This is a genomic window from Ruegeria sp. CI8 (assembly GCF_056536865.1).
In genome coordinates, this window is the sequence record NZ_JBQFQL010000001.1 from 559,149 (window position 1) to 614,084 (window position 54,936).

The window sequence follows — 54,936 nt, forward strand, 5'->3', positions numbered from 1 at the left end:
TGGAATAGTAAGGTTTGACCGCCCGCGACCATTTGAAGCCAAGGGCTTGCGCCTGGTGCAGCGCTGGGCGTTGGCAAGCCGAATATTCGGTGCCATGCGCGCTTCTGCTCGGTTGACCCTCTGACCCCGCGCGGATAGAGAATGTCCAGTCAACACGCCAATTGACGGCGCGTCTCGTTCGGGGTGCGCAGGAAAGGAGCCACTCGTGGAAGAGCTGTTGCGGGAATATCTCCCGATCCTGGTGTTTCTGGCCGTCGCCGTGGGCCTTGGAATCGTCCTGATTCTGGCCGCCGTCGTTCTGGCTGTCCGCAATCCCGACCCCGAAAAGGTCAGCGCCTATGAATGCGGGTTCAACGCGTTCGACGATGCGCGGATGAAGTTCGATGTCCGATTCTATCTGGTGTCGATCCTGTTCATCATCTTCGACCTCGAGATTGCGTTCCTGTTTCCCTGGGCCGTGGGCTTCAAGGACATCAGCGATGTCGGCTTCTGGTCGATGATGGTGTTCCTGGGCGTTCTGACCATCGGCTTTGCCTATGAATGGAAGAAGGGGGCCCTGGAATGGGAGTGATGACGGGTGCAAACACCGCGGGCGTCGACAAGGAAGTCGCCACTCAGGCCCTGAACGCCGAGCTGCAGGACAAAGGGTTCCTGCTGACCTCGTCCGAGGACATCATCAACTGGGCGCGCACCGGCTCGCTGCACTGGATGACCTTTGGTCTGGCCTGCTGCGCGGTCGAGATGATGCACACCTCGATGCCGCGCTACGACGCCGAACGCTTCGGCATCGCGCCGCGCGCATCCCCGCGCCAGTCGGACGTGATGATCGTGGCCGGTACGCTGACCAACAAGATGGCCCCGGCGCTGCGCAAGGTCTATGACCAGATGCCCGAGCCGCGCTATGTGATCTCGATGGGATCCTGCGCCAATGGTGGTGGCTATTACCACTATTCCTATTCCGTCGTGCGTGGTTGCGACCGCATCGTTCCGGTGGACATCTATGTGCCCGGCTGCCCGCCGACGGCCGAGGCGCTGCTGTACGGTCTGCTGCAGCTGCAGCGCAAGATCCGCCGCACCGGCACCATCGTCCGCTGAGGAGGGACCGAGATGAGCGAAGCACTCAAGGAACTCGGCACGCATATCGAGCTGAAGCGCACGGACTGTGTTCTGTCATGGAGCGTAGCCCATGACGAGCTGACGGTTGATGTTGCGCCCTCGAGCCTGGTGGAGTTTGTCGAGTTTCTGAAAACGGATCAGAACTGCAAGTTTTCGACCTTGGTCGACATTACCGGAGTTGATTACCCCGAACGTGCCAAACGGTTCGACGTGGTTTACCACTTTCTTTCGATGTACCAGAACCAGCGTATCCGTATCCGGATTTCGGTGCGCGAGGAAGACATGGTTACGTCGATCGTCGATGTGCACCCCTCGGCCAACTGGTTCGAGCGTGAAGTGTTCGACATGTTCGGCATCCTGTTCTCGGGCCACCCGGACCTGCGTCGCATCCTGACCGACTATGGCTTCCGCGGCTATCCGCTGCGCAAGGATTTTCCGACTACCGGGTATATCGAAGTCCGCTACGACGAAGCGCAGAAACGGGTCGTGTACGAACCGGTCTCGCTGGTTCAGGAGTATCGCCAGTTTGATTTCATGAGCCCGTGGGAAGGTGCGAACTATGTTCTGCCGGGGGATGAAAAACAGGAGACCTGACAATGGGTGGCATCTGGTGGCTGATCCTTTCTGCACTGACCATCATTCCGATGGTGAAGATTTTGCCGTTTTTCGGGATCAACAAATACTGGTGCCTTCTTTGCCTGGTCCCATTCGGCACGATCGCGTTGCTGTGGTGGGTCGGGTTGAAACTGCAGGAACTGGAGCGCCGCTGAGATGGTCATGCTGCTGGGGGAACTGATTGCGTTGGGTGCGCTGGGGGTCCTGCTGGCGGGGGCCGCAGCCAAAGCGCTTGAGGCGGAAAAGGTCCGGGTTCGGGCCGAAGCGAAAAAGAAACGAGGGCGTTGATGGACGGCTCAAGATACGATGACGGCAGCACGGACGCGCTGAGCGGAGAACAGAAGATCCGCAACTTCAACATCAACTTCGGCCCGCAGCACCCTGCGGCGCACGGAGTTTTGCGTCTCGTGCTTGAGCTGGACGGCGAGATCGTCGAGCGTTGCGACCCGCATATCGGCCTGCTGCACCGCGGTACCGAAAAGCTGATGGAAAGCCGGACCTATCTTCAGAACCTGCCGTATTTCGACCGATTGGACTATGTGGCGCCGATGAACCAGGAACATGCCTGGTGCCTGGCCATCGAAAAGCTGACCGGCGTCGAAGTTCCACGCAGGGCCTCGTTGATCCGGGTCCTGTATTCCGAGATTGGGCGCGTTTTGAACCATCTGCTCAACGTGACCACGCAGGCGATGGACGTGGGCGCGCTGACCCCGCCGCTGTGGGGCTTTGAAGAGCGTGAAAAGCTGATGGTGTTTTACGAGCGTGCCTGCGGTGCGCGCCTGCACGCGGCCTATTTCCGCCCCGGCGGTGTGCATCAGGACCTGCCGCCCGAGTTGCTGGACGACATCGAGACCTGGAGCCACGAGTTCCCCGCCGTTCTGGACGACATTGACGGACTGCTGACCGAGAACCGGATCTTCAAACAGCGCAACTGCGACATCGGCGTGGTGACCGAGGACGAAATCCAGCAATACGGCTTCTCGGGCGTGATGGTGCGCGGATCGGGCTTGGCCTGGGACCTGCGTCGCGCGCAACCCTATGAATGCTACGACGAGTTTGAGTTCCAGATCCCCGTTGGCAAGAACGGGGACTGCTACGATCGTTACCTGGTGCGGATGGAAGAAATGCGCCAGTCGGTGTCGATCATCCGGCAGGCCATCGCCAAGCTGCGCGACTGCCCGGGCGACATTTTGGCCCGCGGCAAGATCACCCCGCCGAAACGCTCGGACATGAAGACCTCGATGGAGAGCCTGATCCATCACTTCAAACTTTACACCGAAGGCTTCCACGTCCCCGCAGGCGAAGTCTATGCCGCCGTCGAAGCGCCCAAAGGCGAGTTCGGCGTCTATCTGGTCGCCGACGGCACCAACAAGCCGTACCGCGCCAAGCTGCGTGCGCCCGGTTTCCTGCACCTACAAGCCATGGACCACGTCGCCAAGGGCCACCAACTGGCCGACGTCGCTGCCATCATTGGCACCATGGACGTCGTATTTGGAGAGATTGACCGCTAATGCTCCGCCGTCTTCATCCCGAACAACCCGAAAGCTTTGCCTTCACCGCCGCCAACCAGCAATGGGCCGAAGCGCAGATCACCAAATACCCCGAGGGCCGTCAGGCCAGCGCGGTCATCCCGCTGCTCTGGCGCGCGCAAGAGCAGGAGGGTTGGCTGAGCCGCCCGGCGATTGAAACCGTCGCTGACATGCTGGGCATGTCCTACATCCGGGTGCTTGAGGTTGCGTCCTTCTACTTCATGTTCCAGCTGCAACCGGTTGGTTCCATTGCGCATATTCAGGTTTGTGGCACGACGTCCTGCATGATCTGCGGGGCCGAGGATCTGATTGCTGTCTGCCGCGAAAAGATCGCGCCCAAGCCGCACCAGCTGTCGGCGGACGGCAAGCTGAGCTGGGAAGAGGTCGAGTGCCTGGGTTCCTGCACCAACGCGCCGATGGCACAGATCGGTAAAGACTATTACGAGGACCTGACCGCCGAGAGTTTTGGTCGGATCATTGATGAACTGGCCGCTGGCAAGGTTCCGGAGCCCGGGCCCCAGAATGGGCGCTATGCGGCCGAGCCTCTGGGCGGGGTGACCAGCCTGAAGGACTACGAGGGTGGCAAGGCAAAGCACAATGCCAGTGTACAACTGGCGACGGAACTGGGCGATACCGTCAAGCGCATCGACGGAAACGAGGTTCCGATACTAACGCCATGGTTGGGCAAGGATGGCAAGGCCGCCGGAGCGAAAGCCGCACCCAAGCCGCCGAAGGTGCCAGAGCAGGGCAAACCAGCCGCCCGTCAGGCCGCGCCCAAGAAATCCGCCAAGGCGGAGCCATCTTCGCCCGAGGGCGCCGCGGCCAAGCCAGAAGCGACTGAGGCTCAGCCCGAAACGCTGAGCGGTGCGCGCGACGGCAAGCCCGACGACCTCAAGCTGCTGAAAGGTGTGGGGCCGAAGCTCGAGCAGACGCTGAATGAGCTCGGGTTCTACCACTTCGATCAGATCGCAGCTTGGACGCCAGAACATGTCGCCTGGGTTGATGCCCGGCTGAAGTTCAAGGGCCGGATCGAACGCGACGGTTGGATCGAGCAGGCGGCCAAGCTGGCTGCTGGCGAGGAAACCGAATTTGCCAAACGTGCCAAGCAAGACGGCACCTACGAAGACTGAGAGACGGTGCCCGATACGGGCATCGGAGTGTGATGGACAAGGACAAGGAACAGGCCATCGCCCGCAAGGGCCGACATATCGGCGTGGTCATCGCGGTGACCATGCTGTTGTGGCTTGCCATGACCCTGTTCATCGGCCCGGCGCTGGAGCTGCCGGGACGCTTTGCGCTGCTGTTTGATTTCGCCGCGATCGCGGCGTTCATCTATGCGGGCGTCAACATATTTCAACTCTGGCGCATGCGTCAGGACAGCTGAAGGTAACACGCGATGCTGAAGGATCAGGACCGGATCTTTACCAACATCTACGGGATGCACGAGCGCACCTTGAAGGGCGCCCAGGCCCGGGGGCATTGGGACGGCACTGCTGGCCTGATGGAAAAGGGTCGTGACTGGATCATCCAGACGATGAAAGACTCAGGGTTGCGCGGGCGTGGCGGTGCGGGCTTCCCGACTGGCCTGAAATGGTCGTTCATGCCGAAGGAAAGCGATGGCCGCCCGTCCTATCTGGTGGTCAACGCCGACGAATCCGAACCGGGCACCTGCAAGGACCGCGAGATCATGCGCCACGATCCGCACACGCTGATCGAAGGCTGCCTGATTGCGTCTTTCGCGATGAATGCGCACACCTGCTACATCTACCTGCGCGGCGAGTACATTCGTGAGCGCGAGGCACTGCAGGCTGCAATTGACGAAGCCTATGACGCGGGCCTTCTGGGCAAGAATGCCGCTGGATCAGGATGGGATTTCGACCTGTTCCTGCATCACGGGGCAGGCGCCTACATCTGTGGTGAGGAAACCGCCCTGATCGAAAGCCTCGAAGGTAAGAAGGGCATGCCGCGCATGAAGCCGCCGTTCCCGGCGGGGGCGGGTTTGTATGGCTGCCCGACCACGGTGAACAACGTGGAATCCATCGCCGTCGTGCCCACGATCCTGCGCCGCGGTGCCGACTGGTTCGCCGGTTTCGGTCGCCAGAACAACGCGGGCACCAAGCTGTTTGCCGTCTCGGGTCACGTCAATACCCCCTGTGTGGTCGAAGAGGCGATGTCGATCAGCTTTGAAGAATTGATCGAGACCCATTGCGGTGGCATCCGCGGCGGGTGGGACAACCTGTTGGCCGTGATCCCCGGTGGATCGTCCGTGCCTTGCGTGCGCGGCGAGAACATGCGCGACGCGATCATGGATTTCGACTATCTGCGCAACGACCTGGGCTCGGGGCTTGGCACGGCGGCGGTGATCGTGATGGACAAGTCCACCGACATCATCAAGGCCATCTGGCGCCTGTCGAAATTCTACAAGCACGAAAGCTGCGGCCAGTGTACGCCCTGCCGCGAAGGCACGGGCTGGATGATGCGGGTGATGGATCGCCTGGTACGCGGCGAGGCCGAACTGGAAGAGATCGACATGCTGTTCGAGGTGACCAAGCAGGTCGAAGGCCATACGATCTGTGCGCTGGGTGACGCGGCCGCATGGCCGATTCAGGGCCTGATCCGCAACTTCCGCGAAGAAATCGAAGACCGCATCAAGGCTCAGAAATCGGGCCGTATGGGTGCGATGGCGGCGGAGTGACAATGATGGAAGCTTATGCAGAGTATTCCCACGCGATTGCGTCTTTGGTGATTTTCACACTGGTCGTTTTGTTCCTGTCGCCGTTTTCGGCACTGGCGAAACAGGGCAAAGGGCTGGCTCCCGGCGCGACCCCCGACCAGGACTATGCCGACAAGGCCTATCGCTTGAACCGTGCCTATCTGAACGGCACTGAGACTTTGCCCGCGTTTCTGACCGTTACTGTGGCGGCCATTCTGTTGGGCGCCAGCCCGTTCTGGGTGAACTGGCTGGCCGCGATTGCCTTGGTCGCGCGACTGGTGATGCTTGTCGTACACATTCAGGGCGTCGGCAAACCGCATAGCGGTATTCGTTCAGTCCTGTATGTGGTGGCTTGGGCCTGCATGTTCGTGCTTGGGATCCTTGCATTGGTGGCTGCATTCTGATGGCCGTCACACTTGTTGATATCACCGCGAACCTGCGTCGTCCGGCTTTCGGTGTGCTTGTTCTGCTGACGCTGCTTTCGGCCTGCGGGACAGCGCCAACAAGCGACCGGATTCTGTTTGACGGCAAGTCGTTTCGGGCGAAGGCAAAGCCGGTCGACAAGAAACGGTCGCCTGCGGATTTCACCGTGACGATCAAAGGTGTGTCGGCTTCGCTGGACGGCGCGCGCGAGGCTGGTCGGTACGAGGGCACCCGGTTCTGCATTCAGAATTTCGGTTCCTCCCGCATTGCGTGGAAGGTTGGTCCTGACACCGAACCGCAGAACCTGCGCGTCGAAAATGACAGCCTGACATTTGCCGGAGCCTGTCAACGACCATGAGCTTCGCTATTGCATATCCTGCGCTGATCGGACGGCTGTTATTGCATAACAGCCGTGCCGTGGGACGTCTTGGGGAACCCAAGACGAAAGGATATGTCATGAAACATGTGAAACTTGCCGCAATTGCCTGTGCGATGGCGTTGCCCGTCTCGGCGGACGCCAAACCGCCCTTGCGCGAAGTCAAGGAAATCGACAACGAACTCTACTACATCGCCATCGCAAATGAGATCTCGGAATACTGCCCGTCGATCAGTGGGCGGCGTATGAAGGCAATCGGCGTGATGTGGAGCCTACGGTCCAAGGCCAACAGCCTGGGTTATTCGGACGGAGAGATCCGGGCCTATGTCGAGTCGGATTCCGAAAAGGCGCGGATGCGGGCCAAAGGCGAAAAATACCTCGCGCAGAACGGCGTGAGCTACGGAAAAGCTGAAACATTCTGTGCCCTGGGGCGCAAGGAAATCGAACGAAACAGCGCCATTGGCGTGTATTTGAGGGCGAACTAGACCATGTCTGACCTCCGCAAGATCGTAATCGACGACAAGGAAATCGAAGTCGATGGCGCGATGACCCTGATCCAGGCCTGCGAACAGGCCGGGGTCGAGGTGCCACGGTTCTGCTATCATGAGCGCCTGTCGATTGCCGGTAACTGCCGCATGTGCCTGGTCGAGGTCGTGGGCGGGCCGCCCAAGCCCGCCGCCTCGTGCGCGATGCAGGTGCGCGATCTGCGCCCGGGGCCGGAGGGTCAACCGCCGGTGGTCAAGACCAACTCTCCCATGGTCAAGAAGGCCCGGGAAGGCGTCATGGAGTTTCTGCTGATCAACCACCCTTTGGATTGCCCGATCTGCGACCAGGGGGGTGAATGCGATCTGCAGGACCAGGCAATGGCCTACGGTATGTCGGCCAGCCGGTTCAAAGAAGCCAAGCGGGCCGTCGATGATCTGGATCTGGGTCCGCTGGTTGGTACGGCCATGACCCGCTGCATCAGCTGTACCCGCTGTGTGCGTTTCACGACCGAGATCGCGGGTATCGACCAGATGGGCCAGACGGGCCGGGGCGAGGATGCGGAAATTACCTCGTACCTGAACCAGACGCTGGATTCGAACCTGCAGGGCAACATCATTGACCTGTGCCCAGTGGGGGCGCTGACTTCCAAGCCTTATGCCTTTACCGCACGCCCGTGGGAACTGACAAAGACCGAAACCATCGACGTGATGGATGCGCTGGGATCGAACATTCGTGTCGATACCAAGGGCCGCGAAGTGATGCGCATTCTGCCGCGCAACCATGATGGCGTGAACGAAGAGTGGATCTCGGACAAGACGCGTTTTGTCTGGGACGGTTTGCGCCGTCAACGTCTGGACACGCCCTATATCCGCGAAAACGGTCGCCTGCGTGCCGCCAGCTGGCCCGAGGCTTTGGCCACCGCCGCAGCGGCGATGAAGGGCAAGAAGGTTGCCGGTCTAATCGGCGATCTGGTTCCTGTCGAAGCCGCCTTTGCGTTGAAGCAGATGATTGAGGGGCTGGGTGGCAAGGTCGAATGCCGAACCGACAATGCCCGCCTGCCTATCGGTAACCGTTCGGGCTATGTCGGCAATGTGACGATCGAGGAGATCGACACGGCGAAAGAGATCATTCTGATCGGCACCAACCCGCGGGACGAGGCCCCGGTGCTGAATGCGCGCATCCGCAAGGCGTGGCTGGCGGGCGCCGATGTCAAATTGATCGGCCCGGCCGTTGATCTGACTTATGATTACGAGCACCTCGGCACCGACCGCGATGCGCTGGCCAAGGCCAAGGCAAGCAGCGAAGCCGTTGTGATCGTCGGACAGGGCGCCGTGTCCGAGGCAGACGGTCTGGCCGTTTTGGCCGCCGCGCGCGCGCTGTCGGGTCGGATGCTTGTTCTGCACACTGCAGCGGCCCGCGTTGGTGCGATGGATGTGGGTGCCGCGACGGAGGGTGGCCTTGAGGCTGCAATCGACGGCGCCGAGGTGATCTTCAACCTGGGCGCGGACGAGGTCGATATAGATGCGGGTCCATTCGTCATCTACCAGGGCAGCCACGGAGACCGCGGTGCGCACCGCGCCGACGTCATCCTGCCAGGCGCAGCCTATACCGAGGAAAACGGTCTGTTCGTCAACACCGAGGGTCGCCCTCAATTGGCGATGCGGGCCGGATTTGCGCCGGGTGAAGCCAAGGAAAACTGGGCGATCCTGCGGGCGCTTTCGGCGGAGTTGGGCGAGAAACTTCCTTATGACACGTTGGCCCAGCTGCGGCAAAAGCTGATCGAAGCAGTGCCGCATCTGGCCGGGATCGACCAAGTGCCCGAGAACGAAGAACAGGCAATCGAGGCCGGACCTTTGGGGCAGGCCGATTTCCGGACCGTGATCAAGGATTTCTATCTGACCAACCCGATTGCACGAGCCTCGCAGTTGATGGCCGAGCTTTCGGCGCTGGCCAAGGCGCGCGGTGACCAAAAGATTGCCGCGGAATGAGGCTTGCGACGACCATAAACCGCAAAGCGGGCGGAAACCCGAGCTCGTTTTTCCGAGAGGAGATGCGAGGGGCGTGGTCGTGTGTTTTGCCGAATGAAATGAAGGAAAAAGGTGGCGTGCAGGCAGCGGATGCTGTTTACACCAACTCGCCAAACCAATCGCAGGCGACGCGAGTCTCCGACCGGCCGGTCGGGCCTCGCGATGGCAGCGGAAAACGGAATACCCACGGTGTGAGGACCAATGGCTGAATTCTTTGACACCCCAGGCGGAATAGCCCTGATCATATTGGCGCAGGTGCTGGCCGTCGTGGCCTTCGTGATGATCTCGCTGCTGTTTCTGGTCTATGGCGACCGCAAGATCTGGGCCGCGGTCCAGATGCGTCGCGGCCCCAACGTGGTTGGCGTTTACGGCCTGCTGCAATCGGTGGCGGACGCGCTGAAATACGTCGTCAAAGAGGTGGTGATCCCTGCCGGCGCGGACAGGACTGTTTTCATCCTGGCGCCGCTGACGTCCTTCGTCCTGGCCATGATCGCCTGGGCGGTCATTCCGTTCAATGACGGCTGGGTCCTGTCCGACATCAACGTGGCTATCCTCTATGTGTTCGCGGTGTCCTCGCTCGAGGTGTACGGCGTGATCATGGGCGGATGGGCGTCGAACTCGAAATACCCGTTCCTGGGCTCGTTGCGCTCGGCCGCGCAGATGATTTCGTATGAGGTTTCGATCGGCCTGATCATCATCGGGGTGATCATTTCGACCGGGTCGATGAATTTTGGTGACATCGTGCGGGCGCAGGATGGCTCGTTCGGGTTCTTCAGCTGGTACTGGCTGCCGCATTTCCCGATGGTCTTCCTGTTCTTCATCTCGGCCCTGGCCGAGACCAACCGGCCGCCGTTCGACCTTCCGGAAGCGGAATCGGAACTGGTCGCAGGCTATCAGGTCGAATACTCGGCAACGCCCTTCCTGCTGTTCATGGCGGGCGAATACATCGCCATCTTCCTGATGTGCGCGCTGACCACGCTGCTGTTCTTCGGCGGCTGGCTGTCGCCGATCCCCGGCCTGCCCGATGGCGTGCTGTGGATGGTCGCCAAGATGGCGTTCTTCTTCTTCCTCTTCGCGATGGTCAAGGCGATCACGCCCCGCTACCGCTATGACCAGCTGATGCGGCTGGGCTGGAAGGTGTTCCTGCCGTTCAGCCTGGTGTGGGTGGTCTTCGTGGCCTTTGCGGCGAAGTTCGACTGGTTCTGGGGGGCATTCGCCCGTTGGAGCGTAGGAGGCTGACAATGGCAAATATCGACTATACCCGCGCGGCCAAATACTTCCTTCTGCAGGATTTCTGGGTCGGCATGAAGCTGGGGCTGAAGTACTTCTTCGCGCCCAAGGCTACCGTGAACTACCCGCACGAAAAGGGCCCGCTGTCGCCCCGGTTCCGCGGTGAACACGCCCTGCGCCGTTACCCCAACGGCGAGGAGCGCTGCATCGCCTGCAAATTGTGCGAGGCTGTGTGCCCCGCGCAGGCCATCACCATTGACGCCGAACCGCGCGAAGACGGCAGCCGCCGTACCACGCGCTATGACATCGACATGACCAAGTGCATCTACTGCGGCTTCTGCCAAGAGGCCTGCCCGGTCGATGCCATCGTCGAAGGACCTAATTTCGAATTCGCCACGGAAACCCGCGAAGAGCTGTTCTATGACAAGCAGAAGCTGCTGGACAACGGTGAACGCTGGGAAGCCGAGATCGCCCGCAATCTGGAACTGGACGCGCCCTACCGATGAGCGATCCGGCCAAAAACCCATTCGAGCAGATGCTCAGACAGGCGCATGACATGGCCAAGGCGTTCAACCCGGCGCTGGAGAGCTATTCGCCCGTCGACGCGATGCGCGGCTTCGAGGCGCTGTGGCCGACCATGCCCAAAGAGGTCATGGAGATGATGTTCGGCAACACCGTCAATCCGGGCGGACTGGATGCCAAGACCCGCCTGTTGCTGACGCTGGCCGGGCTGACCTGTCAGGGCGCACAGGCCGACACGGCCATTCGCCAGACGGTGCGCCATGCCATCGAGGCAGGGGCCAAGAAACAAGAGATCGTGGAAACGATCGGTCAGATGTCGGTCTTTGCCGGCATCCCGGCCATGACCCGGGCGCTGGAACTGGCGCAGGAGGCCATGGGCGAAAACGAGGAAGATGACCAATGAGCGTATTTGCCTTTTACCTCTTTGCCATCAGCGCCATCACCGGCGGGCTGTTCACCGTGATCAGCCGGCAGCCGGTGCATTCGGTGCTGTGGCTGATCCTGGCCTTCCTGTCGTCGGCGGGACTGTTCGTGCTGCTGGGGGCGGAATTCGTCGCCATGCTGCTGATCATCGTCTATGTCGGAGCGGTGGCGGTGCTGTTCCTGTTCGTGGTGATGATGCTGGACGTGGACTTTGCCGAGCTCAAGGCCGAGATGGCGCGCTACATGCCTTTGGCCCTGCTGATCGGTCTGGTCATCCTGATGCAGTTCGTCATGGCCTTTGGCGCTTGGGACAGTGCACAAGGCGCGGCGGCCAACCTGGCCCAGCCCATCCCGGCCGACCGCCACAACACCGAGGCACTGGGTGTCATCCTTTACGATCAATACTTCCTTCTGTTCCAACTGGCGGGCCTGATCCTGCTGGTGGCCATGATCGGCGCCATCGTGCTGACGCTGCGCCACCGCAAGGACATCAAGCGTCAGGACATCGTCGGCCAGATGATGCGTGACCCGGCCAAGGCGATGGAGTTGAAGGACGTGAAACCGGGGCAGGGACTTTGAGACGATGATCGGACTTGAACACTATCTTACCGTCGCGGCGACGCTGTTCGTCATCGGCATCTTCGGTCTCTTTCTGAACCGCAAGAACGTCATCATCCTGCTGATGAGCATCGAATTGATGCTGTTGGCGGTGAACATCAACCTCGTGGCGTTTTCCAGCTTTCTCGGCGATCTGGTCGGGCAGGTGTTTACGCTGTTCGTGCTGACCGTGGCCGCGGCCGAGGCTGCGATCGGGCTGGCCATTCTGGTCTGCTTCTTCCGCAACCGCGGCACTATCGCGGTTGAAGACGTCAACATGATGAAGGGGTAAGGGATCATGGAAACCACAATCCTCTTTGCCCCGCTCGTGGGCGCGCTGATCTGCGGCTTTGGCTGGAAGTTCATCGGCGAAAAGGCCGCGCTGTGGACGGCCACGGGCCTGCTGTTCCTGGCCTGTCTGCTGTCGTGGATCGTCTTCTTCAGCTTTGACGGACAGACCCAGCAGATCGAGATCATGCGCTGGATCGAAAGCGGCTCGCTGTCGACCTCGTGGGCCATCCGTCTGGACCGGCTGACCGCCATCATGTTGATCGTCGTCACGACGGTTTCGGCGCTCGTGCACCTTTATTCGTTCGGCTACATGGATCACGACCCGCAGTGGCGCGAGGGCGAAAGCTACAAGCCGCGCTTCTTTGCCTATCTGTCCTTCTTCACCTTCGCCATGCTGATGCTGGTGACGGCCGACAATCTGGTGCAGATGTTCTTCGGCTGGGAAGGCGTGGGCGTCGCGTCGTACCTGCTGATCGGTTTTTACTATCGCAAACCTTCGGCCAATGCGGCGGCGATGAAAGCGTTCATAGTCAACCGTGTGGGCGATTTCGGCTTTGCGCTTGGGATATTCGCGCTGTTCTTCCTGACCGACAGCATCAACTTCTCGGATATCTTTGCCGCGGCACCCCAACTGGCGGAAACGCAACTGACCTTCCTGTGGGGCGAATGGACCGCGATAGAGGTCATCTGCGTGCTGCTGTTCATCGGTGCGATGGGCAAGTCGGCGCAGTTGATCCTGCACACCTGGTTGCCGGACGCGATGGAGGGCCCGACGCCCGTGTCGGCGCTGATCCACGCGGCCACCATGGTCACGGCCGGTGTGTTCCTGGTTTGCCGCATGTCGCCGCTGATGGAGTTCGCGCCAGGAGCAACCGGGTTCGTCACCGTGCTGGGGGCTGCCACCGCGTTCTTTGCCGCGACCGTGGGCTTGGTGCAGACGGACATCAAGCGCGTGATCGCCTATTCGACCTGTTCGCAGCTGGGCTACATGTTCGTGGCCGCAGGCGTGGGCATGTATTCGGCGGCGATGTTCCACCTGTTCACGCATGCCTTCTTCAAGGCGCTCTTGTTCCTGGGGGCGGGTTCGGTGATCCACGCCATGCACCACGAACAGGACATGATGAACTATGGCAACCTGCGCAAGAAGATCCCCTATACCTTCTGGGCGATGATGATCGGCACGCTGGCCATCACCGGTGTCGGCATCCCGCTGACCACGATCGGTTTTGCCGGTTTCCTGTCCAAGGACGCCATCATCGAAAGTGCCTATGCCGGCGGATCGGACTTCGGGTTCTGGGCGCTGGTGATCGCCGCCGCGATGACCTCGTTCTACAGCTGGCGCCTGATCTTCCTGACCTTCTATGGCGAGGAGCGGGGCGACAAGCACACGCATGAGCACGCGCATGAAAGCCCGATGGTCATGCTGGTGCCGTTGGGTGTTCTGTCGCTGGGCGCCGTGTTCGCGGGCATGATCTGGTACAACAACTTCTTCGGTCACGCCGATCAGGTTGGCAAGTTCTATGGCATTCCGGTGGCCGAGGCGCATGCCGAGGCCGGTGACCATGCCAAGGCCGATGGCCATGGCGACGACACGCATGCCACCGAATCCCATAGCGACGAAGCTGCGCACGACGATAAGGCCAAGGGTGGAGATCACCACTATGCCTTTGTCGGCAAACCGGGCGAGGGCGCGCTGTACATCGCGCCGGACAACCATGTTCTGGACGACGCGCATGCGGCGCCGAAATGGGTCAAGGTCTCGCCGTTCATCGCAATGGTTCTGGGCTTTGGACTGGCTTACCTGTTCTACATCGTGAACCCGGCGCTACCGGGCCGCCTGGCCGAGAACCAGCGTCCGCTGTACCTGTTCCTCAAGAACAAGTGGTACTTTGATGAAATCTACGACGCGATCCTTGTCAAACCGACCGTGGCCCTGGGCCGGTTCCTGTGGAAGGGCGGTGACGGCAAGACGATCGACGGTTTCCTTAACGGAGTAGCAATGGGCGTCGTTCCCTTCTTCACCCGCCTCGCAGGCAAGGCGCAGACGGGCTACATCTTCACTTACGCCTTCTGGATGGTTCTGGGGATCGCCGCCCTGGTCACCTGGATGTCGATCGGCGGAGGCGCAAACTGATGGACAATATCCTATCCATTGTAACGTTCATTCCGGCCATTTCCGCCGGTCTGATGGCGCTGTTCCTGCACGGGAACGATGTGGCCGCACAGCGCAATGCCAAGTGGATCGCGCTGGTTGCGACCACAGTGACCTTCCTTGTTTCGATCGGAATCTATACCGAGTTCGACCCATCGAACACCGGCTTCCAGATGGTGGAAGAGGGTCAGTGGCTGCTGGGCCTGAAGTACAAGATGGGCGTGGATGGCATCAGCGTTCTGTTCGTGCTGCTGACCACCTTCATCATGCCGCTGACCATCTTGGCCAGCTGGAACGTGACCGACCGGGTCAAGGAATACATGATCGCCTTCCTGCTTCTGGAAACGCTGATGCTCGGCGTATTCATGGCGCTGGATCTGGTGCTGTTCTACCTGTTCTTCGAAGCCGGGCTGATCCCGATGTTCCTGATCATCGGGATCTGGGGCGGCAAGGACCGGATCTATGCCAGCTTCAAGTTCTTCCTCTACACCTTCCTCGGCTCGGTTCTGATGCTGGTGGCGATGGTGGCGATGTATGCGGATGCAGGCACCACGGACATTGCAGCGCTCATGACGCACCAGTTCTCGTCCGAGAGCTTCAGCGTGCTGGGTGTCCACATTGTCGGCGGTATGCAGACGCTGATGTTCCTCGCGTTCTTTGCGTCCTTCGCGGTGAAGATGCCGATGTGGCCCGTCCACACCTGGCTGCCTGACGCGCACGTTCAGGCGCCGACGGCGGGCTCGGTCGTGCTGGCGGCAATTCTGCTGAAGATGGGTGGCTATGGTTTCCTGCGTTTCAGCTTGCCCATGTTCCCCGTCGGCTCGGCCGTGATGACCGATCTGGTACTGTGGCTGTCGGCCATCGCCGTGGTCTACACCTCGTTGGTGGCGCTGGTGCAGGAGGACATGAAAAAGCTGATCGCCTATTCTTCGGTCGCGCATATGGGTTTCGTGACCATGGGCATCTTTGCCGCCAACCAGCAGGGCATCGACGGGGCGATCTTCCAGATGCTCAGCCACGGGTTCATCTCGGCCGCGCTGTTCCTTTGTGTTGGCGTGATCTACGACCGTATGCACACCCGCGACATTGAGGCCTATGGCGGGCTGGTGATCCGCATGCCGGCCTATGCGTTGGTGTTCATGCTGTTCACCATGGCCAATGTGGGTCTGCCGGGCACCAGCGGGTTCATCGGCGAATTCCTGACGCTGATGGGCACCTTCCAGGTCAACACCTGGGTGACCGCAGTGGCGGCCAGCGGTGTGATCTTCTCGGCGGCTTATGCGCTGTGGCTGTATCGCCGCGTGGTCTTTGGCGACCTGATCAAGGAAAGCCTCAAGTCGATCACCGACATGAGCACACGCGAACGCCTGATCTTTGCGCCGCTGATCGTCATGACCATCCTGCTGGGCGTTTATCCGTCGCTGGTCACCGACGTGATCGGCAATTCGACCGCCGCGCTGATTTCGAACTATGACACGGCTCTGGCCGCGGCTGAGGCCGCGACCCAGGTCGCCTCGCACTAAGGGAGCTTTGGAGACATGATCCAGGCTGATCTCACTGTAATTCTGCCGGAAATCATTCTGGCGATCTATGCGATGGCGGCGCTGATCGGAGCTGTCTACACCAGCAAGGATGCGCTGGCTCCGGTTCTGGTCTGGACGACGGCCGGACTGATGGCGGCGCTGTCGTTCTGGATCGCGTCGAACGGCTCGGGGACCAACGTGGCCTTCAACGGCATGTTCATCGACGACGGGTTCGCCCGATTTGCAAAGGTTGCAATTCTGCTATCTGCCGCAGCGGTTCTGGTCATGAGCCAGGAGTACATGGCGCGCCGGAACCTGCTGCGTTTCGAGTATCCATTGCTGGTGGCTTTGGCAGCGGTCGGCATGATGATGATGGTCAGCGCCGGCGATCTGATGTCGCTCTATATGGGTCTCGAGCTGCAGTCGCTGTCTCTGTATGTCGTGGCGGCCCTGCGCCGTGACAGCGCCAAATCGACCGAGGCGGGGCTGAAGTATTTCGTTCTGGGTGCGCTCAGCTCGGGATTGCTGCTGTTCGGCGCATCTCTGGTCTATGGGTTCACCGGTACGACGCTGTTCTCGGGCATCATCAACACGGTGCATCACGGGGATGTCTCCGTTGGCCTTCTGTTCGGCCTTGTTCTGCTGATCTCGGGTCTGGCATTCAAGATCTCGGCGGTTCCGTTCCACATGTGGACACCGGACGTTTACGAGGGCTCGCCCACTCCGGTGACGGCTTTCTTTGCAACCGCACCCAAAGTTGCAGCGATGGCCTTGTTCGCGCGCGTTCTGCATGATGCGTTCGGCGGTGCTATCGCGGACTGGCAGCAGGTGATCGTGCTGCTTTCGGTCCTGTCGATGTTGCTGGGGGCAGTGGCCGCCATCGGGCAGCGCGACATCAAACGGCTGATGGCTTATTCGTCAATCGCACATATGGGGTATGCGCTGATCGGCCTGGCCGCAGGCACCGAATTGGGTGTCAAAGCGATGCTGATGTACCTGGCGATCTATGTGACCATGAATATCGGCACCTTCGCCTTCATCCTGATGATGGAGCGCGACGGCAAGCCAGTGACCGACATCGACGCCCTGCGCCAGTATTCCAAGCGGGATCCGGGCAAGGCGCTGGCCGTACTGATCCTGATGTTCAGCCTTGCCGGCGTGCCGCCAATGCTGGGGTTCTTCGCCAAGTTCGGCGTCTGGCAGGCCGGTGTGCAAGCTGACCTGATTGGCTTGGTCATCGTATCGGCCATCGCCTCGGTGATCGGTGCCTTCTACTATCTGCGGATCGTCTTCTACATGTATTTCGGCGACGAAAACGAAGATCCGATCGAAACCCGCTCGACCCCGGTATTGTGGGTTGCTCTGATGGGGTCGGCCGCATTGATGTTGATTGGTGTGGTCTACCAGTTCGGGATCGAGGGCGCAGCGGCAGCCGCGGCGACGACGCTTGTCAACTGACCGTTTCAACAAAATCTGGAAAGGGGCTCGGCCATCAGGCCGGGCCTTTTTGGCATGAGCACCTGGCCCCAAGGATACGGTCTGCATATCCTGCAGGAAGTTGACAGCACCCTGAATGAGGCCGCGCGGATCGCACCCACTGCAACAGGTCCGGTCTGGATCATGGCGCATCATCAAACCGCCGCGCGTGGCAGGCGCGGCCGGGCGTGGTCCAACCCCCAGGGCAACCTGGCAGCAACCTTGTTGCTGCGGCCCGAGGGCAATCCAGAGCAGGCAGCCCTTCGCAGCTTTGTTGCCGCGCTGGCGCTTTTTGATGCCTGTGTTTCGGTCACCGGTCGCGCACAGGGGTTCGCATTGAAATGGCCGAATGACGTGTTGTTGAACGGCGGGAAACTGGCCGGCATCCTGTTGGAAAGCACGGGGCAGGGGCGCGACGTATCCCACCTTGCGATCGGCATCGGGGTGAACCTCGCAGACGCGCCTGATCCTGAGACAGTTGAGCAGGGAGCTCTGCGGCCCGTTTCGTTGTTGTCGGAAACCGGGGCTCAGGTGTCCGCCGAGGATTTTCTGACTGAGCTCGCCGATGCCTACGCAAAGCTCGAACTGCAGTTTGTTACCTACGGGTTCGAACCGATCCGCAAAGCGTGGCTGGACCGGGCCGCGAAGCTGGGCGAGGTGATTACCGCGCGCACAGGTGCTTCGGAAACCGTCGGGACCTTTGAAACGGTGGACGCGGGCGGCAACCTTGTCCTAAACACCGCCAAGGGCCGCGTCAGCATTCCGGCGGCAGACGTTTATTTCTGAAAGGGGCGCATATGCTTCTGGCCATTGACTGCGGCAACACGAACACCGTTTTCTCGATCTGGGATGGCGAGAAATTCCTGTGCACGCTGCGCACCTCAACCCACCATGCCCGCACGGCCGATGCCTATTTCACCTGGTACTCGACCCTGGTGAAACATTACGGGATCGAGGCTGACATCACCGACGTCATCATTGCCTCGACGGTGCCGCGGGTGGTGTTCAACCTGCGCGTCTTTGCCGACCGGTTCTTTGGATGCCGGCCGTTGGTGGTGGGCAAGCCCGATTGCGAGTTGCCGGTAGCGCCGCGCGTTGATGAAGGGACGATTCCCGGTCCGGACCGTCTGGCGAATGCGGCCGGTGCCTTTGATCGGCACGGCGGGAATGTCGTGGTGGTGGATTTCGGGACCGCCACGAATTTCGATGTGGTCGCCGCTGATGGCGCCTATGTCGGAGGAGTGATCGCCCCCGGCGTGAACCTCAGTCTCGAGGCCTTGCACCAGGGCGCTGCAGCTCTGCCGCATATCGACGTGACGCGTCCCGAGAAAGTCATCGGCACAAACACGGTTGGATGTATCCAGTCAGGTGTGTATTGGGGGTATTCCGGCCTCATCGAAGGTTTGATCGACAGGATCAAGGCGGAATACGGAATGCCCATGAAGGTCATAGGGACGGGCGGTCTTGCACCGCTGTTCGATCAGGCCGATGTGGGCTTTGATGCAATTGAAGACGATCTGACGATGCACGGGCTTACCGTGATCCATCGCTACAACAAGGATACTGGCTCGGCATGAGCAGCGAAAGACTGATCTACTTGCCGCTCGGCGGCGCGGGCGAAATCGGTATGAACGCCTATGTCTACGGCTATGGCAAACCCGGTCAGGAACGTCTGATCCTGGTCGATCTGGGCGTGACCTTTCCCGACATGGATACAACGCCGGGCGTCGATCTGATCTACGCCGACATTTCGTGGTTGAAGGAACGTGCGGATCGGCTTGAGGCGATCTTCGTCACCCATGCGCACGAGGATCACGTCGGCGCCGTGGCCCATTGTCATGAGGCCCTTGGCGCGCCGGTCTACGCGCGTGCTTTCACCGCAAATATCGCCCGCCGCAAAATGGAAGATGCCGGACATCCGCCCGAAGCCGTGCGCACCGTTTCCGCCTGGCCCGAGCAGATCAAGGCAGGTCCGTTTACGGTCGGATTCCTGCCCGTTTCGCATTCGATCCCCGAGAGTGCGGCGCTGGTGATCGACACGCCGGCTGGCCGTGTCGTGCATACCGGTGATTTCAAACTGGACACCAATCCGGTTGTGGGCGAACCGTTTGATCCCGATCTTTGGGCCGAAGTGGCCAAGCCTGGGGTCAAGGCGTTGGTTTGTGACAGCACCAACGTGTTTTCCTCGCATCCCGGTCGCTCGGAGTCGGAGGTTGGGCCGGCCATCACCCAATTGGTCGAGGACGCGACCGGTATGGTGGTTGCAACGACCTTTGCGTCGAATGTCGCGCGGGTCAAAACGCTGGCCGAGGCCGGGCATCGGGCGGGTCGTTCGGTGGTTCTGTTGGGCCGGGCCATGCGCCGCATGATCGAGGCTGCGACCGAAACCGGTATCCTGTCTGATTTTCCGCGCGTGATCAGCGCTGAGGAAGCCTTGGATCTGCCCCGCCAGAACCTGATGCTGATCGTCACCGGCAGCCAGGGTGAGCGCCGCGCGGCCAGCGCGCAGTTGGCGCGCGGCAAATACCGGGGGATCGAGCTGAAGGATGGCGACCTGTTCCTTTTCTCCTCGAAGACCATTCCGGGGAATGAACGCGGTGTGATTCGGATCATGAACCAACTGAGCGAAAAAGGCGTCGACGTGGTCGATGACAGCGCTGGCTTGTACCACGTTTCCGGCCACGCCAACCGCCCTGATCTTGAGCAGATGCATGCCTTGGTCGATCCTCAGATCGTCGTTCCGATGCACGGTGAACACAGGCATCTGCGGGAACACGCCAAGCTGGCCGAGGCCGCAGGTCGCGCCGGAGTCTTGGCGGTCAATGGCACGATGCTGGATCTGTCGGGGAACGCGCCCGAGGTCGTGGATTATGTCGAGACCGGCCGGACCTACCTGGACGGTTCCGTCAAGATTGGCGCGCTGGACGGTGTGGTGCGGGACCGTATCCGCATGGCTCTGAACGGGCACGTGACCGTAACTGTCATCCTGGACGAAGACGATGAGCCACTGGGTGAACCTTGGTGCGATACCATGGGGCTGCCGGAAACCGGCGTGTCGCGGGCCGGATTGATCGAGGTGCTGGAAGAGGACCTGAACCAGTTCCTGATGCGGGCTGAGGTCAAAACGCTGCGGGACGATGACAAGCTGGAAGAAGCTATGCGTCGCATCGTTCGACAAAGTGCACAGATCGAAATCGGCAAAAAGCCCGAAGTCACAGTTGTAATAAGCCGAATGAAATAAGGCGGCTCAGTCTGTTTCGGGCATCGGGTGGCCCTTGAGGCGCTGGAACAGACTGGCTTCTTCGTTGTTCAGAAAGAACGGCACAGAGTCGGGGGGCGTTGTATCTGATACGCGCGCCTCGACTTCCGACAGAACAACCTCGGTGATGAAGGGCAAGTCGAACTCCCGCGCCTGTTCCAGCGGAATCCACTGTAGATGTGACAGTTCATCCGAAGCCTGGCTGAAATCGTCCAGATCACCAGCGATCGCATCTGCGTCCAAAAGAAAAAATCGGGCGTCGAACCGGCGTGGACGTCCGGGCGGGGTTACCGCGCGGAACACGAACTGCAGCGCTTCGGCCGACGGAACGTAGCATCTTTCTGCGAAGCCGGTCCAGGCATGTGGAACCGGACCCGACCAGGCGTCGCGGACACCGAGGATAAGGCCGGTCTCCTCCCACAACTCGCGAATTGCCGCCGCCGCCAGTGGCACATGCAGTCCGGCAGGGGCCTGATCGCTCAGCCTTTGTTGGCAAATCTCGGGTACCGGAGTGGCCAGCGGAACTTGCGCGTCCTCAGCATCCACGGCCCCCCCCGGAAACACGAACTTGTTCGGCATGAAGGCCGCCGCGGCACCACGTTGGCCCATCAGGATCGACGGGGTTCGAAAACGGTCGCGCAAAACGATGATCGTCGCGGCGTCGCGAATTGCGGATTTGTCCACGGTCATGAGAAGCTCAGCTGCATTGACGGGTCACTTGCTGTCGTCGAACCCGTGCATCTTTCGGGCCCATTGAAAGCCGACGACCGCTCCTTTGAGCCTAGGCAGAAGAAACAGCGACAGGGCAACGCAAGCTATCGAAAAGCCTATTGCCATGGCCCACGGAGACGGGCGCAGGCCGACGTATGTGACATGCAGCGCCGGAGCCAGAAGGTGTCCGACCAGCAAAATGGTCAAGTAGGCCGGCCCGTCATCCGCCCTGTGGTGAAACAATTCCTGACCGCAGTTTGCGCAGGTATCATTCACCTTCAGGTAGCTGTGCAACAGCTTGCCTTTGCCGCAATTGGGGCATTTGCACCGGAACCCTTTCACGATGGCGGGCCACGTGGGGCGTTCCTCCTGAGAGAGGGTGTCGATGGTTTGATCTGTCATCTTGATACTCGCGCTCGGATTTCGGGGATATTGCGCTTGTTTCATCCCGCAGAAAAGGGGGGTGCGTCGCTTTGCACCGACCCTCTCAAAAATATTGACCGGAAATGCAGGTTTCAATGCCGGAAAAAAATTTGCGGGCAGCGACGGAAACTTTGTCGGGCTGCGTTTGAATGAATGTAAGCAGCGGCACAGGGCCGCGACAACAAAGGAAACGAGCAATGAAGAGCGCAAGTTTTATCTCGGCCATCATTCTGTCTGCAGTTGCCGTCACCGGGACGGCTGCGCTGGCCAAAGGACCTCGCGACCGTGAACCGGTGAGCTTTCAGGAGCTGGATGCCAACGGGGACGGCCAGGTGACCAAGGCCGAGATGGAGGCCCATCGCCTGCAGAAGTTCACCTCGGCCGATACCGACGGTGACGGAAAGATCAGCGTCGAAGAAATGCATGCCGAGGCCCAGAAGAAGGCAAACGACCGCGTTTCCGACATGTTCGAGCGTCATGATGCCGACAAAGACGGCTTTCTGACTGCGGACGAGTTGCCGAAACCGCGCCGGGCTGACAAGATGTTTGACCGCCTTGATGCGGATGGAAACGGATCTCTGTCCGAGCAGGAGTTCGCCAATGCACGGGATGGAATGGGTCGGCACCACAAGAAGGGTGGCCGCCCGGACCCAGACAACAACTGACGCAGGATGAAGGACGTGCCGTCCTCTGCGCATACTGTCCGCGGCGACACGGTCGCCGCGGATGCCTGCAGCGACGACGTGTTGCTGAAGCGGTTTGCCGAAGGCGACGCCCAGGCAGCACGCCTGTTGACCGATCGGTTGGGGCCGCGGTGCTATTCGGTTGCTCTGCGCATGTTGAACAACAGGGCAGAGGCCGAAGACGTAACCCAGGAAGCGATGCTTCGGCTGTGGAAAGTGGCGGCGGACTGGGTTCCGGGGCAGGCCAAGATCTCGACCTGGTTGTACCGCGTGGTCTTGAATCTGTGTGTCGATCTGCGGCGGAAGAAAACAGCAGGCGCATTGGACGATGTGCCAGAGCCTGAGGACGACCAGCCCAGTGTCGTGGACCGAATGCAGCAAAACGCCCGCGTGGATGCGTTGAAAGCGGCCTTGGCACAATTGCCCGAACGGCAGCGCGAAGCTGTCATTCTCAGGCATATCGAGGAGTTGTCCAATCCGGAAATCGCGGGAATCATGAGGATTTCCGTAGAAGCGGTAGAAAGTCTTGTTGCCCGCGGAAAGCGGTCGTTGACGGCCATACTGTCAGGCCGTCAGGAAGAGTTGGGGTATGACCATGTCTGACCAAGATACAGAACTGGATCTTTTGTTTGCCGAGGCACGGCAGGCGCATGTTGATCTGCCCGACGATTTGGCCGTTCGTATCCTGACGGATGCCGAGGCCATCCGGCTTGCGGCGACAAAAACAGCGAAACCCAAGTCACAAGGGTTTCTGGGCAATCTCATTGCCGGTCTCGGGGGCTGGCAGGCGCTCAGTGGGCTTGCGGCGGCCAGCGTGGTTGGCGCATGGGTCGGCTTTGCCGCGCCGTCCTTTCTGCCGGACCCGGCGAATTACATAATGACCCAGGATGCATCCTACATGGTCGCCAATCTCGGTCTCGAGGCCGCGTTTCTGGAGGAAGCGGAATGAATGAAGACGTCAAACCCCCACGGCGCTGGGTGCCTGTGCTGTTGGTGGTATCCCTTGGTCTGAACCTGCTGGTCGCCGGAGTGATCATCGGGACTGCGCTGCGGTTTCACGGTGTGCGGGACGATGTTCCTCCCGGATTTGGGCCTGCCCTGTACCGCGCTCTTCCTGATCCGGAACGCAAGGCGTTGAGAGGCGATCTGGCTGACAAGCATCGGCGCGGGGCCGAGAAAAGGTCTCGTGATTTCAAGGCGCTTGGCAAGGCGCTGCGGGCCATTCCGTTCGACCGCGATGAAGTCCAGGACCTGCTGGAAGAACAAGCCCGGGCGAATGACGAAATCCAAGCAGCACTGCAAGAGCAGTGGCTGGCTCGGGTTTCGGCCATGTCCGACGAAGAACGAAAAGCTTATGCCGACCGCTTGGAAGACGTGTTGAAGCGGCGCCCGGATCCCAAGAAACGCAAGGACTGACCTGCTTAGGCCGCGTTCTGTTTCATCCACACTTGGTTCCGGCCGGCCTGTTTGGCCGCATAAAGCGCCTTGTCCGCGCATTTGATCAGGCATTCGGCCGACAGTGAGCCGTCCGGAGGTGGGGAGAAGGGTGGCTCGCACACCTTCAGCCCGATGCTGACCGTCACCGGAAGGCGGGCAGGAATGTCCGGCAGGACGACCGGTACGCTGCTGACGCCGTTGCAGATATCGGCCGCCTTCCTGAGCGCCTTTTCGCGGGTCGCGTTTGGCAGTCCGAACAGGAATTCCTCGCCTCCGATGCGGGCGAGGAAACCGTCAGGTCCGAAAGCACGTTTCATCCGTTTTCCGGCCTCGACCAAAACCCTGTCGCCGGCACTGTGGCCGTAACGGTCATTGATGGATTTGAAATGGTCCAGGTCGGCCAGCATGATCGCAAAACCCCGCTGTTTGTGCACCGAACTGTGCAGCAATTGGTCCATCGCGGTCTGTGCGAAACGACGGTTGTTCAGGCCGGTCAGCGTGTCGATCCACGATTCCTCAATCCCACGGCGCAACGAGTCGCGCATTTGCTCGTCATGCGCCTTGCGTGCAATCAACGCCTCGACCCGAAGCGATACTTCGTCAGGGCAGAACCCTCCGAGGCAAATTGCATCGGCGCCACGATCCAAGGCCTCGGCGGCAAGAGTGGCGTTGTCATCGGGAATGATTCCGATCAGAGCGGTCCGCCGGGTGCCGGTGCGGGATTTGAGGTCGGCCAACATGTTCAGGCCGGATGGATCGCTGTTCAGTTCGACAACTATCGCGTCAGGTATGGTGCCAGACAAGACGCCGCTAAGGTTGGGCAGGGTATGGCTGCACACCGAATGCTGCGTTCGTCCGTTCAGGGCCTTGTGCCACAGCGTGCGAGTACGTGCGGTGTGGGCCAAGACGGCGATCTGACCATGCCGCGCGGGCGTGATCATTGCTGCGGGGGCTTCGGCAAATCCCACGGATTGAGGGTTGCCACTGTTCTTCAGATCCTGAGTTTCCGCACGGGCGCGCAGCAGGCTTCGCACACGCGCCAGCAACAGCGTATCTTTGAACGGATAGGCCAGAACGTCATCCAGCCCCTCGGACAGGTTCCGCAGCCGGGCGGTCCGATCGTTCTGAGGCGCAATCGCGACCACGGGGACATCCTGCAGGGCCGGAACGGACAGCATCAGTCTTTTGACGTCGCCCGCGTCTCCGTCGGGTAGTGTCTGGGCCGTCAGCACCAGATCCGGCCGGGTCCGCCGCAGCAACGCCCCAAGACCAGCCAGCTTCTCGCCCTGCACGACATGATACCACGCCGCCGTCAGCTGCACCTTCAGCATGATGCGATTGGTCGAGACCCCGTCGAGGACAAGGATGGTTCCCTGCACGGACATTGTTTTCACCGTAGATTGCATGCCTTGCCAAAGTGTTTATGAGTCTGGTTAACAAACCCTTTCCAAATCTTCGAACCGGGGCCTGATCATGCCGATCTCTGCCGAATTCGCCGAAACTCTGGCCTTGAAAGCGCTTGGGTGGCTTGTTGGGAACGATGAATTGTTGCCTGTTTTCCTTGGTTCGACCGGCGCGTCGACGGATGACCTGAGGGACCGCGCCACAGAGCCCGAGTTTCTTGCTTCGGTGCTGGAATTTCTGATGCTTGACGATTCGTGGGTGTTGGCCTTTTGTGACGCAAACGCTGTCCCCTACGATCAACCGGCCCAAGCCCGAAGCGTCCTGTCAGGCGGCGCGGATGTTCATTGGACCTGAACGGGTCCGCGCAGGAGCAAGAATGCATGTCGATTGATGCGCTGGTTTTTGACAAGGACGGAACCCTGTTTGATTTCGCCGCCACGTGGGGGGCGTTCGGCAAGGCGGTGCTGCTGCGTCTGAGCGAGGGCGACAATGCGCGTGCGTCCGTGCTTGGAAAGAGCATTGGCTTTGACTTCGCGACAGGGACCTATTCCGAGGACAGTATCGTGATCGCTGGCACCGTCGACGAGGTCGCCGACGCCTTGTTCCCCGACCTTGACGGCTGGTCCCGCGAGGATCTGGTTCAGACCTTGAATGCGGCTTCTGCCCATGCGCCTCAGGTCGAGGCCGTTGCGCTTGCACCTTTTCTGCAATTCCTGAAAGACGCCGGCAAGAAGCTGGGTGTTGCGACCAATGACGGCGAGATGCCGGCGAAACGGCACCTGGCCTCGGTCGGAATCGAGACCTATTTCGATTTCATTGCGGGGTATGACAGTGGCCACGGGTTCAAGCCTGGGCCCGGCCAGTTGTTGGCTTTTGCCCAACATGTTGGCGTCCCACCGGACCGGATCGCCATGGTCGGCGACAGTCTGCACGATCTGGAGGCCGGTCGCGCCGCCGGCATGACCACGATCGGTGTTCTGACTGGATTGGCAAAGGTTGAGGATCTTGCACCGATGGCTGATGTCGTTCTTCCCGATATCAGCCACATCCCCGGCTGGCTGAACCTTCGTTAAAGCGCCTTGCCTGAAAATCGGCGGTTCATGAGTTGAAACCGACCTTGGCTGTCGCAGACAGAGCGGCCAGAGACCGGACTTCGGGTCTTGTTTGAGAGTAACAATCGCCGGAGGAACAGATGGCCGACACGAATACTCGCAAGCGCAGGGGTGGTGGACGCGCAGGCGCTGCAGCGCGCCGCGGTGCGGCAGTCATCGACCAGATGCCATGGAACCCGCCGATCAACATCGACCGGCCAACCGAACCGTTGGGCCCCGAGGGCGTCGAAGCCATCCATGACGGCGCCATGCGTATTCTCGAGGAAATCGGCATCGAGTTCTACAATCAGGAAGCCTTGGAGATCCTGCGTGAAGCTGGATGCATCGTCAACGGCGACAACGTGCGCATGGGTCGTGACTTCGTTATGGAAATGGTCGCCAAGGCGCCGTCGACCTTTACCATCACGCCGCGCAACCCGAACCACACGATCGAGATCGGCGGCAAGACGATGTTGTTCGGAAATGTCTCGTCACCGCCGAACTACTGGGACATGGAGATCGGCAAGAAGGTTCCCGGCAACCGCGAAATGTGCCAGAACCTGTTGAAGTTGACGCAGTATTTCAACTGCATCCACTTTGCCGGAGGCTACCCGGTCGAGCCGGTTGACCTGCACGCCAGCGTCCGGCACCTGGATGTCCTTTATGACAAGCTGACGCTGACGGACAAGGCGATGCATGCCTATTCGTTGGGCAAAGAGCGCGTCGAAGATGTCATGGAAATGGTGCGCATCGCAGGCGGTCTCAGCCACGAGGAATTCGAGGCGTCGCCGCGCATGTACACCAACATTAACTCGACCTCGCCTCTGAAACATGACCACCCGATGATCGACGGGTGCCTGCGGCTGGCCCGGCGGGGGCAGGCCATTGTCGTCACGCCATTCACTTTGGCGGGGGCGATGGCCCCGGTAACCATGGCCGGTGCCGTTGCGCAGTCGCTGGCCGAGGCGCTGTGTGCGATTGCCTTGTTCCAGTACGTCCGGCCCGGCATCCCATGTGTCATCGGGACGTTCACCTCGAATGTCGACATGAAGTCCGGTGCGCCCGCGTTTGGCACGCCTGAATACATCCGGTCGACCCAGATGACCGGCCAGATGGCGCGGTTCTATGGGCTGCCCTTGCGCTCGTCCGGTGTCTGCGCGGCCAATGTGCCGGACGGCCAAGCTGTCTGGGAGACGTCGAATTCACTCTGGGCGGCGGTGCAGTCGGGGACCAACATGGTCTATCACGCGGCCGGATGGCTGGAGGGCGGCCTGATCGCGAGCCCGGAGAAGTTCATCATGGACTGCGAGATATTGCAGCAAATCCAAAGGTATATGCAGCCTGAGATCTGCGCCACAGGCCCAGACGAAATCGCACTGGAAGCCATCCGAGCGGTCGGGAACGATGGGCACTTCTTTGGCATCCAACACACCCAGGATCGCTATACCACCGCGTTCTATCAACCCTTCCTGAGCGATTGGAAAAACTACGAGGGTTGGGAAGTCGCAGGCGGGATCTGGACAGCCGAACGGGCGCATCTGATGTTCAAGGAGATCATCAACAGCTTTGAGGCTCCGCCCATGGATGAGGCGATCCGAGAGGAACTGGCTGACTTCGTCGCACGTCGCAAAGCCGAAGGGGGCGCGCCGACCGATTTCTGACACCGCCCCACTGGGCAGGCAGCCGGAACGGCAGGATGTCTCAGTCTGGGATTTTGGTTAATTTTCCCCGTCTTGAACTTCCGCATTTGGCCTTTGTTAAGATCTTTGAGGTGGGATCGGGCATGAAACCTTTTTGAGGGCATTCATGCACGGATTGATCAACAAGGCAGTTCAATCGTTTGTATGCGCGACGTATGGGCGTGAGCGCTGGCTTCGGGCTACCGAGGCCGCTGAACTTGGGTTCGCCGAGTTCGAAGCGATGCTCGTATACGACCGGGAAAAGTCATATCGCCTGCTGGACGTGGTCTGCGATCAACTGAACCGTTCGCGGGACGAGTTCCTGGAGGATCTCGGAACCTATCTGGTCTCACACCCCAACATGGAAGGGTTGCGGCGCCTTCTGCGCTTTGGCGGCGTCACCTATGTCGAGTTTCTGCAGTCTTTGGATGATCTGGCCGATCGGGTCAAACTGGCGGTCTCTGACCTTGAGTTGCCTGCCCTGGAACTGCAGGAGCGCTCGCCCACCGAATTCGAACTGCACTGCCATCCCGGGCTGGATGGCTATGCCAATGTCATGATCGGGATTTTGCGAGCAATGGCGGACGACTATGGCGCGCTCGTGATTCTGACGCATGCCGGGCATCAAGGCGGGGTGGACGTCATCTCGATGGTTCTGGTCGAAAGCGCCTTTGCCGAGGGGCGTCACTTTGATCTGGGAGCGCGGAACTGATGATGGATCTGGATCAACTGGGCAGGATGTTGGAGACGTTGTGCCCAATGTTCACCTTGGTAGATCAGGATGGGCGTATCCTTCAGGTCGGGCCGACACTGCAAAAACTGCGCCCGGACCAGCCAATTGTTGGCAGCGATTTTCTGGAAATATTTGAACTGGTAAGGCCCAGAACCGTGACGACCCTGCCGGCATTGATGGCGACGGCAGGTACCAAGCTTCATCTCAAGTTTCACGATGAACCGCGCACAGCATTGAAGGGATTGGTGGCACCGCTGCCTGACGATGCAGGTGCGGTTATCAACCTGTCCTTCGGGATCTCGATCCTGGACGCCGTACGGGACTATGCACTGACAAGTGCGGATTTCTCAGGAACCGACCTCGCAATTGAATTGCTCTACCTGGTCGAGGCCAAGTCTGCGGCGATGGAGGCTTCGAGGTCGTTGAACCTGCGGCTTCAGGGGGCAATGCTTGCGGCCGAGGAACAGGCTTATACCGATACTCTGACCGGCCTCAAGAACCGGCGCGCGATGGACCATATCCTCGAGCATTTGGTTTCAACGAAATCCACTTTTGCGTTGATGCACCTGGACCTGGATTTCTTCAAAGCCGTGAACGACGAATTGGGGCATGCCGCAGGCGACTATGTCCTGTCCCAGGCCGCCCGGATCATGCTGGAAGAAACCCGCAGCGATGACACCGTCGCCCGGATCGGCGGCGATGAATTTGTTCTGATATTCAAAAGCCTGTCGAGCAGGGCTCAACTTGAACGGATCGCCAATCGCCTGATTGGCCGCCTTCAGAAACCGATGGTTTTCGAGGGCGAGACCTGCGCGATTTCGGCGAGCATCGGTATCGCCCTCACGTCACAGTTTTTGTCCCCGAAACCGGCTGAGATTCTGCATGCGGCAGATTTGGCCCTGTACGAAGCCAAGCGAAACGGTCGGTCGTGCCATCGCTTCTATTCCGAAGAGGCGCGGGCACCGGAGTAGACCGGTGCGTCGATAGGCTGGTTGCTTGACTACTCAGCGAAAGCCCCGTCCAATGTGCGCGCGATGTGCGACTGGATTTCATCCAACTCGCCGACCACAGGCAGCACCGGGCCAGGAAATGCGGCCTTGCCCAGCTCGGCGGGAATATCATCCAACACGTGGCCCCCGGTGCAGGCAAAGAACGGCAGGCAGATCGCATGGTCCCCGGTCATTTGGGCGGCGTCACTGATCGATGGGGGTTCTTCGACAAATCCGCAGTGGATTGATTTCAGTGATATCAACCCGGCCAAACGGTCAGCGAATTCGTGGGTGACGGCTGCCGGGTTGCGGCTGCGGCCTGAGCCGTGTGCGGCAATAAGCAGATCCGTGGATGAGGTACTCCAACCTTGCTCGTCGATCAAGGGTTGAAGGGCGCGCGCCACCAGATTGGGTAGCTGCGGGTCAACGCCCAACGGGTCGAGTTGCCGAACTGCGCGCCCTTCAAGGCGCTTGGGAAGCGCAGAAGTCACGAACCATCCTTTCGCCATGAACAATGGATAAATCGCGCTGCCGTCCGGAATGTCATCAAGGACCTTTTCCAACGCGCCTGGCGCGGCGAGGGTCGCCGATCTGACTGTGACTCTATCCGTAAGTTGATCGATCCGAGCGGCCAGTATGGCCAGAGATGCCTCGGCCGGACCTGGGTCGGAGGGTTGGCCATGCGCTACGATGACGGCAGTCGGCATGCTGGGGCTTCCTTGTTCTGTTTCGGGATAGGTGTGGCGCCCTCCCGCAAAGTCAATTCGTCTTTATCCGAGCAACGTCAACCACATCCATACCGTAAGAATGGACACGCCTGTGCCAATCAACACCGAAGAGGCGGCAACTCGTTTGGCCCGGCCATACATGTTGGCGAAGATGTAGGCGTTGAAACCGGGCGCCATCGCCGCGTTCAGAACGCCCGAGCGGAAAAGATCTTGCGGCAGGGCGGTCGCTGTACCGAACAACCAGACCAGGCTTGGATGCAGAACAAGTGAAACGCAGCAAACATAGCCGATTGTCCGCAGGTCGCCTTCGGGCTTGTATTTGACCAGAACTCCACCCAGGGCGAACAGGGCGCCGGGCAATGCGGCGCGGGTCACCAGACTCAAGGCCTCGTCTGCCACTGCCGGAATGCCGACGCCCGTGAGATTGACGATGAAGCCCAGAGCGATGCCCAGGATCAGCGCGTTCTTGAACATTGCCGAAAGCACCGATCGAGCCATGCGCATACCGCCATTGCCTCGGTTGCGGATGACCTCCATCACGGTAATGCCGACGCAGTAGCAGAACGGCGAGTGGAACGCGATGATCGCATAGTTTCCGGTCAGGTTGTCGGGCCCATAGGCGCGTTCGGTGATCGGCAGGCCCAGCAGGACCGAGTTCGAGAACAGGCAGCAGAACCCGATTGCGACGCAGTCTTCCCATTCGCGCTTGAATATCAGGCGAGCGCCGAAAACCCCCGCAAGGAAACACAGAGCTGCGGCGGTATAGAAACTGCCCAGAAGGCGCGGGTCAAAGCTGGCGCTCAGATCCAGATGGGCGATGGCCAGAAACAGCAGGCAGGGGATTGCGAACCCCTGCGTGAACTTCATCAACCCGTCAATATGAACTTCTTTGAAGTAGCCCGTCAGCGTCGAGATATAACCAGCCCCAATCACAAGAAAGACCGGAAGGATGACGTCGATCAGGCTTTGCAACATGTCACGACCTCAATCCAGGCTGTTCGGTCAGAGCTGGGGGAAGCGCGTGCAATCCGATGTCCTAAAATGGCTGCCGGATCACCATGCCGTCATAGGCAGGCTCGACATGGTCCGGGGTCTCGGCATCGACGGCTGCATAGTCCAGATCGATGTGCATATTGGTCAGAACTGCCCGAGCCGGCTTTAGCTGTTCGATCCAGCCAAGGGTCTTTTCCAGGTGGGCATGGGTCGGATGTGGGTTCCGGCGCAGCGCGTCGATCACGAGGCAGTCCAATCCCTGAAGCTCGGGCCAGGCATCATCGTAGATTTCCGCAACATCAGGCAGATAGGCCAGGTTGTTCATACGAAAACCAAGCGCATCGATCGATCCGTGGTTCACCTTGAACGGGCGAAACGGGATTGATCCTCCCGGACCGTCTATCTCGAACGGACCGTCAATTGTCTTCACGTCGAGGATCGGTGGATAGGGTGAGCCTTCGGGTTGAATGAACGCGTAGCCGAACCGCCCCAGCAATGCGTTTTGCGTGTCGCCATCCGCCCAAACGGGCACCCGCGCGCGCATGTTGAAAACGATCATGCGCAGGTCGTCGATGCCGTGGACATGATCGGCATGCGAGTGTGTGTAGACAACGGCGTCGAGGCGTCCGGTTCTGGTGTCCAGCAGTTGGCTGCGCATGTCCGGGGTCGTGTCGATCAGAACCGAGGTCGTGCCGTCCGGCCCGTCCCGTTCAACCAGCATCGAGCACCGGCGGCGGATATTGCGCGGATTTTGCGGGTCACAATCTCCCCAATGCCCACCCAACCGGGGGACACCGCCAGAGGAGCCACAGCCCAGGATCGTGAACCGCAGCATGCTCATTCGGCAACCGGGTAGGCGGCCGCCTTCGCAAACAGTCGATCAAAATTCGCTTGGGTCTGCGCGGCGAAATCCGGGTAGTCCATGCCAAACAGTTCGGCGCCGACCCGGGCGGTGAAAGCGGTATAGCCGGGCTCGTTCCGCTTGCCCCGGTGCGGCGGCGGGGCCAGGTATGGTGCGTCGGTCTCTATCAGAATTCGATCGACAGGCGCTGCCGCAAAGATATCCCTCAGCTCTTGGCTTTTTGGAAAGGCCGCGATGCCGGACATGGAGAGGTAGAACCCCAAATCCAACGCTGCCCGTGCCAGTTCGGCCGAAGACGAGAAGCAATGCATCACACAGGAGTAAGGTGCGTTCCGAAACTCGTCCTGCAGGATCGCCGCCATGTCCTCGTCGGCTGCACGGGCGTGAATGATCAGCGGCAGGCCTGTACTTTGGGCGGCCTGAACGTGAACCCTCAACGAGCGTTTTTGTATTTCGGCGCTGTCGGCGGTGTAGTGATAGTCCAGCCCGGTTTCGCCGATGCCGACAAATTTCGGATGTCGGGACAATGCGACGAGTTCGTCGACGCTCGCCAGTGGCTCTTCGGACGCGCTCATGGGATGGGTGCCCGCAGCGTAGAAAACCGGGGCATGTGTTTCGGCGATCGCGCGCACGGTCGGCTCATTGCGCAGACGTGTGCAGATCGTCACCATCCGTGTCACGCCCACTTCGGCCGCACGAGCGATGATTGCGTCCAACTGGCCCTCGAAATCCGGGAAATCCAGATGGCAATGGCTGTCAGTGATTGCGGGAGGTTGGGGCGTGTCGCTCATCTGCTCGGACCGGCGGTTTCCTGAATCTTGAACACCGTATCTAGGACGACGGCGACAGGGTCAAGGTTCACCGCCTGCCCGTGCCGTGCACGGGCCGTGATGATGGATGCGGCCTCGGCCCAGCCCAAGGCTTGGGGGCGCGAGGATGACAGGCGCAATAGCACTTCGGACTCGTTTGGCGCAGCTTCTGGCTGCGGAGGCGCGCCGGTCGCACCTGTCAGAGCAAGGCGAGACAGAGCGATGTCAATCAGATTCAAAAGCAGGTCATAGCGCTCGGCTGCTCCGCGCTGCGCGGCCGCTTCGGCCAAAGCCAGCGCGCGCTGGCGGTCGAGGCGGGGCAGGGTGCCCAGTATCTGGATCAGCTCGGCATAGATCTCCATCCCGCCCAGATTGATCAGCCTTACCGCGTCGCCTACGGAACCGGCGGCCAAAGCCGCGAGGTGATCGGATTGCGGAGGCAACTCGGCGCCGGTCTGTGCCAGCGCCGATTTCATATCCTCCGGCGACAGCGGTGACAGGCGCAGGGTGCGGCACCGCGAGCGGATCGTCGGCAACAGCCGTGACGGCTGATGCGAAACCAGAAGCAGTGTCGTGCGGGCAGGAGGCTCTTCGAGCATTTTCAACAACGCGTTTGCGGCGCTGACATTCATTTCGTCCGCCGCATCCACGATAACCACGCGGCGCCCTCCGTCCGCTGAACTGAGGCCGAAGAAGCGCCCCAGTTTTCGGATGTCATCGACAACGATCTCGTTGCGCAGGCGGCCCTGATCATTCAGGGATCTGGTGATCGCGGCCAGACCGGGTTCGGCCCCGGCCAGCATCCTTGCTGCAACCGGGTGGTCCGGCGCGATGTCGAGTGTTGTCGGGGCCTCGGGCGCACCGAACAGCCCGTCATCCTGTTGCGGCGGCGTGGCAAGCAGAAACCGCGCGATGCGCCATGCCAGGGTCGCTTTGCCCACGCCACGAGGGCCGGTCAGAAGCCACGCGTGATGCAGCCGGTCAGATGCAAAGGCGGTCAGGAAGGCTTGCTCGGCCGCATCCTGTCCAACCAGCTTGCGTGTTTCGCGCGGGTGAAGCGCGCCGGGCGCCTGGTCCGGTGTGGGTGTGTCGTCGCTCATTCGTGAATTACCGCAGAACCTTCAGGACGGTTTCTCTCACATCCACGGCCACGCTGTCCACGTCGCGATTGCCATCGATCACACGGAACCGGTTCTTGAACTCGTCCGCCAGCGCTAGGAAACCCGAGCGCATGCGTTTTTGAAGGGCCGGGCCAAAATCCTCGAACCGTTCTTCGGTGCCTTGCCGGCCTTTGGCGCGGGAGAGCCCGATTTCCGGATCCATATCGATCAGCAAGGTCAGATCGGGCTCGCGGCCGATCATCAGGCCGTGGAGTTGGTCCACCAACGCGCGCAGATCTCCGCGCGACAGGCCCTGATACATTCGGGTGCTGTCGGCGAACCTATCGCAAATCACGATCTTACCCGCATTCAAGGCCGGTTCGATCGTGCGCTCCAAATGATCGCGCCGTGCGGCCGTGAACAGAAGAATTTCGGTTTCCGCCGACCACCTGTCGGGGTCGCCTTCGAGGACCAACCGGCGAATTTCCTCGGCCCCGGGCGAACCGCCCGGCTCACGCGTCAGAACAACGTCATGTCCGGCCGCCTCGAGGCTTTCTGCCAGCCTGCGGGCCTGCGTGGACTTGCCCGAACCGTCGATCCCCTCGAATGTCAGGAACAGACCGCGCGGGCTCACATCGACTCCAGCGGGGTGTTGATCATGTCTTTCAGGACGATGCCGCCTACGGTCATCAGCCGCACCAGGAACCCGCCCATCGCCACATCCTCGGCCGCGACCAGAGGGCGCCGGATTTCCGGCAAACCTTCGGGCTGGATCACAAGTTCGGCCAGTTGCTGGCCCTTGGCGATCGGAGCGTTGATCGGGCCTTGATACACGACTTCGGCCTGGACGTTCTGATCGCCCAGAACGGGGAACAGAAGGGTGAGGTCACCGTCGGGCACAAGCCCAACCGTCTTTTGCGCGCCCATCCACACTTTGGCCTGTGCTATCGGCGTCTCGGCGTTGGCAACTGTCCTCTCGATAAAATTTCGAAACGACCAGTTAACCACGGCCTCAGCCTCCTCTGCCCGGCGAGAGATGCTGTCGAGCCCGGAAAGAACGAAGACCACCCGGCGATCGCCTTGCTTGGCCGATCCGACAAGGCCATAGCCCGCCTCTTGCGTGTGGCCGGTCTTCAGGCCATCGGCACCGATATCCAGTTTCAGCAACGGGTTGCGGTTGTTCACGTTCGACGGGGCGCGGCCGTCAAATTCGAAGGTTTCCTCGGCAAACAGCGGATAATATTCGGGAAAATCGGTGATCAGCCTGTCGGCCAGCACAGCGAGATCATGAACCGACATCATGTGACCTGCAGCAGGCCAGCCGTTCGAGTTGGTGAAGTTCGAGTGGTTCATGCCCATCTGCCTGGCGCGTTGGGTCATGTAGCGCGCGAAGCCGGCCTCGGTGCCGTCCGGGCTGAGCGCTTCGGCGATCACGACACAGGCGTCATTGCCAGACAGGACGATGATGCCCCGCAGCAGGTCCTCGACCCGGACCCGGTCCTGCGTGTTCAGGAACATGGTCGAGCCGCCATAGCTCATGGCATGTTCCGAGACCGGAAGCGTTTCATCCAGCGTCAGTCGACCTTCGCGCAGGGCTTCGAATGCCACGTAGAGCGTCATCAGCTTGGACATCGATGCCGGTGGGAGCGGTTCATCGGCATTCTTCGACAACAGCACAGTGCCTGTCGTCTGATCGATCACATAGGCCGCGCGCGCGGACGTATCGAAGGCGTGAACCGGCAGGGCCAGCAGGGCAAGGCCCGCGGCCAGAACAGCCGATTTGAGTGAGGTCAGCATTGGACCCTCCTGTTCAGTTCTTCACGATAAAGGCATCGGTAAAGCCCAGGTCTTTCATATCTCCGAGGATCGCTTTGCGTTCGGCGCGCGTTGTGGCAGGGCCGACCAGTACACGCCAGACCGACTTGCCTGCCGACTCCAGTTCCAGAACTTCGGCCGCCAATCCGTTCGTGCGGACCTTTTCGGCGGCGGCTTTCGCGTTCGCTTCAACTCCGAACGTTCCGATCTGAACATAGGGTTTGGTCAGGTTCGACGATGCGGCTGTGGCACTGGCCGCCGCAGCCGGCGTCGGCTCGGATGCGTCTATGGCGGCGGCAGCACCTGCGATCGGGTCCAGCGGCGTCTCGGTAATTTCATTGGGATCTTTCTTCTGCCACCACTTGCGTTTTTTCTGGGCGGGTGTCGGTGCGACGACCGGATCCGTCAATGCAGCGGTCGCGGACGCATCTGCCGCTTCCTCGATCGCGGGCGCAATTTCTTCGGCGGCGGCGCTTGCGGTCGCTCCGGCCGCGGCGGCACCGGCGACCACGGCACCGGTGTTTTCAGGTGTCTTTTTCTGCCACCATTTCCGCTTGGCCGGCTTTTCTTCGACCTTTTCGTCGGGCCCGGCCGCTATGGCTTCTTCGGCTGCGGTTGCTTCGGCGGCGCTTGCAGATTCTTCGGTCGGGGCTGCTTCGGGTTCCGGCGCAGGCTCCGGCTCGATCGTTTCGCGGCGGAGTGCAACCACCTGCAGACGGGCAGGAGCGCCGGCAAGCATTCCCAGTTTTTCAGCCGCTGCCGAGGACACCTGAAGGGCCGGCCCGGGCAGGTTTCGTTCCCGGCGGAACAAGGCGCCCGTTACGGTCTTGTTGTTGCTTGTGTTCTTGATGGCGACCCGCTCGGGCTGAGACGCGCTGGGGTGCGCGACCCAGATGCCACCCAACGAGGGACGCCCATCCCATAGCCCGGCCTCGGTCACTTCGAAGACGTCCGGCGCTTCAACATCGCGCTGAGAGCCGCTGGCGACTTCGGGGAACAGTTCCGTGGTGTTGCTTTGGGTCTGCCCATCGTCACTGGCTGCCTCAGAGGAAGACTTGCTTGCGTTCAAAGCTTCGTCGCATCCCGTCAGCGCAGTCATTGCAACAACCAGTACCGCCAACGGCCGCGGTCCAAAGCGTGTCTCTGTCGCTCGCTTCATATTGTGTTATCCCTTGCCTGTAGGGCCTTTGCGTGGCTGGCCCCAACCGCGGTTCGACCGGTTCTTTTGCCGGCCTCCTGCAGTCATCGCGCAAATCATAACCTGCGGGTTGTTTCAAGGAAAGACCGCGGGTCCGGCTTCGGCAAGAAATCCCTCTTTTGGACTTGCCACCAACCGATGTTCGTCCTAGACCGCTGCCTGCGCCGGGGAGGTGGCAGAGTGGTCGAATGCGGCGGTCTTGAAAACCGTTGGGCGTGAGAGCGTCCCCAGGGTTCGAATCCCTGTCTCCCCGCCACTCATACCTGTCTCACTTCAGTTGTATTTTCTGATCCGGAATTGTTACGCAATTCCCGCGCGTTGGCGCATGCGCTTTCAATCAGAGACGAAGCAAACCGTACATTCAGAGGACAATTCAGGCGCGAGTCTCAGTGTCGCATTTTAGCGGGGTCGCTTTGGGCTGGATTTCCCTGATAACCTGAAATTTACAGGGAATATTCGCAAACCGGGACTGACTTCCGTCATTTCTTCTATCAGAACTGTATGTTTCTCAGAGGTTTATGTTGCAAATTCCCTAAAAGGTGGAACAGGGAATTTCCTCGTGCGAACAGGGAATTGTTCCGCCGGATCAGGGAGGGCGAAGTCTGTATCAGGGACGCAGGAGCTGGAGATGTCAGAAGCCGAACAGGCGTTCCTGTTCGGACCATTCAAGTGGGTGGGTCACGCTGACCAGACGCTTGAGTGTGAGTTCGGGCGGCTGGCTCCCGTCGAGAATAGCCGTTTGAATCTTTGGTGAGAGAAAGGCGAGCTGAGCACGGGTGCGGATGAAGGCGTCAGGGACGCTTTCGCGGCGGGCAATCTCCATCAGTTGAACTCCGGCCTTCAGATCACGGGCCCAGCCATGGGCGCGGATCAGCATGGACCGGAGGTGGGGATCAGGTTGGGGTGCCATGTCTCCGGCGATGACCTTGGCCTCGACGCCGCGGCGGCACAGATCGAAAGATGCGGTGACGTGGGTGAGATCCGGGTGCAGATGATCGGCCGTGATGCCAAGTGCGCTTGCCAGAGTTTTGGGGTTAAATTCGAGGTCGATCTGTCCTCGTGCAAGTCTGCCTTTGGCCAGAAGAGCAGCGCCGATCTGACAGCCATGGCCTGGAAGCCGGGTTACTAAATCCGCAACTGAAGTCTGAACTGCCTCGGCTGACCCGGCCTCCGGCTGCGCCAGTACTTGGTGCGCCGCGGCGGCGTCTTGCAAATGTCTGACGATGACATCAATGACCGCGTTTTCCAGCACTGGGCCGGGCAGTCGCCAGCCAGAGATATCCTTGCCGCCTGAGATCAGTCGATTGGAGATATAGTAGCGCAACCGTCGGCCTTTGCGCGTGGTGTGGGTCGGCGTCAACCGATCACCAGTTTCGTCATACAGCAGACCGGTGAGCCAGGCCCCGGGGTCAGTGGAGTGTTGGCGCGCATCGGAGTCGCCGCGTGCCCGCGGGCGGTTGGAGGCCTGTCGCATTTTTTCCTGCACCCGGTCCCAGATGTCCTGATCGATGATCGCCGGATGTTGTCCGTCCCAGATCTTATCCTTGTGGCGGATTTTTCCGAGATAGACCGGATTGCGCAGCAGGTAATAGATTTGACCCCGTGACAGCGGACAATCCCCCTTCACACTGCCATCTGTCCGAACAACCCGTTTTGACCGCAGGTCTTCTGCCGTTGCCCGTTCTTCTACTTTGCGCAGGCAACCAAGCTCGTCATAAAGCCCAAAGAGATGCCGGACCGTTCTGGCCTCCTCTTCATTCACCACCAGCGTTCTTGCCTTCGGATCGGGGTGGCGATCATAGCCCAGAGGCAGGTTGCCACCCATCCAAAGCCCCTTCTTCTTCGACGCTGCAATCTTGTCGCGAATACGTTCGGCGGTGACTTCCCGTTCAAACTGAGCAAAGGACAACAGCACATTCAGCGTTAACCGGCCCATGGAAGATGAGGTATTGAAGGCCTGCGTGACGGACACAAAAGAACAGTTTGCCTGTTCCAGCCGGTTGACCAGCTTAGAGAAGTCGGCAAGCGACCGGGTCAGCCGGTCAATCTTGTAGACCACCACCATGTCAATACGCCCGGCATCGATCTCTTCAAGAAGGCGCTGAAGGGCGGGTCGCTCTAGGGTGCCGCCCGACAGGCCACCGTCATCGTAGCGCCCGGACAACAGGGTCCAGCCTTCATGTCGCTGGCTTGCGACATAGGCCGCGCAGGCCTCATATTGCGCATCCAGAGAATTGAAGTCCTGATCCAGACCATCTTCTGAGGACTTGCGCGTGTAGATGGCGCATCGGATTTTACGGCGCGGGCTCATTTGGCCGCCTTGCCGGTGAGCCCAAAGAAACGCGGCCCTGACCAATGCGCGCCGGTAATCTCTCGGGCGATGGCCGAGAGTGAGCGATAGGACCGACCGTTCCAAGTGAAGCCGTCTTCTGTAACGTCGACTACATGGGTCACACTATTCCACTCGCGTAGCAGGCGCCCGCCGGGTTTTAGGGCAGGGCATGTAGGCCGGGGTTTCTTCCCAGAGCCCTTTTCCAGCGTGGCTTTGACCTGGCGGGGTAGCCTGCCATGACGGCGGGACTGCATCTCAAAGGCGATAAAGCGGCGCAGAAAGGGTTGGCTGAGCATGGCGGGGGCGGGTTGATCAAACAGTTGCTGCCAAAGCGTGACCAGATCCGATCGACCCATGGCGGCGAGATCGGCGACATCGCTCGTCTTGGTCATGACGCTTCTCCAGTTCCCGCCGCCAGATGATATGTGGATGGTCCATTTGGTTTGTCGGATGTCCGCCGTTCAATTGTGACGCCTTTTTTCCGCAGACCGCTTAGAGCTGCTCGGACCGAATGAGGCTGCCATCCCGTTGCTTTGCAGAGCGCCTCAAGGCTGGCGCCGCTCGGGCGGCGCAACAAGTGTTGCACTTTGTCAATTTTGGTTTGCTTCCGCTTGGACATGTATTGTCTCCTCTGATTTGGGGCTGGCTAGATGCCGAACCCCGGTACCGAGGAGCGCCCGAATGGCTCGGGCGTGGGTTCAGTGATGCGTGGTTGACGGCAACAGTCCAGCTCTTTCTGAAGCGATTACTTGAGGCGTGTGTTTTGAAGGGCGTTGCTGGCGTACCCCCGATTATTCGTCAACAATCTTAATTGGTTACTTATAGTTTGGGGGGTTGCGTCTCGTATTGATGGCACCTACATTCGACCTAATCGCCCGGACTATCAGGGCGGGAAACTGCTCCCGCAGGCAGCACTCATTGGAAACACAGGTTTCCGCAGAGAGCATTCAAAGGAGCAACGTCTCGGATCGATTGGTCCGGGGAGTTGCGATTTGTGCTCTCTCCGATTTTCCAGCGCGATCCCTCCATCTCGACGTCCGCGCGGCGTCACGCAAAAGGAGGCGGTTATGCCTGCCAAAAACACACACAGCGACGTTCGGGTGTCCAATACGCCTATCTGGATGGCCGAAAAAGTTATCCAATCCCAGATCAGCCAGATCAAGCCCTACGCCAACAACAACCGCGTGCACGCGGCCAAGAATGTCGACAAACTGAAAGCATCGGTGGCCCAGTTTGGCTTTGTCACTCCGATCCTGTTGGATGGTTCGGGCACAATCATCGCGGGTCATGGCCGCTATGAGGCCGCTAAGGCCCTGGGGTTGAATTCCGTACCGACTGTTGTCGCGGATCATTTGTCAGAATCGGAAGTGCGCGCTCTGCGCATTGCGGACAATAAGCTGGCGGAATTGTCGGACTGGAATGAAGCGGCGTTGCAGATCGAATTTGCCGAGCTGATGGACCTCAGCCTTGATGGCGAGTTGAACTTTGATCTGGACATCACAGGGTTCGAAACACCGGAGATCGACATCATTATCGACAGCGTCGGTGAGGTGACGGTTTCTGTAGCGGAAACTGTTGAGACGCCGGACCCTGCGGCACCCGTAGTCACGGAGCCGGGCGACCTCTGGGTTCTCGGAGATCATCGCGTTTTCTGCGGGGACGCCCTTCAAGCCCAGAGCTACGACACCTTGCTGGAAGGCGAGACCCCGCAGATAGTCTTCACCGATCCGCCTTACAACGTGCCTGTCAATGGGCATGTGCGGTCCGGCAATAGCGCCGAACACCGCGAGTTTGCCATGGCGTCGGGAGAAATGACGGATAGCGAGTTCCGCGGCTTTCTTTCAGGCGCGATCACGCTGTTGTTTGACTGCCTGCCGAACGGAGGCATCGCGATAATCTGCATGGACTGGCGTCATATCGAAGAACTGATTACGGCGGGCAAAGCAGCTGGATTGGACCTCATCAATCTCTGCGTCTGGAACAAGACGAACGGAGGCATGGGCAGCCTGTATCGCTCAAAGCATGAGCTGATTTGCATTTTCAAGAAGCCTGGTGCGCCGCACATCAACAACGTCGAGCTGGGCAAACACGGGCGCAACCGGACCAACGTCTGGGATTACGCCGGTGTGAACAGCTTTGGGGCAGGGCGCGAGGCGGATCTCGCGGATCATCCCACGGTGAAGCCGACAGCTCTGGTTGCAGATGCCATCATGGATGTGAGCCACCGCGGCGATGTCGTGCTGGACGCCTTTGGCGGGTCCGGCGCGGCTCTGCTGGCAGCTGAGAAAACCGGGCGCCAAGCGCGGCTTATTGAGCTCGACCCGGCTTATGTCGATGTGGCCATCCGCCGTTGGCAGGAGATGACCGGTGATAGCGCCGTGCACGCGGTAACAGGCCAGACGTTCGATGCGCGTTTTGCGGCCAACGATACCACTTCAGAACAGGAGGTGGGTCATGTCTGACGATACGAAAGAGTATGAGGTCGGCTACGGCAAACCGCCCAAAGCGACCCAATTCAAAAAAGGCCGATCCGGCAATCCGAAAGGGCGGCCGAAAGGTGCCAAGGGGGTGAATGCCAGCTTGAAACGTGAATTGGAAACCAAGATTACGGTTCGCGAAGGCAGCCACGAAATCCGGATTTCCAAGGCTGAGGCAATTGCCAAGCGGTTCACGGCAGGCGCGTTGAAGGGCGACACGAAATTGTTGATGGCGCTGCTTAAGCTGGACACAGATCTGTTCAACGCAAGTGAATTGGACGCGCAAGAAAGCGTCCGTACGGTTGAGCCCGACGCTGTCGACTACGACATCCTCCGGGATTTCTTTTCCAGCCAACTGGACGGTGACGGTGATCTGGAAAACGAGGAGGCGGAAGATGACGACTCCTGATCCAAAAATCGTCGTGCAAGCCGCTCGCGAGGTTTGCCGGGACAATTTCTTTCCCTTCGTTTGGCGTGTGTTTGGCACGCTGCACCAGGGAACTGACCGCAGCTTTGATCCGGCCTGGCATGTGCGGGCCATGTGCCATGAGTTGGACAATGTCCGTCGAGGCGAAAACAAGCGACTGATCATCAACATCCCGCCTCGTTGCCTGAAATCGGTCACCGTGGCCGTTGCATATGTCGCTTATCTTCTCGGTCATAACCCCAGCGCCAAGATCATCGTTGCCAGCTATGGGTTGGATCTGGCGCGCAAACATTCCGAAGATTGTCGTCGGATCATGTCTGCGCGCTGGTACCGGGAAATGTTCCCTGAAACGGTCTTGGCTAAAAAGGGCAACACCTCAGAAGAAATCCGCACCACAAAGGGAGGCAGCCGTAAGGCTGTCTCCATTGGAAGTTCTGTCACCGGTCGTGGCGCCGATTACATCATCATCGATGACTTGCTGAAAGCCGGAGATGCCGGCTCCGAAGCCGAGCTGGTCAAGGCGCAGGAGTTCATTGAGGGGACCTTGTTGTCGCGCTTCGACAATCCGGCCGAAGGGCGTGTGGTTATGGTTGCGCAACGGTTGCACGAGATGGATCCGCCGGGTTATCTGCTCGAACGCGGGACCTACCGGCATCTGAATCTGCCTGCCATCGCAGAAGGCCATGAGGTGGTTCCTCTTGGGCGTGGAAGGGTCATGCGCCGCAAACCGGGTGATCTCCCGTGCCCGTCCCGTTTGGATCAGCAAACGCTGGATACCAAGCGTCGCGAAATGGGCGCGGCCGTGTTCAATTGCCAGTATCAGCAGAACCCCATTGCTCCCGACGGGTCGCCCTTGCGCTGGGAGTGGTTTGGCACCTACGAGACCATCGAAGATCGCCGCTGGTTCCAACTGGTGGTTCAGAGCTGGGATACGGGCATGTCGGCAGACCCCCGGTCTGATTTCTCTGTCTGTACAACCTGGGGGTTCCGCGAAAATGCGTGGCATCTTATCGACGTCTGGCGCGGGCAGGTAGACTACCCAGACCTGAAAGCCAAGGCACTGCAACTTGTCGGCCGTTGGGATCCCGATCGTGTCCTGATGGAAGATGCGGCCTCCGGCAAACCTCTTTTGGACGAATTGTTTCGTGATGACCGTCGGCGCTACGAACGCATTAAACCCGACAAGGACAAGGAAACCCGGTTCCAGTCCGCTTGCGGTCCTGTCGAAGAGGGCAAGGTTTATCTGCCTGCAGATGCACCCTGGCTGCCGGTATTCAAACGGGAGCTTCAGTCCTTTCCACGCGGACGCAACGACGATCAGGTCGACAGCTTTGCCCACTTTCTGAACTGGTCCAAGGGACCGGGCTTCTACCGGGCATTGGGCCGCGACCACCGGATCAACATCGAACGTCGGGAGCGTAATCGAGAGAGGGTCAGGCGACGGTAGGATCTCGGAGTTGAGCTTGAAAACTCGTTGAATAGTACTGGGAGGGCCGATGTCGGACCAATCCTGAGAGCGGCCCCAATGACCGCTCGCAACCACAAACCGGTCTAATCGCTAATGCCGTCGGATGACGGCTTTGAGCCCATGCTCGACTTTGGTTGATGCCGCATCATTTGGAGCGATGGGCGAAAACCGGACCTTCGCTGCGACGGCTAGATGCCGATACCAAACCACGTCTTGAACGTGCTCTCGGTACTACCTGAAAACTCCGTCAAGTACGTGATTTGAACAATCGGCAAGGCACCCGACTTGCACTACAGTCCATCCGCAAGGGCTCTAGAAAACTACGTCATGAACAGCCGCTGTCCGTGATCTCGGCAATCGTCAGGTAGTTCACAGACGCTGCGACCACACCCGCGATAAACCCTAGCAGGATCACGGCAAACGCCAGCCCGACCTCCACTGTCCCGAAGACCCATTGCCACAAAACTGCGACTGCGACCACAGTGCCGAAAGTTACAAGCCCATGTTTTATCACCAGCTTCAGGGTGGTCGGGACAAATGGCTTCTTCGGTCCTTTCACCGTGAAATGAGTGACGGCCGTCAGGATCATCGCCATCGATACTGCCAGCAACACCGCGCCGCCCAGAACCGAATGACTGCCGCCACTGATCGAATCCAGCGTGAGTGGAATTGGTGCCGTCCCACGCAGCAAAAAGTACTGAATAAAGCCGTTGATTATCGCATTGATCACCCCGGACAGGAGTGCCCCGCGCATAATTTGATCCGACGTCATCGGCATCTCGCTGGACATGGTCATCTTGCACCGCTCCTTTGTTTGTGCAGGTTCGAAACCCGGCAGACTCACTGGCCCTGCCGCGCAACCTCTTCAATGCTTGGGAAAAATATCTCGCGACAGCGATCGAGGCGGCTGGCCCGGTTTTCATAGTTGGAACGGGCAATGCGCAGGTCAGCCTCGCGCTGGAGCACTGTGGCATCAGACAGGTTTCCGCGGCTGTTTAATTCGCGCGCCCGCATTAGCGCCTTTTCCGCATACGCCATCCAGGCCTCGTTCGCGCGCACCTCTGCCGGTCCCTTGTCACAGCCTGCGTTCCAGCCTTTGAGATAGGCGGCATAGAGGTCGTCGAGCGGCACCGACTTGCCCGCGAAATGGTCCCCAATCAACTGCAACGCCGCCACCTGCGCCGCTACCGTGGTCAGGTTCTTCTCGGCCACGACCATCTGCAGCCGATTCCAAGCATCCTTAAGCTGCGAAATCTCCAACTCAAGCTCGGAAATGGCGCTGCGGTCAAACAGTTCCAGATTTCGGGCCAAGATGGCTGCATCCCGGTCCACCTGCGCCTTAAGCGTTTCCAGTTGGATAGCCATTATCATGCTCTGAAACCCGACCGAACGGCCTTGGTCCGCGAACATCATCATGAAAATCTGATCGTTGGTTACAGGGGCGCCTGTGTCCAGCTGTGCCGCCTCCTGCGCCGAAACCCAGGAGGAAGCTAGCACAAGCGATGTCGCTATTGCTGACGCGCGCACGGCGCGCAAGAAGGGTAGCTTCACGGCCCGATCCTCAGCTTCCGAACAAGCGCACGACGCCACCGCCGCCATGAACATTGATGGTCTGGCCGCTGACCCAACCGGCTGCCGGCGAGCACAGGTACAGCATCGCGTTGGCGATATCTTCGGGGCGGCCGGGCCGCCCGGTCAGATTGTCGGGATGGGCGAGTTTTTCCTGCATCTCGGGCGAAATGCCCGCGTCGCCGTAACCGGCGGTCATGACCGTTCCGATCAGGATGGAGTTTACCCGCACCCGTTTGTTCAGCATGTGAGCCAGCGACACCATCATCTGGTTCAGGGCTGCCTTCGCCGTGCCATAGGGCAGGATGTCGTAAGCCGGAACGGCTGATGAAAACGAGCCCGAGTTGGTGATCGAGCCGTTCTCCGCCTTCTCCAGAAACGGCAAGCAGGCCATGCTCATACGGTAGGCACTGATTGTGTTGAGTTTGTAAGAATTGATGAACTCCTCTTCAGGAATTGCCGAAGGGTCCGGCTGGCGACCGCCCCAACCGACATTGTTCACCAAGGTCGAGATGCCACCAAACGCGTCGGCAGTCGCGGATACAACCGCATTGATCTGATCCAGATCGGTCACGTCGCAGGCCATGCCACGACAGTCATTTCCGGTTTCCCGGGCGATCGCGGCAGCGGTTTCGGCAGCCATGTCACTGTTCAGGTCGGCAATCATCACCTTTGCTCCCGCCCCCGAGAGCGTCTTGGCAATTCCCGCGCCGATATTCTGTGCGCCGCCGGTGATCAGAACGTTGTGACCGTCCATGCGAAATTCTGCAAAAGCGTCAAAGCTCATCAGTTTGTTCCTGTCTGAAGTATTGGGATATCAATCGAGTTCCTGCACACCGCCGCCGGACACAGTGAGCACCTGACCGCTTATCCACGCGGACGCTGGCGCGCAGAGGAACAGCGCGGCATAGGCAATGTCGTCTGGCTCGCCCAGCCGTCCGAGCGGCGTGTGCTTCAGCATTGCCTTTTCGATGTCGTCGTTCAGCACCGATGCCAGCGCGTCGGTCTTGATGGCGCCTGGCGCAATGGCGTTCACCCGCACACCCATCGCACCTAGGTCGAAGGCGACATTGCGTGTCAGGTGATTCACAGCAGCCTTGGATGACCCGTAAGATGCCATGCGCTGATTTTTGTTCTCGCCCGCCATGGAAGATATGTTTAGAACTGCGCCGCCGCCTGCCGCTTCCATGTGAGGCGCCGCCAGTTGAGTGAGGCGAAACAGCGAGAAGACGTTCAATTCATAGGCCCAGCGGAAATCGTCCATCGGCATGTCAAACGGCTTTGGCCCGCCCCCGCCCGCATTATTGACAAGGATCGATAATCCGCCGAACTCCGATACGGCCAAGTCCACCGACGCTTTCAGATCATCTTCGACCGTCACGTTGCAGGCCAGTGCAACGGCCTTGCCGCCCGCGTTCGTGATCTCGTCGGCCACCGCCTGCGCGGTCTCCGCCTTCAGGTCGCTCACCACCACCGAGGCCCCAGCCCCGGCAAATAGTCGGGCCACGCCCCGGCCAATTCCCGCGCCGGCACCGGTCACAAGGGCCACTTGGCCGTCCAGCCGGAACTTATCTGCTTCGAACATTAGAAACTCCTGCATCGCTTCAATCTCTAGGTACTACGCAGGCGAGTTGGCTCCAGATCAGAGCTGGGCACTATTTTTTTGGCAAGTGTTAGAACAGCATAGATTGGGCGTGTCGGATTGCGAAGATGTGCGATGCAATGGCGCCCCCAGCAGCCGGCTGGACCTCAACATCGACAACGCACCGTCAAGGTCTGCTTAGGGTTCTTTACCGCATCCAATACGATTGGCCGCTTCGTCCCGCAATGCAGTCATTGAGCGTAGGTGAGCGAACGTCTGCCTCGAGCCCAGAGTGACCGATGTAGCGTTCGGCACAAGTGTCAGCACTGCGCAGAAAGCGGACTTTTCAAAGTCTCGCCAAACAACATCGCGACCATTCCCCAGATCAACAATAGATGTGTAATTTGAGCCTAAGCAGCCTCTTTGGTTTCCACCCAAATCATTCAAAATGAATACCCAACATTCAAGAAGACGCCGGTGGCATCGTATGTGTTCTCCAGTTCAGCCACATCCAGTTTTCGGCTGAAGCTTTGAACGCCTACTCCAATATCCCATTGTGGTGTGAGTTCGTAGCTCAGCAAGGCGACCGCATCTAGAAACTCGACAGAGTCAAACGAGGTGCCGTCGACACCCAACTGAAATTCTAACCGATCAGACAGTTCATAGCTGGCATGGATGCTCGCGTATGGCGCAAAGTCGTTGCTTTCGACTTCTTGATCCAGATTGCCGGAAACCAGTCGCACATAGGTATTTTGAAAGGTTAGCCCCCCGCCAATTTTCAAACCGAACCGACCTTCAGGGACGACGTTGTACAGGTAACCCCCACGAATTTCGTTCATAACGTAATCCATAACAGTCGTGGTGTTTGCCGGGTATACCGTGCCGTCAAACCGAACGGGGTTTAAAAAAGCGCCTTCGTCTCGTACCTCTAGCGGATTTAGGACCGCGTAGAACTCGTGCTGATCAGACATGAAGTACTCGAAGCTTGCCGCTGAACTGGTGGTCGGGTTTGAAAAGGTATCAAACTGTTCAAGGTCTAGCTGCGAGCCGGTTGAACTGGGTGATCGTACGTCGTTGTTGTCCAGGCTGCTCGCGCCAAATGAGAATGAAAACCTAAACCTGGGTTTGAAGGGTTCTGACGCTTTTATCTCTGCCGATTTGTGTGTTCCAGTAAGCATCGAAACCTGTAAACCGACTGCATCTTGTGAGACTGTGGGAAGAACCCTGACTCCGTTCTCCAAAGGCTTCGCGTACAACCAATTGCTAAGCATTGCGATACTTGCGCCGGCGAGAACATCGTCGGAGAAGTGTTTCTCGGCGCGAACGCGTGTGTAACCGACAAATGAAGCTAACAGATAAGCTGGTACGCCATAGCTGGATCCGTACCTTGTCTGAAGGAAGGCAGCACCCGAGAATGCAGCTGCGGTGTGCCCCGACGGAAAGGAATTGTCTGCCGAGTAATTGGGGCGCCATTTCTCCACAAGAAACTTAAGGCTCTGAACGGTCAGAAAGGTCGTGCCAACACCCTTTGCGAGTTGTTGTCGCCCCTCCTTGTCATCCTTCGCATAAGTTACCCCAAGGGCTGCGAGAGGGATTGCCAGTTGGAGAACGTCGCCGACGTCTTCGAGGTCATCGGTCGTATCACCAGATACAACCGACGGAGAAGTCAGCGCACAAAATGACGCACATAGTACTACTGAAATTAGTTGTCTTCGATTTCCCATAAATAACGCCTCAACTTGCGCCCTATTTGAAACGAGTGCGTTGACTTGCCCTCATGTGTTGATTTCACGGCAAGAACCACGAAACGCCGAATTTGAGCTGCCAGTCGTTGCTATTGTCCGGCGCCTCGGCGAGATAGTAGGCACCAACATTCAGGTCGATAGCATTTCCGCCACCCACGATGAACGTCTTCCCGAAGGTCGCTCCGACGGGAACAACCCAGTCACCTGTGTTCCAATTATAGCTGGTCGTATTGGAGTAACCGACGTAAGAACCTCCGAGGAATTTCTCCAAATTATAGAAAACTATTGGCTGTATGGTTGTGAGAGAAAAATCATCCTCTCCCCAAAGATGCCCGACCACCCCGCCATAAGACAAATCGCCAGCAAAATTGAACCCAACAAGTGCAAGGCCCGCTCCGTTTCCAGGCCCGTTGAATCCGTCTTCAGCAGTATCGAAAGAGAGTTGGACGCCGTATCCGATCTTGAATGTCCCTGGTTCCACTTCCGGAACATAAAAAGCCTGAACAATGGTATCGCTAAAGCCGAAATCTGTTCCTCCGCCACTGTCGGAAAAGGCGAATTCTGGGAGGCTGGCATCTGCGCCCGCTACACCACCTGGCAAACCAACATAAGGTATCAATCCGCGCAAAATCACATTCGCGGCTTCTCCCTCGAACGTGTAAACTGGTTGAAGCTGAAAATTGTAGGTTGTGCTGTCGCTATTGGGGCCAAATCCGATTGTGTTATCCGTAAGTAGTGCGGTGACTGCGGCGAGCGGGTCCTGCGCCTTACGTGCGGCCAGACACGCGGCATCGCACTCTTCTTGTGCTTTGGCGAAAGAGGTTAAAAATAACGAGCAGCAAATTCCAAAGAGAACCAGCCTCGAAGGCACACATAGTCGTTTGGCTAGCGTGCTCAACTGAGTTGCCCGGCCCCAGGGCCTAATAATCATGCAAGACATCATGCAAGACAAGGGATGCTCCTAACGTTAAATACACCAGATTCTCCCACGAGATTTCTATAGTTTATTTTCGACTCTTGTCGATAACTTCGAGAGCAGTGGGTTTGGGTTTGGGAAATTGTCGAAGCTGATTTGTCACAAGGTTATTAAATTGCTCATTTTTTTAGCAAGGGTGCGCGTCAGCGACAACCCGGTATAGCTGAAATCCCAGCCAAAACTCGACTGTTGTCGGCATCTCCATTCTTGGTGTAACCATATCGGTGAAGCTGGACTCGAATAACAAATTCCGCGCTCAGCCAATGGCGCAAAGCACACTTCTCAGATCTGACTGCGCTTCGATTTCATAAGACATGCAGTGCAGTCACTAGAAATATGCTCAACGGCATCAAGGAAAACAGATGAACAAAATCAATTGTATAGTAGCAGTTAGCTTTCTCCTGTCATCAGCAGCACATGCTCAGTCAATACTGCCTCCAGATCAGGCGTTCCTCGATCAAGTAGAAGGCTTTGGTGTCACCCAAGAAAACTGGGATAGCGGCGAAAACGCAGCCGTAACCTTTCCCAATGCCTACAAGTTTACGCGTCACTACGTTGTTGAACCGAGCGGTGACATTGAGCCCGAGAGCTGGACGGAATCCAATAGCCTCGACTTGTCCAAACTGACTGCTGAAGACGCTGATGGTCCACTGGACATCGAAACTTTGTTGCGGGACAGGCTCAAGAACCATTCAATGGTAATTCTGAAGGGCGACGACCTGCTACATCAGCACTTTTGGAACGGGATGGATGAAACATCGACCCACTTGGACATGTCAGTAACGAAGTCCTTCACTGCCATTCTTGCTGGAATTGCTGCGGCCGAGGGTAAACTGGACATGACGGCACCGGTGGAAGCTTATCTGCCAAGGTTCAAAGGGACAGCGTTTGAAGGCGTTTCGCTGCAAGACGTGGCCGACATGAATTCAGGCCTCGACATTCCCACACCGCCCTTTCTTTCGTGGGACCCAAAATTCACCGAGTCTCAAGAATGGAACGGACCCAATGATAGCGGTTTGAACGGCATCGAAGATTACCTGGTTACAATCGCGCAACGAAAATATGAACCAGGCACACATTATCAGTACCAGGACCCCAACACAGAAGTTCTGGGTCTTGCTGTCGAAGCGGCGACCGGTGTTGGATTGGCCGAGTACTTGCAAGACAAGTTGTGGTCAAAGCTAGGAGCTGAGGGCGAGGCATATTGGATGGCTGACCCGTCGGGTGCAACAGTTGCCTCCGGGGGATTGAACATGAGAACGCGTGACCTCGCGCGCGTCGGACGTATGATGCTCGCCGGAGGTAAGAACTACGCTGGAGATCAAGTCATCCCTGCCGCTTTCCTGGATGCCCTGTGGATGGGAAACGACAGGGTCCGCGGTGCTTGGAGTAACGGAAAAGAGGCCGTACTCGCGCCAAATGGGTGGTATAAAGATCAGATCCGGATCTTGGAAATTGGTGACCACAAATTCGCGGCGTTTGTCGGAATACACGGTCAGGTTTTAGTGGTTGAGCCAGAAAGTGAAACCGTCATTGCAATGAACGGTGGCTACCCGCAGACGGAAACAGAACGCATGAATTCAATGATTTTCCTACAGGTTGTTCCAGCGATCCTAGATGAAACAGCAAAGATGTAGGGCAGCTGGAATTTGACGCGCGGGTTCTGATGTTGGTACGGACGTGTCAAATACCAATGGTTAAGACTGTGAATGAAACACTACGCTAAAGGCGAGGAGCGACGATTGAAGTTGATCCTCGCTGCCGAAACACTTCTGGAAAATGAAGACCTTCCAGATATCACCATGCACAGGATCGCGGCAGAAGCCGATATCCCGTCAGGTTCTGCTTACCACTTTTTCAAGGGGGCCAACGAGGTGTTTGCAGCTGCGGCCGGTCGTTTTGGCGAGCAGTTAATCGGAGACATAATCTCGCCCTACTCAGGCACTGCCTTGGAGAATTGGCGTAGCTTGTTCGAACACGCTGCACGCCGAGGCGTCGCTTTGTACCAAAGGAAGCCAGGCTATTGCCGACTTATCTTGGGGAGTACAACGGCACCTGCGATCAAGGCTACCGATAGACAGAACGACTTTGAGCTTGGTGTACAATTCGCGGAACTCATGGACAGCTACTTTGTTTTGCCTGAGATTGACCAACGCGAATTACGTTTCTTCCATGCAATCGAGATATTTGATCTGTTCCTTAGCCTATCATTTCAGAGGCATGGGGCTCTGACCCCCGAGATGATTGACGATGGGCTTTCTGCATCGATCTCATATTTGCGGCAGTTCATCCCAGATCGCATTCCACGCCGTGGCGTTTGACAGCCAGATCCTTTCAAGCACTGTACCTTTAGCGGTCCACTCAAGAGTTTTGTGAGGCACTCGTGCAGAATGAACATGCATCTGAGCAAAATGATCTAAGTCTGTTTGGTCCGCAGCTGGAGACTGCAAAGCCGAAGTATGAATGTCTGCTTTCGGGCTGAGACCAGTCATCAGAAAGCGATGAGCCTACGGCAACTCTGTCCGCATAGTAGTCGTTCACGCCGAGTGCAGCGAGTGTCTCCTTCGAGCCCATTTTGACCAACGCTGCGTAATGTTCGAATGGCAGGAATTCGAATGAAGCGGACATGGTGCTATTACTGAGCATTCGGTCTCAATGCCGTTGATAGAAACTCAAGCGGTCGCAATGCGAAATCACACTCCTAATTTGGTGGAATCCAATTGGCTTGTCTCATGGCGTCACCGAGGTCTTGCCCATATTTCGGATTTGCAAAAAGTTTCTTAAACAGTGCATCCACGCGACTGTCCGGCCACTCGCGTGACAGTTGTTCTGATAGAGACTGAGCTTGAGCCTTATTCCCCAACATCTGATGTGACGCCATTAGGTAAGCAACGGAGACAGGTCCGACAGGGCCGCCTTTCTCCGTTACTTGTTCAAAGGCTGACACAGCACCTTCATAGTCCTTCAGATGGAATTTTGCTGACCCCATCGCATTCTGAAACACATAAGCCCGTTCTAGCTCAATTTTTGAGAGTGCGTCCTCGCTAATTGCTATGACTTGTTCGAATGAACCAGAATAAAGCAGGACCAGCGACACGAACTCCAACACATGTACGTCGTGTGGTGCCAAACGTTGCGCTCTTTGTGCAAATTCTATTGCCTCAGGCCAGTTTCCCTTGGCAAAGTTGACCCAGGCCATTGCGGATTGGCTCCAACCCGTTTCTGGAGCCAACTCGATGGCCCGTTTGGCTTGAGCATCGGCATAGTTCAACATGTCCTGAGCCAAGTCGGTATCGGATGTAAGTACAGCAATTGTCGCAGCGACCTGAGCAGTACCTGCATAGCCGCCGAAATAGCTGTCGTCGTTTTCAATTGCCCCCTTGAATATGGTCAGGGCCGCTTCAAGACGCGCAGGTTCCAAAGCCGGAAAGATCAGGTCTCGACCAGTATTGGCTAGATTTACAGCCTGTAGACGCATTGGGGATGCGCCAAAAATTGCGCTGCGCTCGTCACGGCTCAGGCCATCTACGGATAAATCAGTCGGAAGATCCTGCTTTGTCGAGCTCATCCAAAAAGCAACAGCAACATAGCCTAAAATGATAATCCCGATAATCCCAACACCTGGCCGAGCCCATGCGCGCGCACTGGTTTCCAGCTCTGAGAATTCGGGCTGTGCCGGTTCGAAGCCGCTTCTCAAAATCCGAGGTGCGTAACCACCCTTTGGCAGTTCAAACACCGTTTTCTCGTCCTGCCCGTCGGCAGCGTAATATTCAGCAAGCTTTCGGCGCAGGCGACCAGCATCGACCCGAACCACGTTTTCACGGCGCGACATCTCTGACAGGGTCCCACCATAAACATCCATTGCGATGGTCTTGGCACGAATATCATCGGCCCGACCATTGAGCGACTCTTCAACCACATACACCAGAAAGTCCTGCAAGCGCTGCGAGCCCGTGAAAGTCGAAGACCTGGTAAGCCGCTGAAGTGCCGCCCGAACATCTTTTGCAGCAGGTGACCCGCTCTCATTCAGTGGAGAAGATGTGTCTTTGGTTAAACCCATATTTTCAGTAAGTTACGCATCTGATTACACCGTATTATGCCCCGATATACCTATTGTTAAAAGTGAATTCGTCCAACACTCCCCTAAACCAGTTGATCCATTGAACGAGCTCCGAAATGAAAGGCATCGCCCTTGATATCCTGTTTCCCAACCATCGGGCCGCGATTGCGGACCTAAGGCGGGCGGACACCGTTTTCGATGAAATCTGCCGAGACTATCAGCTTCTAAGTGACGAGTACCTCTCCGTGAACACTGAGCCGAGAAGTCGGTCGTACACGATTGCCCGCGACATCCGCGAGTCTTTGGATGGTCTTCGGGATGAAATTGCTGAATCGCTGCGGCGTGCAGGGAAGATATAATTCAAATAGGGGAAGGGAAACCGATGAGATCAATATTGAAACATGCCACAGCCATGGTGCTGATTTCTGGCGCGGGTTTTGCCCAAGAAGCGCCTATCATACACGACGGCGAGTTCGAGTTTCTCCGCGCGCAGTTTGGCGAGCAATGGGATGCTCAGGATGCGGAGGTAGAAGTTAAGCTTGCCGAGATCCGTGGCGCGAATGGAGGACAACCACCCAACATTCTCTACATTCTGATTGACGATGTGAGTTTCGGTCAAATGGGCAACCGGACGATGAACTATGTCACCGGTTTCGATACGCCCAACATCAATGACTTTGCCACAGAAGGCATGTCTTTGATGCGAATGTACACGGAGCCATCCTGCACACCGACTCGAACGGCGATGTTGACCGGTCGACATCCGGTGCGCGCGGGCGTGGAAGAGGTCAAGGTCGCCCTGGTCGGCGAAGGTCTTGCGTCCGAGGAGGTCACCATCGCCGAAATCCTTAAGGAAGTAGGGTACAACACCGCGCACGTCGGGAAAT

62 protein-coding genes and 1 tRNA gene (2 of these 63 running past the window's edge) are annotated in these 54,936 nt (G+C 58.8%); 42 read left to right on the forward strand and 21 right to left on the reverse strand.

From position 1 onward, the window contains the following. The 25 genes from ACR0DA_RS02710 to ACR0DA_RS02830 all read left to right on the forward strand — a co-directional run. On the forward strand, positions 1-18 hold the final stretch of the coding sequence (locus tag ACR0DA_RS02710; protein WP_480752870.1) for a crotonase/enoyl-CoA hydratase family protein. 771 nt of this gene lie to the left of the window's left edge; 18 of the gene's 789 nt are visible here — the last part of the coding sequence; its start codon lies off the left edge, out of view; the stop codon is at positions 16-18. 187 nt (positions 19-205) lie between these two features. Next, positions 206-571, forward strand: coding sequence for an NADH-quinone oxidoreductase subunit A (locus ACR0DA_RS02715; protein WP_093964903.1), 366 nt, complete (start codon positions 206-208; stop codon positions 569-571). Continuing rightward, a complete protein-coding gene (locus tag ACR0DA_RS02720) occupies positions 562-1,095 on the forward strand; it encodes a NuoB/complex I 20 kDa subunit family protein (RefSeq protein WP_093964904.1) in 534 nt (177 codons plus the stop codon). Before ACR0DA_RS02715 ends, ACR0DA_RS02720 begins: the two co-directional genes overlap by 10 nt. A 12-nt stretch (positions 1,096-1,107) precedes the next feature. Further along, positions 1,108-1,710, forward strand: a complete 603-nt coding sequence (locus tag ACR0DA_RS02725; RefSeq protein WP_480752871.1) for an NADH-quinone oxidoreductase subunit C — start codon at positions 1,108-1,110, stop codon at positions 1,708-1,710. A gap of 2 nt (positions 1,711-1,712) precedes the next feature. Then, on the forward strand, positions 1,713-1,886 hold the full coding sequence (locus tag ACR0DA_RS02730) for a hypothetical protein (protein WP_010442775.1): 174 nt from the start codon (positions 1,713-1,715) through the stop codon (positions 1,884-1,886). 7 nt (positions 1,887-1,893) lie between these two features. Beyond that, complete coding sequence (locus ACR0DA_RS02735; RefSeq protein WP_261391884.1) at positions 1,894-2,019, forward strand: hypothetical protein; 126 nt, start codon at positions 1,894-1,896, stop codon at positions 2,017-2,019. Next, positions 2,019-3,242: an NADH-quinone oxidoreductase subunit D gene (locus ACR0DA_RS02740; RefSeq protein ID WP_170420484.1), complete on the forward strand. Its 1,224-nt coding sequence runs from the start codon at positions 2,019-2,021 to the stop codon at positions 3,240-3,242. The genes ACR0DA_RS02735 and ACR0DA_RS02740 overlap by 1 nt, the downstream gene beginning before the upstream one ends. After that, positions 3,242-4,390, forward strand: coding sequence for an NADH-quinone oxidoreductase subunit E (locus ACR0DA_RS02745; protein WP_170371488.1), 1,149 nt, complete (start codon positions 3,242-3,244; stop codon positions 4,388-4,390). Before ACR0DA_RS02740 ends, ACR0DA_RS02745 begins: the two co-directional genes overlap by 1 nt. Before the next feature lie 32 nt (positions 4,391-4,422). After that, positions 4,423-4,644 carry a DUF5337 domain-containing protein gene (locus ACR0DA_RS02750; RefSeq protein WP_093964908.1) on the forward strand — a complete coding sequence of 74 codons (222 nt, stop codon included), beginning with the start codon at positions 4,423-4,425 and terminating at the stop codon, positions 4,642-4,644. Between the two features lie 12 nt (positions 4,645-4,656). After that, entirely contained in the window at positions 4,657-5,955 is a 1,299-nt protein-coding gene (gene nuoF / locus ACR0DA_RS02755) for an NADH-quinone oxidoreductase subunit NuoF (RefSeq protein WP_093964909.1), read from the forward strand. A 2-nt stretch (positions 5,956-5,957) separates the two neighbouring features. Further along, the gene (locus ACR0DA_RS02760; RefSeq protein ID WP_480752872.1) at positions 5,958-6,377 is read left to right on the forward strand and encodes an MAPEG family protein; all 420 of its coding nucleotides are present in this window, start codon (positions 5,958-5,960) and stop codon (positions 6,375-6,377) included. After that, positions 6,377-6,754 carry a hypothetical protein gene (locus ACR0DA_RS02765; RefSeq protein WP_480752873.1) on the forward strand — a complete coding sequence of 126 codons (378 nt, stop codon included), beginning with the start codon at positions 6,377-6,379 and terminating at the stop codon, positions 6,752-6,754. Before ACR0DA_RS02760 ends, ACR0DA_RS02765 begins: the two co-directional genes overlap by 1 nt. 98 nt (positions 6,755-6,852) lie before the next feature. Beyond that, entirely contained in the window at positions 6,853-7,257 is a 405-nt protein-coding gene (locus ACR0DA_RS02770) for a DUF5333 domain-containing protein (protein ID WP_170585849.1), read from the forward strand. Positions 7,258-7,260: 3 nt separating this feature from the next. Continuing rightward, the gene (gene nuoG, locus ACR0DA_RS02775) at positions 7,261-9,246 is read left to right on the forward strand and encodes an NADH-quinone oxidoreductase subunit NuoG (RefSeq protein ID WP_480752875.1); all 1,986 of its coding nucleotides are present in this window, start codon (positions 7,261-7,263) and stop codon (positions 9,244-9,246) included. Between the two features lie 240 nt (positions 9,247-9,486). Beyond that, the gene (nuoH, locus tag ACR0DA_RS02780; protein ID WP_170340401.1) at positions 9,487-10,524 is read left to right on the forward strand and encodes an NADH-quinone oxidoreductase subunit NuoH; all 1,038 of its coding nucleotides are present in this window, start codon (positions 9,487-9,489) and stop codon (positions 10,522-10,524) included. Between the two features lie 2 nt (positions 10,525-10,526). Next, entirely contained in the window at positions 10,527-11,021 is a 495-nt protein-coding gene (gene nuoI, locus ACR0DA_RS02785; protein WP_093964915.1) for an NADH-quinone oxidoreductase subunit NuoI, read from the forward strand. Next, positions 11,018-11,440, forward strand: coding sequence for a carboxymuconolactone decarboxylase family protein (locus ACR0DA_RS02790; RefSeq protein ID WP_093964916.1), 423 nt, complete (start codon positions 11,018-11,020; stop codon positions 11,438-11,440). The genes nuoI and ACR0DA_RS02790 overlap by 4 nt, the downstream gene beginning before the upstream one ends. Then, a complete protein-coding gene (locus ACR0DA_RS02795; RefSeq protein ID WP_170340404.1) occupies positions 11,437-12,039 on the forward strand; it encodes an NADH-quinone oxidoreductase subunit J in 603 nt (200 codons plus the stop codon). Before ACR0DA_RS02790 ends, ACR0DA_RS02795 begins: the two co-directional genes overlap by 4 nt. A 4-nt stretch (positions 12,040-12,043) precedes the next feature. Further along, positions 12,044-12,349 carry an NADH-quinone oxidoreductase subunit NuoK gene (gene nuoK / locus ACR0DA_RS02800; RefSeq protein WP_005984024.1) on the forward strand — a complete coding sequence of 102 codons (306 nt, stop codon included), beginning with the start codon at positions 12,044-12,046 and terminating at the stop codon, positions 12,347-12,349. Positions 12,350-12,355: 6 nt separating this feature from the next. Continuing rightward, on the forward strand, positions 12,356-14,482 hold the full coding sequence (gene nuoL / locus ACR0DA_RS02805; RefSeq protein WP_170538213.1) for an NADH-quinone oxidoreductase subunit L: 2,127 nt from the start codon (positions 12,356-12,358) through the stop codon (positions 14,480-14,482). Then, positions 14,482-16,023, forward strand: a complete 1,542-nt coding sequence (locus tag ACR0DA_RS02810; protein ID WP_170340407.1) for an NADH-quinone oxidoreductase subunit M — start codon at positions 14,482-14,484, stop codon at positions 16,021-16,023. The genes nuoL and ACR0DA_RS02810 overlap by 1 nt, the downstream gene beginning before the upstream one ends. 15 nt (positions 16,024-16,038) lie before the next feature. Further along, positions 16,039-17,481: an NADH-quinone oxidoreductase subunit NuoN gene (nuoN, locus tag ACR0DA_RS02815; RefSeq protein WP_170368179.1), complete on the forward strand. Its 1,443-nt coding sequence runs from the start codon at positions 16,039-16,041 to the stop codon at positions 17,479-17,481. A gap of 54 nt (positions 17,482-17,535) precedes the next feature. Further along, positions 17,536-18,285, forward strand: coding sequence for a biotin--[acetyl-CoA-carboxylase] ligase (locus ACR0DA_RS02820; RefSeq protein ID WP_170369290.1), 750 nt, complete (start codon positions 17,536-17,538; stop codon positions 18,283-18,285). An 11-nt stretch (positions 18,286-18,296) separates the two neighbouring features. Next, entirely contained in the window at positions 18,297-19,076 is a 780-nt protein-coding gene (locus ACR0DA_RS02825; protein ID WP_093964922.1) for a type III pantothenate kinase, read from the forward strand. Further along, complete coding sequence (locus ACR0DA_RS02830) at positions 19,073-20,740, forward strand: ribonuclease J (protein ID WP_170450649.1); 1,668 nt, start codon at positions 19,073-19,075, stop codon at positions 20,738-20,740. Before ACR0DA_RS02825 ends, ACR0DA_RS02830 begins: the two co-directional genes overlap by 4 nt. Positions 20,741-20,746: 6 nt before the next feature. Here ACR0DA_RS02830 and ACR0DA_RS02835 read toward each other — a convergent pair whose 3' ends face one another. Next, entirely contained in the window at positions 20,747-21,448 is a 702-nt protein-coding gene (locus tag ACR0DA_RS02835) for an NUDIX hydrolase (RefSeq protein ID WP_480752878.1), read from the reverse strand. A gap of 24 nt (positions 21,449-21,472) precedes the next feature. Beyond that, positions 21,473-21,871 carry a DUF983 domain-containing protein gene (locus ACR0DA_RS02840; protein ID WP_170596035.1) on the reverse strand — a complete coding sequence of 133 codons (399 nt, stop codon included), beginning with the start codon at positions 21,869-21,871 and terminating at the stop codon, positions 21,473-21,475. A 218-nt stretch (positions 21,872-22,089) separates the two neighbouring features. Here ACR0DA_RS02840 and ACR0DA_RS02845 point away from each other — a divergent pair, with 218 nt between their 5' ends. Genes ACR0DA_RS02845 through ACR0DA_RS02860 form a run of 4 tightly spaced genes read left to right on the forward strand, consistent with a single transcriptional unit; the run spans position 22,090 to position 23,991 of the window. After that, a complete protein-coding gene (locus ACR0DA_RS02845) occupies positions 22,090-22,557 on the forward strand; it encodes an EF-hand domain-containing protein (protein ID WP_480752880.1) in 468 nt (155 codons plus the stop codon). Between the two features lie 6 nt (positions 22,558-22,563). Further along, entirely contained in the window at positions 22,564-23,178 is a 615-nt protein-coding gene (locus ACR0DA_RS02850; RefSeq protein ID WP_480752882.1) for an RNA polymerase sigma factor, read from the forward strand. After that, positions 23,171-23,524, forward strand: coding sequence for a hypothetical protein (locus ACR0DA_RS02855; RefSeq protein WP_254437518.1), 354 nt, complete (start codon positions 23,171-23,173; stop codon positions 23,522-23,524). Before ACR0DA_RS02850 ends, ACR0DA_RS02855 begins: the two co-directional genes overlap by 8 nt. Then, the gene (locus ACR0DA_RS02860) at positions 23,521-23,991 is read left to right on the forward strand and encodes a periplasmic heavy metal sensor (RefSeq protein WP_480752884.1); all 471 of its coding nucleotides are present in this window, start codon (positions 23,521-23,523) and stop codon (positions 23,989-23,991) included. Before ACR0DA_RS02855 ends, ACR0DA_RS02860 begins: the two co-directional genes overlap by 4 nt. 5 nt (positions 23,992-23,996) lie before the next feature. Here the strand turns inward: ACR0DA_RS02860 and ACR0DA_RS02865 are convergent, their stop codons facing one another. Then, positions 23,997-25,397, reverse strand: coding sequence for a diguanylate cyclase (locus tag ACR0DA_RS02865; RefSeq protein WP_480752885.1), 1,401 nt, complete (start codon positions 25,395-25,397; stop codon positions 23,997-23,999). A gap of 88 nt (positions 25,398-25,485) precedes the next feature. Between ACR0DA_RS02865 and ACR0DA_RS02870 the strand changes: the two genes are divergently transcribed. From ACR0DA_RS02870 to ACR0DA_RS02890, 5 genes are all read left to right on the forward strand, one after another. Next, positions 25,486-25,770 carry a DUF3572 domain-containing protein gene (locus ACR0DA_RS02870; protein WP_093964931.1) on the forward strand — a complete coding sequence of 95 codons (285 nt, stop codon included), beginning with the start codon at positions 25,486-25,488 and terminating at the stop codon, positions 25,768-25,770. Between the two features lie 26 nt (positions 25,771-25,796). Next, a complete protein-coding gene (locus ACR0DA_RS02875) occupies positions 25,797-26,489 on the forward strand; it encodes an HAD family hydrolase (RefSeq protein WP_170365907.1) in 693 nt (230 codons plus the stop codon). A gap of 119 nt (positions 26,490-26,608) precedes the next feature. Then, positions 26,609-28,168: a trimethylamine methyltransferase family protein gene (locus ACR0DA_RS02880; RefSeq protein ID WP_170357356.1), complete on the forward strand. Its 1,560-nt coding sequence runs from the start codon at positions 26,609-26,611 to the stop codon at positions 28,166-28,168. 145 nt (positions 28,169-28,313) lie between these two features. Further along, on the forward strand, positions 28,314-28,898 hold the full coding sequence (locus ACR0DA_RS02885; RefSeq protein ID WP_480752887.1) for a heme NO-binding domain-containing protein: 585 nt from the start codon (positions 28,314-28,316) through the stop codon (positions 28,896-28,898). After that, entirely contained in the window at positions 28,898-29,890 is a 993-nt protein-coding gene (locus ACR0DA_RS02890) for a diguanylate cyclase domain-containing protein (protein WP_480752888.1), read from the forward strand. Before ACR0DA_RS02885 ends, ACR0DA_RS02890 begins: the two co-directional genes overlap by 1 nt. Positions 29,891-29,919: 29 nt before the next feature. Here ACR0DA_RS02890 and ACR0DA_RS02895 read toward each other — a convergent pair whose 3' ends face one another. From ACR0DA_RS02895 to ACR0DA_RS02930, 8 genes are all read right to left on the reverse strand, one after another. Further along, the gene (locus tag ACR0DA_RS02895) at positions 29,920-30,615 is read right to left on the reverse strand and encodes a CbiX/SirB N-terminal domain-containing protein (RefSeq protein ID WP_170369265.1); all 696 of its coding nucleotides are present in this window, start codon (positions 30,613-30,615) and stop codon (positions 29,920-29,922) included. Between the two features lie 63 nt (positions 30,616-30,678). Beyond that, positions 30,679-31,611: an AEC family transporter gene (locus tag ACR0DA_RS02900; protein WP_480752889.1), complete on the reverse strand. Its 933-nt coding sequence runs from the start codon at positions 31,609-31,611 to the stop codon at positions 30,679-30,681. Positions 31,612-31,672: 61 nt separating this feature from the next. Further along, positions 31,673-32,470 carry an MBL fold metallo-hydrolase gene (locus ACR0DA_RS02905; protein ID WP_480752891.1) on the reverse strand — a complete coding sequence of 266 codons (798 nt, stop codon included), beginning with the start codon at positions 32,468-32,470 and terminating at the stop codon, positions 31,673-31,675. Then, the gene (locus tag ACR0DA_RS02910) at positions 32,467-33,282 is read right to left on the reverse strand and encodes a TatD family hydrolase (RefSeq protein WP_480752893.1); all 816 of its coding nucleotides are present in this window, start codon (positions 33,280-33,282) and stop codon (positions 32,467-32,469) included. The genes ACR0DA_RS02905 and ACR0DA_RS02910 overlap by 4 nt, the downstream gene beginning before the upstream one ends. Next, entirely contained in the window at positions 33,279-34,400 is a 1,122-nt protein-coding gene (locus ACR0DA_RS02915) for a DNA polymerase III subunit delta' (protein ID WP_480721600.1), read from the reverse strand. The genes ACR0DA_RS02910 and ACR0DA_RS02915 overlap by 4 nt, the downstream gene beginning before the upstream one ends. A 7-nt stretch (positions 34,401-34,407) precedes the next feature. Beyond that, positions 34,408-35,034: a dTMP kinase gene (tmk, locus tag ACR0DA_RS02920; RefSeq protein WP_480752895.1), complete on the reverse strand. Its 627-nt coding sequence runs from the start codon at positions 35,032-35,034 to the stop codon at positions 34,408-34,410. Next, positions 35,031-36,197 (reverse strand): D-alanyl-D-alanine carboxypeptidase family protein, encoded by a 1,167-nt coding sequence (locus ACR0DA_RS02925; protein ID WP_170357363.1) that lies wholly within the window; start codon positions 36,195-36,197, stop codon positions 35,031-35,033. Before ACR0DA_RS02925 ends, tmk begins: the two co-directional genes overlap by 4 nt. 13 nt (positions 36,198-36,210) lie before the next feature. Continuing rightward, on the reverse strand, positions 36,211-37,314 hold the full coding sequence (locus tag ACR0DA_RS02930; protein WP_480752897.1) for an SPOR domain-containing protein: 1,104 nt from the start codon (positions 37,312-37,314) through the stop codon (positions 36,211-36,213). A gap of 265 nt (positions 37,315-37,579) precedes the next feature. On the opposite strand from ACR0DA_RS02930, the gene ACR0DA_RS02935 reads away from it, so the two are divergent. After that, a tRNA-Ser gene (locus ACR0DA_RS02935) sits at positions 37,580-37,669 on the forward strand. A gap of 375 nt (positions 37,670-38,044) precedes the next feature. Here ACR0DA_RS02935 and ACR0DA_RS02940 read toward each other — a convergent pair. Genes ACR0DA_RS02940 through ACR0DA_RS02950 form a run of 3 tightly spaced genes read right to left on the reverse strand, consistent with a single transcriptional unit; the run spans position 38,045 to position 40,364 of the window. Further along, positions 38,045-39,724 carry a recombinase family protein gene (locus ACR0DA_RS02940; protein ID WP_480752898.1) on the reverse strand — a complete coding sequence of 560 codons (1,680 nt, stop codon included), beginning with the start codon at positions 39,722-39,724 and terminating at the stop codon, positions 38,045-38,047. After that, positions 39,721-40,137 (reverse strand): DUF2924 domain-containing protein, encoded by a 417-nt coding sequence (locus ACR0DA_RS02945; RefSeq protein ID WP_093964944.1) that lies wholly within the window; start codon positions 40,135-40,137, stop codon positions 39,721-39,723. Before ACR0DA_RS02945 ends, ACR0DA_RS02940 begins: the two co-directional genes overlap by 4 nt. After that, a complete protein-coding gene (locus ACR0DA_RS02950) occupies positions 40,134-40,364 on the reverse strand; it encodes a DUF3489 domain-containing protein (RefSeq protein WP_093964945.1) in 231 nt (76 codons plus the stop codon). The genes ACR0DA_RS02945 and ACR0DA_RS02950 overlap by 4 nt, the downstream gene beginning before the upstream one ends. A gap of 448 nt (positions 40,365-40,812) precedes the next feature. Here ACR0DA_RS02950 and ACR0DA_RS02955 point away from each other — a divergent pair, with 448 nt between their 5' ends. From ACR0DA_RS02955 to terL, 3 genes are read left to right on the forward strand one after another with little or no spacing between them, the layout of a single operon-like run. Further along, positions 40,813-42,207, forward strand: coding sequence for a site-specific DNA-methyltransferase (locus tag ACR0DA_RS02955; protein WP_480752900.1), 1,395 nt, complete (start codon positions 40,813-40,815; stop codon positions 42,205-42,207). Beyond that, positions 42,200-42,631: a DUF5681 domain-containing protein gene (locus tag ACR0DA_RS02960; RefSeq protein ID WP_093964947.1), complete on the forward strand. Its 432-nt coding sequence runs from the start codon at positions 42,200-42,202 to the stop codon at positions 42,629-42,631. The genes ACR0DA_RS02955 and ACR0DA_RS02960 overlap by 8 nt, the downstream gene beginning before the upstream one ends. Next, on the forward strand, positions 42,585-44,096 hold the full coding sequence (gene terL, locus ACR0DA_RS02965; protein ID WP_480752901.1) for a phage terminase large subunit: 1,512 nt from the start codon (positions 42,585-42,587) through the stop codon (positions 44,094-44,096). Before ACR0DA_RS02960 ends, terL begins: the two co-directional genes overlap by 47 nt. A 346-nt stretch (positions 44,097-44,442) precedes the next feature. Here the strand turns inward: terL and ACR0DA_RS02970 are convergent, their stop codons facing one another. The 6 genes from ACR0DA_RS02970 to ACR0DA_RS02995 all read right to left on the reverse strand — a co-directional run bounded on the left by ACR0DA_RS02970 (position 44,443) and on the right by ACR0DA_RS02995 (position 49,911). Beyond that, entirely contained in the window at positions 44,443-44,913 is a 471-nt protein-coding gene (locus ACR0DA_RS02970) for a hypothetical protein (protein WP_216600299.1), read from the reverse strand. A gap of 44 nt (positions 44,914-44,957) precedes the next feature. Beyond that, complete coding sequence (locus tag ACR0DA_RS02975) at positions 44,958-45,668, reverse strand: hypothetical protein (protein ID WP_170565003.1); 711 nt, start codon at positions 45,666-45,668, stop codon at positions 44,958-44,960. Positions 45,669-45,678: 10 nt separating this feature from the next. Then, entirely contained in the window at positions 45,679-46,473 is a 795-nt protein-coding gene (locus tag ACR0DA_RS02980; protein WP_480752903.1) for an SDR family oxidoreductase, read from the reverse strand. A gap of 30 nt (positions 46,474-46,503) precedes the next feature. After that, positions 46,504-47,271: a 7-alpha-hydroxysteroid dehydrogenase gene (gene hdhA, locus ACR0DA_RS02985; RefSeq protein WP_170437657.1), complete on the reverse strand. Its 768-nt coding sequence runs from the start codon at positions 47,269-47,271 to the stop codon at positions 46,504-46,506. Between the two features lie 440 nt (positions 47,272-47,711). Then, positions 47,712-48,992 (reverse strand): phosphatase PAP2 family protein, encoded by a 1,281-nt coding sequence (locus tag ACR0DA_RS02990; RefSeq protein ID WP_480752904.1) that lies wholly within the window; start codon positions 48,990-48,992, stop codon positions 47,712-47,714. Positions 48,993-49,056: 64 nt separating this feature from the next. Next, the gene (locus ACR0DA_RS02995) at positions 49,057-49,911 is read right to left on the reverse strand and encodes a hypothetical protein (RefSeq protein WP_480752906.1); all 855 of its coding nucleotides are present in this window, start codon (positions 49,909-49,911) and stop codon (positions 49,057-49,059) included. 440 nt (positions 49,912-50,351) lie between these two features. Between ACR0DA_RS02995 and ACR0DA_RS03000 the strand changes: the two genes are divergently transcribed. Both ACR0DA_RS03000 and ACR0DA_RS03005 read left to right on the forward strand, forming a co-directional pair. After that, positions 50,352-51,626 (forward strand): serine hydrolase domain-containing protein, encoded by a 1,275-nt coding sequence (locus ACR0DA_RS03000; protein ID WP_480752907.1) that lies wholly within the window; start codon positions 50,352-50,354, stop codon positions 51,624-51,626. Between the two features lie 72 nt (positions 51,627-51,698). After that, the gene (locus ACR0DA_RS03005) at positions 51,699-52,310 is read left to right on the forward strand and encodes a TetR/AcrR family transcriptional regulator (protein WP_480752909.1); all 612 of its coding nucleotides are present in this window, start codon (positions 51,699-51,701) and stop codon (positions 52,308-52,310) included. Positions 52,311-52,690: 380 nt separating this feature from the next. Here ACR0DA_RS03005 and ACR0DA_RS03010 read toward each other — a convergent pair whose 3' ends face one another. Beyond that, positions 52,691-53,929 (reverse strand): tetratricopeptide repeat protein, encoded by a 1,239-nt coding sequence (locus ACR0DA_RS03010; protein ID WP_170436802.1) that lies wholly within the window; start codon positions 53,927-53,929, stop codon positions 52,691-52,693. Positions 53,930-54,165: 236 nt separating this feature from the next. Here ACR0DA_RS03010 and ACR0DA_RS03015 point away from each other — a divergent pair, with 236 nt between their 5' ends. Together ACR0DA_RS03015 and ACR0DA_RS03020 are read left to right on the forward strand one after the other, a co-directional pair. Then, positions 54,166-54,408 (forward strand): hypothetical protein, encoded by a 243-nt coding sequence (locus ACR0DA_RS03015; RefSeq protein WP_170436799.1) that lies wholly within the window; start codon positions 54,166-54,168, stop codon positions 54,406-54,408. A gap of 35 nt (positions 54,409-54,443) precedes the next feature. Further along, positions 54,444-54,936, forward strand: partial view of a sulfatase-like hydrolase/transferase gene (locus ACR0DA_RS03020; RefSeq protein WP_254434999.1) — the beginning only. 1,136 nt of this gene lie beyond the right edge of the window; the window shows 493 of its 1,629 coding nt (coding positions 1-493); it begins with the start codon at positions 54,444-54,446; its stop codon lies beyond the right edge, outside the window.

Coding starts and splice junctions, on each gene's coding strand:
- ACR0DA_RS02720 (WP_093964904.1), top strand. CDS start 562: ATGGGAGTGATGACGGGTGCAAACACCGCGGGCGTCGACAAGGAAGTC.
- ACR0DA_RS02725 (WP_480752871.1), top strand. CDS start 1,108: ATGAGCGAAGCACTCAAGGAACTCGGCACGCATATCGAGCTGAAGCGC.
- ACR0DA_RS02730 (WP_010442775.1), top strand. CDS start 1,713: ATGGGTGGCATCTGGTGGCTGATCCTTTCTGCACTGACCATCATTCCG.
- ACR0DA_RS02735 (WP_261391884.1), top strand. CDS start 1,894: ATGCTGCTGGGGGAACTGATTGCGTTGGGTGCGCTGGGGGTCCTGCTG.
- ACR0DA_RS02740 (WP_170420484.1), top strand. CDS start 2,019: ATGGACGGCTCAAGATACGATGACGGCAGCACGGACGCGCTGAGCGGA.
- ACR0DA_RS02745 (WP_170371488.1), top strand. CDS start 3,242: ATGCTCCGCCGTCTTCATCCCGAACAACCCGAAAGCTTTGCCTTCACC.
- ACR0DA_RS02750 (WP_093964908.1), top strand. CDS start 4,423: ATGGACAAGGACAAGGAACAGGCCATCGCCCGCAAGGGCCGACATATC.
- nuoF (WP_093964909.1), top strand. CDS start 4,657: ATGCTGAAGGATCAGGACCGGATCTTTACCAACATCTACGGGATGCAC.
- ACR0DA_RS02760 (WP_480752872.1), top strand. CDS start 5,958: ATGATGGAAGCTTATGCAGAGTATTCCCACGCGATTGCGTCTTTGGTG.
- ACR0DA_RS02765 (WP_480752873.1), top strand. CDS start 6,377: ATGGCCGTCACACTTGTTGATATCACCGCGAACCTGCGTCGTCCGGCT.
- ACR0DA_RS02770 (WP_170585849.1), top strand. CDS start 6,853: ATGAAACATGTGAAACTTGCCGCAATTGCCTGTGCGATGGCGTTGCCC.
- nuoG (WP_480752875.1), top strand. CDS start 7,261: ATGTCTGACCTCCGCAAGATCGTAATCGACGACAAGGAAATCGAAGTC.
- nuoH (WP_170340401.1), top strand. CDS start 9,487: ATGGCTGAATTCTTTGACACCCCAGGCGGAATAGCCCTGATCATATTG.
- nuoI (WP_093964915.1), top strand. CDS start 10,527: ATGGCAAATATCGACTATACCCGCGCGGCCAAATACTTCCTTCTGCAG.
- ACR0DA_RS02790 (WP_093964916.1), top strand. CDS start 11,018: ATGAGCGATCCGGCCAAAAACCCATTCGAGCAGATGCTCAGACAGGCG.
- ACR0DA_RS02795 (WP_170340404.1), top strand. CDS start 11,437: ATGAGCGTATTTGCCTTTTACCTCTTTGCCATCAGCGCCATCACCGGC.
- nuoK (WP_005984024.1), top strand. CDS start 12,044: ATGATCGGACTTGAACACTATCTTACCGTCGCGGCGACGCTGTTCGTC.
- nuoL (WP_170538213.1), top strand. CDS start 12,356: ATGGAAACCACAATCCTCTTTGCCCCGCTCGTGGGCGCGCTGATCTGC.
- ACR0DA_RS02810 (WP_170340407.1), top strand. CDS start 14,482: ATGGACAATATCCTATCCATTGTAACGTTCATTCCGGCCATTTCCGCC.
- nuoN (WP_170368179.1), top strand. CDS start 16,039: ATGATCCAGGCTGATCTCACTGTAATTCTGCCGGAAATCATTCTGGCG.
- ACR0DA_RS02820 (WP_170369290.1), top strand. CDS start 17,536: ATGAGCACCTGGCCCCAAGGATACGGTCTGCATATCCTGCAGGAAGTT.
- ACR0DA_RS02825 (WP_093964922.1), top strand. CDS start 18,297: ATGCTTCTGGCCATTGACTGCGGCAACACGAACACCGTTTTCTCGATC.
- ACR0DA_RS02830 (WP_170450649.1), top strand. CDS start 19,073: ATGAGCAGCGAAAGACTGATCTACTTGCCGCTCGGCGGCGCGGGCGAA.
- ACR0DA_RS02835 (WP_480752878.1), bottom strand. CDS start 21,448: ATGACCGTGGACAAATCCGCAATTCGCGACGCCGCGACGATCATCGTT.
- ACR0DA_RS02840 (WP_170596035.1), bottom strand. CDS start 21,871: ATGACAGATCAAACCATCGACACCCTCTCTCAGGAGGAACGCCCCACG.
- ACR0DA_RS02845 (WP_480752880.1), top strand. CDS start 22,090: ATGAAGAGCGCAAGTTTTATCTCGGCCATCATTCTGTCTGCAGTTGCC.
- ACR0DA_RS02850 (WP_480752882.1), top strand. CDS start 22,564: ATGAAGGACGTGCCGTCCTCTGCGCATACTGTCCGCGGCGACACGGTC.
- ACR0DA_RS02855 (WP_254437518.1), top strand. CDS start 23,171: ATGTCTGACCAAGATACAGAACTGGATCTTTTGTTTGCCGAGGCACGG.
- ACR0DA_RS02860 (WP_480752884.1), top strand. CDS start 23,521: ATGAATGAAGACGTCAAACCCCCACGGCGCTGGGTGCCTGTGCTGTTG.
- ACR0DA_RS02865 (WP_480752885.1), bottom strand. CDS start 25,397: ATGTCCGTGCAGGGAACCATCCTTGTCCTCGACGGGGTCTCGACCAAT.
- ACR0DA_RS02870 (WP_093964931.1), top strand. CDS start 25,486: ATGCCGATCTCTGCCGAATTCGCCGAAACTCTGGCCTTGAAAGCGCTT.
- ACR0DA_RS02875 (WP_170365907.1), top strand. CDS start 25,797: ATGTCGATTGATGCGCTGGTTTTTGACAAGGACGGAACCCTGTTTGAT.
- ACR0DA_RS02880 (WP_170357356.1), top strand. CDS start 26,609: ATGGCCGACACGAATACTCGCAAGCGCAGGGGTGGTGGACGCGCAGGC.
- ACR0DA_RS02885 (WP_480752887.1), top strand. CDS start 28,314: ATGCACGGATTGATCAACAAGGCAGTTCAATCGTTTGTATGCGCGACG.
- ACR0DA_RS02890 (WP_480752888.1), top strand. CDS start 28,898: ATGATGGATCTGGATCAACTGGGCAGGATGTTGGAGACGTTGTGCCCA.
- ACR0DA_RS02895 (WP_170369265.1), bottom strand. CDS start 30,615: ATGCCGACTGCCGTCATCGTAGCGCATGGCCAACCCTCCGACCCAGGT.
- ACR0DA_RS02900 (WP_480752889.1), bottom strand. CDS start 31,611: ATGTTGCAAAGCCTGATCGACGTCATCCTTCCGGTCTTTCTTGTGATT.
- ACR0DA_RS02905 (WP_480752891.1), bottom strand. CDS start 32,470: ATGAGCATGCTGCGGTTCACGATCCTGGGCTGTGGCTCCTCTGGCGGT.
- ACR0DA_RS02910 (WP_480752893.1), bottom strand. CDS start 33,282: ATGAGCGACACGCCCCAACCTCCCGCAATCACTGACAGCCATTGCCAT.
- ACR0DA_RS02915 (WP_480721600.1), bottom strand. CDS start 34,400: ATGAGCGACGACACACCCACACCGGACCAGGCGCCCGGCGCGCTTCAC.
- ACR0DA_RS02925 (WP_170357363.1), bottom strand. CDS start 36,197: ATGCTGACCTCACTCAAATCGGCTGTTCTGGCCGCGGGCCTTGCCCTG.
- ACR0DA_RS02930 (WP_480752897.1), bottom strand. CDS start 37,314: ATGACTGCGCTGACGGGATGCGACGAAGCTTTGAACGCAAGCAAGTCT.
- ACR0DA_RS02940 (WP_480752898.1), bottom strand. CDS start 39,724: ATGAGCCCGCGCCGTAAAATCCGATGCGCCATCTACACGCGCAAGTCC.
- ACR0DA_RS02945 (WP_093964944.1), bottom strand. CDS start 40,137: ATGACCAAGACGAGCGATGTCGCCGATCTCGCCGCCATGGGTCGATCG.
- ACR0DA_RS02950 (WP_093964945.1), bottom strand. CDS start 40,364: ATGTCCAAGCGGAAGCAAACCAAAATTGACAAAGTGCAACACTTGTTG.
- ACR0DA_RS02955 (WP_480752900.1), top strand. CDS start 40,813: ATGCCTGCCAAAAACACACACAGCGACGTTCGGGTGTCCAATACGCCT.
- ACR0DA_RS02960 (WP_093964947.1), top strand. CDS start 42,200: ATGTCTGACGATACGAAAGAGTATGAGGTCGGCTACGGCAAACCGCCC.
- ACR0DA_RS02970 (WP_216600299.1), bottom strand. CDS start 44,913: ATGACCATGTCCAGCGAGATGCCGATGACGTCGGATCAAATTATGCGC.
- ACR0DA_RS02980 (WP_480752903.1), bottom strand. CDS start 46,473: ATGAGCTTTGACGCTTTTGCAGAATTTCGCATGGACGGTCACAACGTT.
- hdhA (WP_170437657.1), bottom strand. CDS start 47,271: ATGTTCGAAGCAGATAAGTTCCGGCTGGACGGCCAAGTGGCCCTTGTG.
- ACR0DA_RS02990 (WP_480752904.1), bottom strand. CDS start 48,992: ATGGGAAATCGAAGACAACTAATTTCAGTAGTACTATGTGCGTCATTT.
- ACR0DA_RS03000 (WP_480752907.1), top strand. CDS start 50,352: ATGAACAAAATCAATTGTATAGTAGCAGTTAGCTTTCTCCTGTCATCA.
- ACR0DA_RS03005 (WP_480752909.1), top strand. CDS start 51,699: ATGAAACACTACGCTAAAGGCGAGGAGCGACGATTGAAGTTGATCCTC.
- ACR0DA_RS03015 (WP_170436799.1), top strand. CDS start 54,166: ATGAAAGGCATCGCCCTTGATATCCTGTTTCCCAACCATCGGGCCGCG.